Source organism: Flavobacterium sp. ov086, assembly GCF_900187965.1.
GTDB lineage: Bacteria > Bacteroidota > Bacteroidia > Flavobacteriales > Flavobacteriaceae > Flavobacterium.
Genome location: NZ_FZNL01000013.1, coordinates 1 through 57,671, shown reverse-complemented (window position 1 = coordinate 57,671; position 57,671 = coordinate 1). Strand labels below are relative to the sequence as shown.

General features: G+C 33.9%; 45 protein-coding genes (1 of these 45 running past the window's edge). 31 read left to right on the top strand and 14 right to left on the bottom strand.

Annotated elements, in window-relative coordinates; translation table 11 throughout:
- The 9 genes from CHB81_RS14845 to CHB81_RS14805 all read left to right on the top strand — a co-directional run.
- A protein-coding gene (locus CHB81_RS14845) for a RagB/SusD family nutrient uptake outer membrane protein (RefSeq protein ID WP_089352643.1) crosses the window boundary here: on the top strand, positions 1–994 show its 3' portion. 518 nt of this gene lie to the left of the window's left edge; the window shows 994 of its 1,512 coding nt (coding positions 519–1,512); its start codon lies beyond the left edge, outside the window; its stop codon occupies positions 992–994.
- Positions 995–1,094: 100 nt separating this feature from the next.
- Complete coding sequence (locus tag CHB81_RS14840) at positions 1,095–2,507, top strand: aryl-sulfate sulfotransferase (RefSeq protein WP_089352642.1); 1,413 nt, start codon at positions 1,095–1,097, stop codon at positions 2,505–2,507.
- 111 nt (positions 2,508–2,618) lie between these two features.
- Positions 2,619–3,608 (top strand): c-type cytochrome, encoded by a 990-nt coding sequence (locus CHB81_RS14835; RefSeq protein ID WP_089352641.1) that lies wholly within the window; start codon positions 2,619–2,621, stop codon positions 3,606–3,608.
- 42 nt (positions 3,609–3,650) lie between these two features.
- Positions 3,651–6,659, top strand: coding sequence for a glycoside hydrolase domain-containing protein (locus CHB81_RS14830; RefSeq protein ID WP_176427531.1), 3,009 nt, complete (start codon positions 3,651–3,653; stop codon positions 6,657–6,659).
- Positions 6,660–6,937: 278 nt separating this feature from the next.
- On the top strand, positions 6,938–10,033 hold the full coding sequence (locus tag CHB81_RS14825; protein ID WP_089352640.1) for a DUF5107 domain-containing protein: 3,096 nt from the start codon (positions 6,938–6,940) through the stop codon (positions 10,031–10,033).
- A gap of 64 nt (positions 10,034–10,097) precedes the next feature.
- Positions 10,098–11,654 (top strand): M60 family metallopeptidase, encoded by a 1,557-nt coding sequence (locus CHB81_RS14820; RefSeq protein WP_141130406.1) that lies wholly within the window; start codon positions 10,098–10,100, stop codon positions 11,652–11,654.
- A gap of 55 nt (positions 11,655–11,709) precedes the next feature.
- Positions 11,710–13,884, top strand: a complete 2,175-nt coding sequence (locus CHB81_RS14815) for a M1 family metallopeptidase (protein WP_089352639.1) — start codon at positions 11,710–11,712, stop codon at positions 13,882–13,884.
- A 908-nt stretch (positions 13,885–14,792) separates the two neighbouring features.
- Positions 14,793–16,115 carry a DUF3472 domain-containing protein gene (locus CHB81_RS14810; protein ID WP_089352638.1) on the top strand — a complete coding sequence of 441 codons (1,323 nt, stop codon included), beginning with the start codon at positions 14,793–14,795 and terminating at the stop codon, positions 16,113–16,115.
- 30 nt (positions 16,116–16,145) lie between these two features.
- Positions 16,146–17,525 (top strand): Gfo/Idh/MocA family protein, encoded by a 1,380-nt coding sequence (locus CHB81_RS14805; RefSeq protein ID WP_089352637.1) that lies wholly within the window; start codon positions 16,146–16,148, stop codon positions 17,523–17,525.
- Positions 17,526–17,724: 199 nt separating this feature from the next.
- Here CHB81_RS14805 and CHB81_RS14800 read toward each other — a convergent pair whose 3' ends face one another.
- The 4 genes from CHB81_RS14800 to guaA form a co-directional block, all read right to left on the bottom strand.
- The gene (locus tag CHB81_RS14800; RefSeq protein ID WP_089352636.1) at positions 17,725–18,126 is read right to left on the bottom strand and encodes an OsmC family protein; all 402 of its coding nucleotides are present in this window, start codon (positions 18,124–18,126) and stop codon (positions 17,725–17,727) included.
- On the bottom strand, positions 18,126–20,228 hold the full coding sequence (locus CHB81_RS14795) for a LysM peptidoglycan-binding domain-containing protein (protein ID WP_089352635.1): 2,103 nt from the start codon (positions 20,226–20,228) through the stop codon (positions 18,126–18,128). Before CHB81_RS14795 ends, CHB81_RS14800 begins: the two co-directional genes overlap by 1 nt.
- Before the next feature lie 96 nt (positions 20,229–20,324).
- Positions 20,325–22,235 (bottom strand): LysM peptidoglycan-binding domain-containing protein, encoded by a 1,911-nt coding sequence (locus CHB81_RS14790; RefSeq protein WP_089352634.1) that lies wholly within the window; start codon positions 22,233–22,235, stop codon positions 20,325–20,327.
- A gap of 61 nt (positions 22,236–22,296) precedes the next feature.
- Positions 22,297–23,826 carry a glutamine-hydrolyzing GMP synthase gene (guaA, locus tag CHB81_RS14785; RefSeq protein WP_089352633.1) on the bottom strand — a complete coding sequence of 510 codons (1,530 nt, stop codon included), beginning with the start codon at positions 23,824–23,826 and terminating at the stop codon, positions 22,297–22,299.
- A gap of 273 nt (positions 23,827–24,099) precedes the next feature.
- Between guaA and CHB81_RS14780 the strand changes: the two genes are divergently transcribed.
- Positions 24,100–24,561 (top strand): hypothetical protein, encoded by a 462-nt coding sequence (locus CHB81_RS14780; RefSeq protein WP_089352632.1) that lies wholly within the window; start codon positions 24,100–24,102, stop codon positions 24,559–24,561.
- Between the two features lie 110 nt (positions 24,562–24,671).
- Positions 24,672–25,199 carry a hypothetical protein gene (locus tag CHB81_RS14775; RefSeq protein WP_089352631.1) on the top strand — a complete coding sequence of 176 codons (528 nt, stop codon included), beginning with the start codon at positions 24,672–24,674 and terminating at the stop codon, positions 25,197–25,199.
- Positions 25,200–25,297: 98 nt separating this feature from the next.
- On the opposite strand, the gene CHB81_RS14770 is transcribed toward CHB81_RS14775, so the two are convergent.
- Together CHB81_RS14770 and CHB81_RS14765 are read right to left on the bottom strand one after the other, a co-directional pair.
- A complete protein-coding gene (locus tag CHB81_RS14770; RefSeq protein WP_089352630.1) occupies positions 25,298–26,011 on the bottom strand; it encodes a hypothetical protein in 714 nt (237 codons plus the stop codon).
- A gap of 289 nt (positions 26,012–26,300) precedes the next feature.
- Positions 26,301–26,717: a hypothetical protein gene (locus CHB81_RS14765; RefSeq protein WP_089352629.1), complete on the bottom strand. Its 417-nt coding sequence runs from the start codon at positions 26,715–26,717 to the stop codon at positions 26,301–26,303.
- A gap of 257 nt (positions 26,718–26,974) precedes the next feature.
- On the opposite strand from CHB81_RS14765, the gene CHB81_RS14760 reads away from it, so the two are divergent.
- The 15 genes from CHB81_RS14760 (at position 26,975) to CHB81_RS14690 (ending at position 40,751) form a co-directional block, all read left to right on the top strand.
- Positions 26,975–27,901 (top strand): DnaJ C-terminal domain-containing protein, encoded by a 927-nt coding sequence (locus CHB81_RS14760; protein WP_089352628.1) that lies wholly within the window; start codon positions 26,975–26,977, stop codon positions 27,899–27,901.
- The gene (locus CHB81_RS14755) at positions 27,894–28,199 is read left to right on the top strand and encodes a chaperone modulator CbpM (RefSeq protein WP_089352627.1); all 306 of its coding nucleotides are present in this window, start codon (positions 27,894–27,896) and stop codon (positions 28,197–28,199) included. The genes CHB81_RS14760 and CHB81_RS14755 overlap by 8 nt, the downstream gene beginning before the upstream one ends.
- Positions 28,200–28,555: 356 nt before the next feature.
- Entirely contained in the window at positions 28,556–28,939 is a 384-nt protein-coding gene (locus CHB81_RS14750; protein WP_089352738.1) for a RidA family protein, read from the top strand.
- A gap of 159 nt (positions 28,940–29,098) precedes the next feature.
- Positions 29,099–30,355 (top strand): voltage-gated chloride channel family protein, encoded by a 1,257-nt coding sequence (locus tag CHB81_RS14745; RefSeq protein ID WP_089352626.1) that lies wholly within the window; start codon positions 29,099–29,101, stop codon positions 30,353–30,355.
- Positions 30,356–30,917: 562 nt separating this feature from the next.
- Complete coding sequence (locus CHB81_RS14740; RefSeq protein WP_089352625.1) at positions 30,918–31,922, top strand: bifunctional oligoribonuclease/PAP phosphatase NrnA; 1,005 nt, start codon at positions 30,918–30,920, stop codon at positions 31,920–31,922.
- A gap of 4 nt (positions 31,923–31,926) precedes the next feature.
- On the top strand, positions 31,927–32,616 hold the full coding sequence (gldI, locus tag CHB81_RS14735; RefSeq protein ID WP_089352624.1) for a gliding motility-associated peptidyl-prolyl isomerase GldI: 690 nt from the start codon (positions 31,927–31,929) through the stop codon (positions 32,614–32,616).
- A 15-nt stretch (positions 32,617–32,631) separates the two neighbouring features.
- Positions 32,632–33,705, top strand: a complete 1,074-nt coding sequence (locus CHB81_RS14730) for a peptidylprolyl isomerase (protein ID WP_089352623.1) — start codon at positions 32,632–32,634, stop codon at positions 33,703–33,705.
- Between the two features lie 49 nt (positions 33,706–33,754).
- Positions 33,755–34,891 (top strand): peptidylprolyl isomerase, encoded by a 1,137-nt coding sequence (locus tag CHB81_RS14725; protein WP_089352622.1) that lies wholly within the window; start codon positions 33,755–33,757, stop codon positions 34,889–34,891.
- Positions 34,892–35,115: 224 nt separating this feature from the next.
- Positions 35,116–36,012 carry a DMT family transporter gene (locus tag CHB81_RS14720; protein ID WP_089352621.1) on the top strand — a complete coding sequence of 299 codons (897 nt, stop codon included), beginning with the start codon at positions 35,116–35,118 and terminating at the stop codon, positions 36,010–36,012.
- 87 nt (positions 36,013–36,099) lie between these two features.
- Entirely contained in the window at positions 36,100–36,456 is a 357-nt protein-coding gene (locus CHB81_RS14715; RefSeq protein WP_089352620.1) for a DoxX family membrane protein, read from the top strand.
- 24 nt (positions 36,457–36,480) lie between these two features.
- On the top strand, positions 36,481–37,188 hold the full coding sequence (gene aqpZ, locus CHB81_RS14710; RefSeq protein WP_089352619.1) for an aquaporin Z: 708 nt from the start codon (positions 36,481–36,483) through the stop codon (positions 37,186–37,188).
- 42 nt (positions 37,189–37,230) lie between these two features.
- On the top strand, positions 37,231–37,473 hold the full coding sequence (locus tag CHB81_RS14705) for a GlsB/YeaQ/YmgE family stress response membrane protein (RefSeq protein WP_089352618.1): 243 nt from the start codon (positions 37,231–37,233) through the stop codon (positions 37,471–37,473).
- A 92-nt stretch (positions 37,474–37,565) separates the two neighbouring features.
- Positions 37,566–38,393: a sterol desaturase family protein gene (locus CHB81_RS14700; protein WP_089352737.1), complete on the top strand. Its 828-nt coding sequence runs from the start codon at positions 37,566–37,568 to the stop codon at positions 38,391–38,393.
- 120 nt (positions 38,394–38,513) lie between these two features.
- Positions 38,514–38,792: a DUF2805 domain-containing protein gene (locus CHB81_RS14695; protein WP_068843242.1), complete on the top strand. Its 279-nt coding sequence runs from the start codon at positions 38,514–38,516 to the stop codon at positions 38,790–38,792.
- A 99-nt stretch (positions 38,793–38,891) separates the two neighbouring features.
- Positions 38,892–40,751 (top strand): PDZ domain-containing protein, encoded by a 1,860-nt coding sequence (locus tag CHB81_RS14690; protein WP_089352617.1) that lies wholly within the window; start codon positions 38,892–38,894, stop codon positions 40,749–40,751.
- 117 nt (positions 40,752–40,868) lie between these two features.
- On the opposite strand, the gene CHB81_RS14685 is transcribed toward CHB81_RS14690, so the two are convergent.
- Together CHB81_RS14685 and CHB81_RS14680 are read right to left on the bottom strand one after the other, a co-directional pair.
- Positions 40,869–41,312: a hypothetical protein gene (locus CHB81_RS14685; protein WP_089352616.1), complete on the bottom strand. Its 444-nt coding sequence runs from the start codon at positions 41,310–41,312 to the stop codon at positions 40,869–40,871.
- 208 nt (positions 41,313–41,520) lie between these two features.
- Positions 41,521–43,851, bottom strand: a complete 2,331-nt coding sequence (locus tag CHB81_RS14680; RefSeq protein WP_089352615.1) for a GH92 family glycosyl hydrolase — start codon at positions 43,849–43,851, stop codon at positions 41,521–41,523.
- A 176-nt stretch (positions 43,852–44,027) separates the two neighbouring features.
- Here CHB81_RS14680 and CHB81_RS14675 point away from each other — a divergent pair, with 176 nt between their 5' ends.
- Together CHB81_RS14675 and CHB81_RS14670 are read left to right on the top strand one after the other, a co-directional pair.
- A complete protein-coding gene (locus CHB81_RS14675; RefSeq protein WP_089352614.1) occupies positions 44,028–44,651 on the top strand; it encodes a M949_RS01915 family surface polysaccharide biosynthesis protein in 624 nt (207 codons plus the stop codon).
- A gap of 175 nt (positions 44,652–44,826) precedes the next feature.
- Entirely contained in the window at positions 44,827–45,285 is a 459-nt protein-coding gene (locus CHB81_RS14670; RefSeq protein WP_089352613.1) for a hypothetical protein, read from the top strand.
- Positions 45,286–45,317: 32 nt separating this feature from the next.
- On the opposite strand, the gene CHB81_RS14665 is transcribed toward CHB81_RS14670, so the two are convergent.
- The 4 genes from CHB81_RS14665 to CHB81_RS14650 all read right to left on the bottom strand — a co-directional run bounded on the left by CHB81_RS14665 (position 45,318) and on the right by CHB81_RS14650 (position 50,543).
- Entirely contained in the window at positions 45,318–45,926 is a 609-nt protein-coding gene (locus tag CHB81_RS14665; protein WP_089352612.1) for a GNAT family N-acetyltransferase, read from the bottom strand.
- Positions 45,927–46,082: 156 nt separating this feature from the next.
- The gene (locus CHB81_RS14660; protein WP_089352611.1) at positions 46,083–46,439 is read right to left on the bottom strand and encodes a hypothetical protein; all 357 of its coding nucleotides are present in this window, start codon (positions 46,437–46,439) and stop codon (positions 46,083–46,085) included.
- Positions 46,440–46,639: 200 nt separating this feature from the next.
- On the bottom strand, positions 46,640–47,818 hold the full coding sequence (locus CHB81_RS14655) for an AIR synthase related protein (protein WP_089352610.1): 1,179 nt from the start codon (positions 47,816–47,818) through the stop codon (positions 46,640–46,642).
- A 535-nt stretch (positions 47,819–48,353) separates the two neighbouring features.
- Complete coding sequence (locus CHB81_RS14650; RefSeq protein WP_089352609.1) at positions 48,354–50,543, bottom strand: glutamine synthetase III; 2,190 nt, start codon at positions 50,541–50,543, stop codon at positions 48,354–48,356.
- A gap of 426 nt (positions 50,544–50,969) precedes the next feature.
- Here CHB81_RS14650 and CHB81_RS14645 point away from each other — a divergent pair, with 426 nt between their 5' ends.
- The 3 genes from CHB81_RS14645 to CHB81_RS14635 all read left to right on the top strand — a co-directional run bounded on the left by CHB81_RS14645 (position 50,970) and on the right by CHB81_RS14635 (position 55,469).
- Positions 50,970–51,986, top strand: coding sequence for a glutamine synthetase beta-grasp domain-containing protein (locus CHB81_RS14645; protein ID WP_089352736.1), 1,017 nt, complete (start codon positions 50,970–50,972; stop codon positions 51,984–51,986).
- Positions 51,987–52,472: 486 nt separating this feature from the next.
- Positions 52,473–53,441: a TerC family protein gene (locus tag CHB81_RS14640; protein ID WP_089352608.1), complete on the top strand. Its 969-nt coding sequence runs from the start codon at positions 52,473–52,475 to the stop codon at positions 53,439–53,441.
- A gap of 189 nt (positions 53,442–53,630) precedes the next feature.
- Positions 53,631–55,469, top strand: coding sequence for a T9SS type A sorting domain-containing protein (locus CHB81_RS14635; protein ID WP_089352607.1), 1,839 nt, complete (start codon positions 53,631–53,633; stop codon positions 55,467–55,469).
- Positions 55,470–55,533: 64 nt separating this feature from the next.
- Here the strand turns inward: CHB81_RS14635 and CHB81_RS14630 are convergent, their stop codons facing one another.
- Together CHB81_RS14630 and CHB81_RS14625 are read right to left on the bottom strand one after the other, a co-directional pair.
- On the bottom strand, positions 55,534–56,073 hold the full coding sequence (locus CHB81_RS14630) for a hypothetical protein (protein WP_089352606.1): 540 nt from the start codon (positions 56,071–56,073) through the stop codon (positions 55,534–55,536).
- A gap of 225 nt (positions 56,074–56,298) precedes the next feature.
- Positions 56,299–57,671: T9SS type A sorting domain-containing protein (locus tag CHB81_RS14625; protein WP_141130405.1), on the bottom strand; the 1,373-nt coding region annotated here is incomplete at its 5' end.

Genomic DNA, 57,671 nt, shown 5'->3' with positions numbered 1-57,671 from the left:
ATATCTGGAACAAACAGCGCCAACATCTGTCGAAAAAATTGATGAATTTATTATCAAAGACCTTACGGAAATTGCTCTTGTTTTACCTGCTAATTATAAGGAAAACATAATCTATGGATCTAATGATGTTGGTCGTGCTACAAAAGGTGCAGCGCTTACTTTATTAGCAAAATTATACCTACGCAGCCACGATTGGCAAAAAGTAGCAACGCTTACACAACAAGTAATGAATCTTGGAGAATACAGCCTTTATCCTTCTTACTTAGGTCTATTTAAAGAAAGTAACAAATGGTGCAGCGAAAATATTTTCTCTTCATTAAGTGATGCCAACACAAACGGAACGGAATTACTGAACCACTTTGGACCAACTGATCATCCCGTTGTTCAAAACAGATGGCAATATTATACGGTGAACTGGGATTTTTACAACACTTTTGGTAACGAAGATGATCGTAAACAATGTTTCTTTCCGGAATTTATGGGTTCAGATGGTTTACTACACAAACAAGCTCCAACATTAGGCGCAGAACCACCAGCAGGACAATTGTATATGCCGGATGTATCAACCAGAAAATATGCTGATGATGAAACTACAACTTATTATGATGGACATAGTGTGAACATTCTTCGTTATGCTGATGTATTATTAAGCAGAGCTGAAGCCTTAAACGAAATTAGCGGTCCAACAACTGAAGCTATTGGCCTTATCAATCAGGTTAAAGCAAGATCACATGCCAAACAATTGATTTTAGGCGATTACAATCAGAGTTCGCTGAGAGATGCTATTTTGCAAGAAAGAGGATGGGAACTTTTCTACGAAGGAAAACGCCGTGCAGATTTAATCAGAATGAACAAATATGATGTTCTTGTAAATGCCTATCATCTAAGAGTTGGTGAAGCAGCATTAGTTAAAATGCCACAAAATAAATATTATACTTATCCACAAAGTCAGGTTGATCTTAACCCTAATTTAAGCAATGCCGACAGACAATAAGTAAAATTTTAATCAAGAATAGACAGTTAAAATGGTCTGTCTATTCTTGATTTTTTAAACAAAATAAGTACTTTTCTGTTTCACTAAAGAAACCTTTCAGATGATCAAAAAATTAGTATTAAAATGGAGTTTTGTTTTGGCACTTCTTGCAATGGCAAGCTGTTCTCAAAATCAGGGTAATATTATCTCAAATATCAACATTGGGACTCATAGCAACAACGAATTGAAGATTCAGATCGATGTTACTACGAAGGACGATGCTCAGGTATATGCAGAATATTGGTCTGATAAAAAAGGAATAAAAAGCAAAATAACATCTCCCGTTTCAAAAAATGGTCTCAAACATTCCTTAATACTTTGTAATATTACTCCAGAAACTGACTATAGTTTTCAGTTGATTACAATTCAGGGAGAAAACAAAAACACAAGTAAACTTTATACTTTCAAATCAAGAAGATTACCAGAATGGCTGCAAAAACAATTCAAGGCAAATTGCCCAAAACCGGAACTTTTACCTAAAAACTTCAAAAGTGGTTTTATGCTTTTGGCAAAAAGAGAAACACCGGGAGTTGCCTATATTGTTGATTATAAAGGAAATTTAAGATGGTATCATACCGTTGAAGGAACAGGATTTAAAGTGACTCATTTTACCAAAGAGCAAACGATACTTTCTATTTTAGGAAAAAATGATGAACCAACAAGTTACGGAAGTGAGATTCTGGAAATCAACTTACAAGGCGATACTTTAACACACATTAAAAAAGGACAAGGCGATTTTAAACAAGTGATTCATCACGAAATCATTAAAAAATCGGCTAACGAAATTGTGACTTTATTTGTTGATGCCAGAATAACCGATTTAACTAAAATTGGTGGAAAACAAAAAGACACGATCAACGGTGACGGAATTCTTATTTTGGATAAAAAAGGAAAACAAATCTGGAAATGGAGCGTTTTTGATGACTTGGATCCAATGAAAGACAAAGCATTATTAAAAACCAAAAAAGACTGGATGCACGCCAACAGTCTGAATTATGATAAAGATGGAAACTTTTTGATTTCATTCTACAATAACGGTCAGATTTGGAAAGTTGATTCAAAAACCGGAAAAGTAATCTGGAAATTAGGAAAAGGCGGAAACCTGAAAATGTCTACCGATAGTAATTTTTCACAAGCTCATGCCGCACACATAAATGCCGAAGGAAGTTTGATGTTTTTTGATAATGGTGTAGACAAAAAACAATCCTCAGTTTATGCTCTTAAAGTAGATGAAAAAGTAAAATCTGCAAAACTGGATTTCCATATAAACCTTCCAAAAGATATTTACAATGACCGAATGGGAAGTGCTTATATGATTGACAAAGATGCCATATTGGTTTGTTGTTCAAAAAGACACATCACGGTTTTAACCAATAAAAAAGGAGTTTTACTTTGGGCTTTAGAGTCTGAGATACCTCCTTATCGCGTACAATTTATTCCAGAAGAGAACCTAAAACCTTTTCTTCTCAATTAATTTTTCTCCTAACAGGTTTTTAAAACCTGTTAGGTATAAATAGACAACAGAAAAACCTAACAGGTTTTAAAAACCTGTTAGGTTAATGATATAGATTAAAAATTTTACAACATGAAAAAAATAATTCTTATTGGTATATTTTCAGCATTGCCAATTGTTGTTTTCAATTCTTGCAATACTTCAAATTCTCAAACATTGGCATCAAAAACTGCCGATGATGATTCGTACATTACAATCGATACGTCTAAAATTCCGGACGATCAATTTGGTGAATCCGTTCGTTATGGAAGAGAATTAATGATGAAAACGGCTTATTATATTGGTCCAAACGGAATTAAAGGAAAATATTTAGGCAATAAAATGAATTGTACCAATTGCCATCAGGACGCCGGAACAAAACCTCATGCTTTCAATTTAATGTCTTCACATGACAATTATCCGCAATATCGCGGACGTGAAAATAAAGTTTTAACACTTGCTGAACGTGTTAATAATTGCATTATGAGACCTCATTCCGGAAAACCACTTCCGCTTGACAGTAAAGAAATGGTGGCTTTTTTATCGTACTTTAAATGGATCAGTAAATTTGTTCCTAAAGACGGAGATTTTAAAGGTGCTAAAAACTTAGAAATAGAATTTCCAGATGTAGCCGCAAGTCCGGAAAGAGGAAAAGAGCTATTTGTTGAAAATTGTGCCCGTTGCCACGGAAATAATGGCGAAGGAGTTTACAATGCTGATAAATCTGGTTATACTTACCCTCCGCTTTGGGGAGAATATGGATATCAGCCGGGTTCAAGCATGCACAGAGTTATCAAACAAGCGCAATGGCTAAAAAGCAATATGCCGTATGACAAAGTAACTTTAGGAAAACCTTACCTTACAGATATGCAGGCACTTGATATTGCCGCATTTGTAAATGATGATGCAATACACGAAAGACCAAACCCAAAAACATTTGATTATCCTAACAAAATGGGCAAACCAATCGATTATTCACATAGTCCTTTTCAGGATAACTTTACAGAAGAACAACATAAATATGGCCCTTACAAACCCATCATTGCCTACTGGAAAAAGAATGGATGGAAAGCCGTTTACTAACTTATTAACTACGCATACTTTTTAAACCTGAACAATAAAACAATGAAACCAAACCTAAAAAACAGACAGATTTTAAGTAGAATATTGATCCTGTGTCTTTGCATTTTCAGTATTCCATTGGCTGCACAACAAATAAAATATACAGATGGCAATGACAGCTGGAATCCTAATTTGTTAGGGAATCACCGTGTTGTAGTCGAATTTACCGGCAAAGATAATGTTGCAAAAACAACAATCGAATGGCGCAGAAGAGACGAAAAACCGGAATTAAAAAGAATCATTGTTCAAGATGCTTCAGGAAAAGAAATTCAGAACATAAAAACCGCTGATATCAACAGAGAAAAAGGTACGATTTACTTTGAGCCTCTTTCAGGAAAAGGAATTTATTATGTGTATTACATGCCTTATATTGATGAAGGCGACGCTAATTATCCAAAAGGAGTATATGCAAAACCAGAAGACAAAGCTGATGCACAATGGCTGGGAAAAATCAAATCTAATTTAGCTGATAATTGTACCGTTAAAGAAATTCAGAGTGTAAATGCTTTCAATAGTTTTTACCCAATGGAAGTTATTGCAACTGCCGCAGAAACAAATGATATTGTTGCAAAAAACAGCGGAAGTTCTTTCTTAGTTTTCCCGGAAGACAGATTGTATTCTATTAGAATGAGAAATGATTTGCCACAAAGATGGATTCAAAAAGGAGTTCAAAGCACTTTTGCAGATACCGCTTTAAAAGGAGAATATTTGGCATTTCAATTGGGCGTTTATGCACTACAAGATTTAGGAAATGTAAAAGTTACTTTTTCAAATTTAATCAGTACTAACGGAGCTCTAATTGAAGCAAAAGATATAAGCTGTATCAATACAGATGGAGTTCGTTATGACGGATCTCCTTTTACTGCAAATGTTTCTGTATTAAAAGGAAAAGTACAGGCAATGTGGTGCGGAATCGATGTTCCTCAAACCGTAGCGGCAGGAAATTATACCGGAAAAGCTACTGTAACTGCTGACGGAAAATCTACCGTAATCAACCTTCAAATAAAAGTGACTGATGAAGTGACTAAAAACGGAGGAATTGATTCTCCTGAGAAAATGACACGCCTTAAATGGTTAAACTCAACATTAGCACAAGAAAATACCGTAATTGCGCCTTATACGCCACTTGTTGTAAAAGATTCTGAAATTTCATTGTTAGGAAGAAAATTAGTTTTAGGTTCAAACGGATTTCCTTCACAAGTTCAGACTTATTTTACGCCCGAGATGACATCGGTTGGTACAAAAGCCAATGATATTTTGAGCGCTCCTTTAGCCTTTCATTTTGTAGATGCTTCAGGAAAAGAATCCTTACAATGGAAAAACACAGGAATTAAATTCCTGAAAAAAGAAGCCGGAACTGTTTCCTGGGAAAGTGTTTCTACTTCTCAATCTGTTCAAATGGATGTAAATGCTTCAATTGAATTTGATGGTTTTTTACATTACACTGTAAAAATTACAGCTCTTGAAGATGTTACTTTTAATGATATTAATTTCCAATTGCCTTTTCAGCCAACATCTGCAAAATACATGATGGGATTAGGTCAAAAAGGTGGAGATCGTCCTGCTACTTTCGACTGGAAATGGGATGTTGCGCATAAAAACCAAGATGGCGCATGGATTGGAAACGTAAATTCAGGATTGCAATTTTCATTGAGAGATGAAAAATACAGTCGTCCGTTGAATACTAATTTCTATCTTCAAAAACCATTATTATTACCAACTTCCTGGGGTAACGAAAGTAAAGGTGGAATCACAATTGCATCAAACCCAAAATCAGTTTTAGTAAATGCGTACAGCGGAGCTCGCAGCATGAAAAAAGGCGATGTTTTATACTATAATTTTAATTTATTGATTACACCTTTCCATAAAATCGACACTGATTTTCAATGGAATACTAAATTCTATCACAAATACTCTCCAATTGATACCATTGCAAAAACTGGCGCAACGGTAATCAATATTCACCATGCAAATGCCATAAATCCTTATATCAATTATCCTTTTATCGAATTTAAAAAGATGAAAAGTTATATCGATGAAGCACATGAAAAAGGATTAAAAGTTAAGATTTACAACACCGTTAGAGAAGTTTCGAACAAAGCTTATGAAACTTTTGCATTAAGAAGTTTAGGTCACGAAATCTATTCTCCAGGAAAAGGCGGTGGATTCTCATGGTTGCAGGAACATGTTGGTGACGATTATATCGCAGCTTGGTTTGTACCTGAAATTAAAGATGCTGCAATCGTAAACAGCGGTATGAACCGTTGGCATAATTATTATGTCGAAGGAATGAATTGGTTAACACAAAACGTTGGTATCGACGGAATTTATCTTGATGATGTTGCTTTTGACAGAATCACGATGAAACGTGTAAAAAGAGTTCTTACCAAAGATGGTCACCCGGGAATTATCGATTTACACAGTGCAAATCAATACAATAAAAGCGACGGATTTAACAATAGTGCCAACTTATATATGGAACACTTTCCGTACATCAATAAACTTTGGTTTGGAGAATATTTTGATTACGAAAAAAATCAACCTGACTTTTTCTTAACAGAAGTAAGCGGAATCCCTTTTGGATTAATGGGCGAAATGTTGCAAGACGGAGGAAATCCATGGAGAGGAATGGTATTTGGAATGACGAACAGAATGCCTTGGAGCCACAATGCAGACCCAAGACCAATCTGGAAATTATGGGATACTTTTGGAATCAAAGGTTCTGAAATGATTGGATACTGGAGCGAAAACTGTCCGGTAAAAACAAACAACGATAAAGTTTTGGCAACCGTTTACAAAAAGAACGGTTCGACATTAATTTCGATTGCAAGCTGGGCAGATTCTGATGTAAAAGTAAAACTAACAATCGACTGGAAAAAACTAGGAATCAATCCTGCAAAAGCAACAATAACAGCTCCGGAAGTTGCTAATTTCCAACCGGCACAGACTTTTACTGCAAAAGACGAATTGCCTGTAACAAAAGGAAAAGGATGGTTGTTGATTGTTAAATAATATGAAATAATTGCCCGTATTATTTGTCATTTCGAGGAACGAGAAATCACATCCAGAGAGCAACGAACCGTGAATACGTAATGCGATTTCTCGTTCGAAATAACAAGATTGGGTTTTGATTGCGAATGATGGATTGAAATGCATCCCTACAATATATCTTGTTCCTGCAGAACTCCTCGAACGAAGATTTCATTAATACAAAAACTAAATTTGGTTGCTTTTAAATTCAAAAAAAGCAACCAAATTAACTAACCAAATAACCACAAAATAGCTCCAGTATGAAACTTAAACCTTTCTTATCAATTCTACTCTTTGGAAGCCTGTTTGCCAACGCACAAAATAAACCCACTATAAAAGAATACAAAAAAGTATTCACGACCTATCCGTTTTCAGACCCTGACCCTATTCCTAAACCGGATACAAAAGTCTATCCGTATTTTCGTTTTGATGGTTTTACAGATAAACCTGTGCAGAAAGAATGGAAAGTTATCGAACTTGAAAACGATTATATCAAATTAATGATTCTGCCTGAAATTGGCGGAAAAGTTTGGTCGGCTATAGAAAAATCAACCGGAAAAGATTTTGTTTACAACAATCACGTCATCAAATTTAGAGATATTGCGATGCGCGGTCCGTGGACAAGCGGCGGTGTTGAAGGGAATTACGGAATTATTGGGCATACGCCAAATTGTGCTACCCCAGTAGATTATACAACTATTACAAGACCTGACGGAAGTGTAAGTTGCGTTATTGGAGTTTTGGATTTATTGACGCGCACATCTTGGAAATTGGACATCAATTTGCCAAAAGACAAAGCTTATTTTACCACAAATTCATTTTGGTTTAACGCAACCGAAACAGAGCAGCCTTATTATACGTGGATGAATACCGGTATAAAAGCTTCAGAAAACTTACAATTTATATATCCCGGACAAAGTTATATTGGTCATAATGGCGAACACAATCCGTGGCCAATTGATAAAAAAACCGGCAAAGATTTATCATTCTATAAAAACAATAATTTTGGTGGTTATAAATCGTATCACGTTTTTGGTAAATACGATGATTTCTTTGGCGGATATTACCATGACGAAGATTTCGGGATGGGACGATACGGTAATCACGATGACAAACCCGGCAAGAAAATATGGATCTGGGGATTGTCTCAACAAGGTATGATTTGGGAAAAATTATTGACCGACACTGACGGACAATATGTAGAAGTTCAAAGCGGAAGATTATTCAATCAGGCGAGCGAAGGCAGTAATTTAACGCCTTTTAAACAACGCTCTTTTGCGCCTTATCAAACTGATTCGTGGACAGAATACTGGTTTCCGGTAAAACAAACTAAAGGTTTTGTAAAAGCTAATAATTATGGAGCTGTAAATGTCAAAAACGAAAACGGCTGGTTGAAAATCTACTTTTCGCCGCTTCAAAAACTAAACGAAAAATTAGAAGTTTTTGATAACGATAAGAAAATCTATTCTAAAGATATTTCGGTAAACACCTTACAAGTTTTCAAAGATTCAATTCAGATTTCGGTTAACGAAAACAAATTAAGATTGACACTTGGCGGAAATAAATTGGTTTGGAATTCGGCTCTGGAAGATGGTAATTTGGCTCGACCATTAGAAGTTCCAAAAGATTTCGATAATAATTCGGTTTATGGATTATATCTGCAAGGAAAAAATTATATCAGTTTTAAAGATTATGTAAAAGCAGAAGAAAATCTGAATGCCTGTCTTAAAAAAGATCCAAACTACGCTCCTGCTCTATCTGCTTTGGCCTCTTTACAAATTAGAAAATTGCAATACAAAGAAGCTGTAATTTCAGCAAGTAAAGCGCTGTCAATAGACACTTACGATCCTGCTGCCAATTATTATTACGGACTTGCAAATCTGCATTTAGGAAATATAACGGATGCTAAAGACGGTTTTGATATTGCTGCGGCTAGTGTTGAATTCCGCAGTCCCGCCTACACCGCTTTGAGCAAAATTTACTTTAGTGAAAACGATCAGGCAAAAGCGATTGAATATGCCGAGAAAAGTTTGCTAAACAATCAATACAATCTCGAAGGTTTACAGGTGTTGGCAGTACTTTATCGTCTGCAAAACAATGCTAATAAAGCAACCGAAACCTTAAGTAAAATTAATACCGTTGACCCTTTAAATCATTTTGCCGGTTTTGAACAATTCCTTTGGGAAAATTCAGAAGCGACAAAACTGCATTTCACATCACTTATACAAAACGAAATGCCAGAACAAACCTATCTAGAACTAGGAATTTGGTATCAGCATCTGGGCCGCAAGGATGAAGCACTTAAAGTCTTTTCGCTAGCGGCTCCAAGTGCCGAAATTATATACTGGAAAGCATTTTTAGAAAACAAAGCTGTTGATTTATCTAAAATTCAACCGGGAACTAGCTTTCCATTCCGTGGAGAAACGGCAATTATTCTCGAAAAATTAATCCCGACAAATGATCAATGGCAATTGAAATATCATTTAGGGTTAATTGAATGGAATCGTGATAATCTTTCGAAAGCAAAAGAATTATTCACGCAATGTGGCGCAAAACCAAACGATCCGGCTTTTTATGCGGCTAAAGCTTCTTTGTTCAAAGACGATTCGCAATTGGTAATTGCAAGCCTTCAACAAGCAATTAAACTGGACAATCAAAGTTGGAGATATCCTAAATTACTGGCAGAGCATTATATCGTTTTAAAACAAAACGACAAAGCGCTGGCAATTGCTGAACCTTTTTATAAAAAACATCCCGAAAATTATTTAATGGGAATGTTGTATGCCAAAACATTATTGCTAAATAAAAAATACACTGCCGCAGATGCTTTTTTAACAAAGTTGGAAATTCTTCCGTTTGAAGGCGCAACAATTGGACGTCAATTGTATCATGAAGCTAAATTAATGCAGGCTGTAGCCGAAATGAAAAACAAGCAATACAAAAAAGCATTGCAATTTATTGCCGACGCAAAATTATGGCCACAAAATCTGGGCGTAGGAAAACCGTATGATGTTGATATTGACGAAAGATTAGAAAATTGGTTGGATTATCAATGTTACACAAACCTTGATGATACTGAAAAAGCAAAACAATCATTACAAAAAATTACTGCTTTTAATCCGAAAATTGACAATACGGTTATGAATTTCTTACCGGCAAATCAATTGATTTCGGCTTGGGCGATCGAGAAAACTTCTTCGGCAAAAGAGGCGGAAAAATGGTTAAAAAGTCAGGCAGATTTATATCCGACAAACAAGATTGTTCAATGGTCATTAGAAGTTTACACCAAAAAACAATCGGATATTTTAACTGCAGATGAAAAAGATGGTGAGGTTAGAATTATAGAAAAATTATAAGAAACAACTGAGTATATAATCAATTACGAACCAAATTAACTACCGTTAATAAAAACCTACACAAATGAAACACCTGGTTTTACTTTGCACTCTATTTTTCCTTTCTAATAGTTATGCTCAAAGTGCTATAGACTCAGTTTCCTTAAAAGAAGATTTAGCTTTTTTTAAAGATAATTTAGCTACGAAATTAAAAAATAACATAAAACATGAACAATTAGATAAGATTAAGAATAAAAAAATTCATGATGCAGCCATACAAATGCTTAAGGGTGAATATGATTTCAATTATAGATTAGCTACTTACAACGCTTATTTATCGCCAACAACTTTAGGAAAAAAGTTATCTATTGGTGATGGTTACAGTAAATATGAAAACATTACAGGCATTTATTTACCCGTAGGTAAACACGTAGTTCTGGTAGAGAATATTGCAAAAAATAAAACTGTCGATTTAGTTATACCTAATTGGAACAGACAGCCGCCTGCAGGAATTGCGCCCGATCAGGATCCTAATTGGGGAATTGAAAAAAAAGCATATCCTTTAAAAAATGGCATAAACATTATAGAGGTTAAAGACTACGATGGTTTGGCCTACATTAATTATTATTCTGAAGAACCTAAAAAGGAAAACGCAATTAAAATTCATTTTATCGATGCCAAAATAAATGGATTTTTTGATTCGGGAAAACAAAAAAATGAAGATTGGAATAAACTTCTGGACAACACTATTTATCCTATGATAGATGCCAGAGGAAAGTATATTCAAACCATTCATCCTAAAGCTGATTTAAAAAAATATGCTTACAACAAAGGAGTAGAATTACTAAATTGTTATGACACTTTGATCCATCGTCAACATCGACTTATGGGCTTAATTAAATACAATCTTGTGCCAAACAATAGAATATTGGCTCGTGTAAACTACAATTACTATATGTTTAGAGACGAAGACGGGATAGCTTATATGGGTGGCAAATCAGGTTATGCATTAGGAATGGTACTTGATCCGGCAAAAGTAATCGCTGGTGATCCGGCATGGGGATTTAGCCACGAAACCGGTCATGTACATCAGCTGCAGCCCTATTTTAATTGGGGAGGACTTTGTGAAGTAAGCAATAATGTTTTCACCATGTATGTTATCAAATCATTGGGAATTAAATCTCGTCTTATAGAAGGTAACTACTATGATTCTGCAAGAAAAAAAGTTATCGAAAAAAAAGAAAGTTATTTAAAAGTGGGTGGAAGTTTTGAACCGCTTGTCCCTTTTTGGCAACTGCAATTATACTTCGAAAAAGCAGGCAAAAATCCTGATTTCTACCCTGACCTTTTCGAAGCGTTTAGAAAACAAGCTAACAATGCTAATAAACTAAAAGTAAAAGCCGATGAAAATCCAGCTGTTTACCAACTTAATTTTATAAAAACAGCATGTGAAGTCAGTAAAGTTGATTTAACCGACTTTTTTGATTCGTATGGATTCTTTTATGTGGGTAATTTCGATGGAGATTGTTATGGAGCCTATCACTACAATATGACCGAAAAAATGGCAATGGATTGTAAAAAAGAAATAAAATCGAAAAATTATCCTAAACCAGTTTTAGATATAACTACCTTAACTGATTAATTTTTAAATTTAAAGTTTTAAAATATACTAAACCCGATAACCATAAATACAAAAAATGAATAAACAATTGCTAAAATATACCCTTTTAAGTCTTGTTGCCATAATGGGACAAAATATTGAAGCGCAAAATGCGGATCAAAATAAGGAAGACATCACTACTTACAGAGTTACACCATTAAAAGTTCACGACGTAGTACATACAAAACTTGAAGTATCATTTGATTATGGAAAACGTTATTTGTACGGAAAAGAATGGCTGACTTTAAAACCGCATTTTTATGAAACTGATGCTCTTACGCTTGACGCCAAAGGAATGGATTTTAAAGAAATTGCCATAATTCAGGGAACTAAAAAGGTGCCTTTAAAATACACGTATGACAACGAACAGGTTTTTATTACGCTGGACAGAAAGTATAAAGGTTCTGAGAAGTATATCATTTACATCGATTATACTGCAAAACCTGATGAATTAAGAGCAAAAGGAAGTGTTGCTATTACAGATGCAAAAGGATTGTATTTTATAAATCCTGACGGAAAAGACGACAAGCCAATCCAGATTTGGACTCAAGGTGAGACAGAAGCTTCTTCTGCATGGTTCCCTACGATTGACAAACCAAATCAGAAAACAACTTCTGAAATTGCAATGACAGTTGATGCAAAATACGTTTCCCTATCAAATGGAAAATTAGTTTCGCAAAAAGCTAACAAAAATGGAACTCGTACCGATACCTGGAAAATGGATGTACCACATTCGCCATATTTGTTTATGATGGCGGTTGGAGATTTTAAAATCTTTAAAGATACTTATAACGGAAAAGAAGTTAATTACTATCTGGAGCCAAAATACGCACCGTATGCCAAACAAATCTTTGGAAAAACTCCGGATATGATGAAGTTTTACGGCAAAATATTGGGTGTAGAATATCCTTGGGTAAAGTACTCTCAAGTTGTAGCCAGAGATTACGTTTCTGGTGCAATGGAAAATACATCGGCAACTTTGCATGGTGAATATGTGCAAAAAACGGCCAGAGAATTATTAGATGATAATCAGGAAAGTACTATTGCCCACGAACTTTTTCACCAATGGTTTGGAGATTATGTAACGGCTGAATCATGGTCTAACTTAACAATGAACGAATCTTTTGCCACTTTTGGTGAGGTACTTTGGCACGGTCACGATGCCGGACAAGATGCTGAAGACAGATCTCGTTATGAAAAATTACAAAACTGTTTACGTTCTTCAAAAGATGGTGTAAGCCCGCCATTAGCACGTTTTTATTACAGAGACAAAGAAGATATGTTTGACAATATCAGTTACTCAAAAGGTTCTATCATATTGTATGCAGCAAAAAATCAAATGGGTGACGAAGCGTTTTTCAAATCGTTAAACCGTTACTTAACTACAAATGCATACAAATCAGGTGAATCTCACCAATTGCGTTTGGCAATGGAAGAAGTTACCGGAAAAGACTGGAGCCCGTATTTTAACCAATGGTATTATCAGGGAGGAAATCCTATTTTGAATGTCGAATACGGATATGCAAACGGAAAAGCTACAATTGCTGTAAAACAAACTCAGGCAAGCTCAATTCAGACTTTTAGCTTACCATTAAAAGTTGATTTTTATGTAAACGGAACCAAAATCAGAAAAGACATTTTGATCGATCAAAGAGAACAAAATTTCAGTTTTGATATACCGGCACAACCTACTTTTATTGATCTCGATCCTGATAAAATTTTAGTTGGTCAGGTGATTGACAATAAAAAAGTATCAGATTATTTGTTCCAATATAAAAATGTTCCGTCTTATTATAACAGAATCGAAGCTATAAAATTTGCAACAAAAGAGAAAAATCATGATGCACAATTGATACTTTTGGCAGGTCTTGAAGATCAACAAGATGATTTAAGAATTCTGAGTATCAAAGGAATTGATTTAAATGATAATCAAATCAAAGATACTGCAATTAAGACTTTGCTTAATATTGCCAAAAATGATAAAAAGACAGCTGCCAGAGCCACAGCAATTGTAAAATTAGCCGGAACTGGTGATGCTTCTTATAAAGGATTAATGGAAGAAAGTATTAAAAACCAATCTTATAATGTAATTGCTGCGGGAATTTCAGGATTGTCAAAATACTCTGCGGGTGAAGCAGACAAAGCATTATCTTCATTAGATGAGGACACGAAAAAACACGTAACGCCTTTAATTAAAAAATTTAGTAAATAATATAATTTTAAAAAAGCAAGATTTTATAATTAGTAACTATTAAATATTTTGTCTTTTTAAAGACCTCTCTAATTTACTTTATTAGAGAGGTTTTTTTTTAAAATTATTGTAAAAAAAAACTATCATATTTAAGATACATATTTTTATGTTTTTTGTTCCATCGGAACATCTCATCGGTAGTCAAATAAATACGGCATTTTTTACGTTCCGTAGGAACGTTTGATTTTATAATAATAACGGCAAAAATACATACAGATTAGACATACAATTTGTCAAACGTCCTTACAGGACGGTATTTCTCCCTAACTTTTTTTTTCTACCAATGAGATGTTCCGATGGAACAAATTGTGGTTTACAATATCTTATCAGGTTGTTTTTGGATAACTATTTTTGATTTTAAAAGCCTGAAACCATGAAAAATTGATGTCTTATATTTTAAATGAAAAATCATAAATATTAAATCTTTGCCCGAGCCTGAAAGTGCGAACAGGCGAAGTAATCTTCAAACTAAAATATCTTAACATAATTACATTCCCTGTCGGGTTTCCTATTTAGTATGGTTTTGTCATTATCTAAAAATAACGAATTTTACTTAAAATTATGTGCGATCTTAAAAAATGTGCTCGAGAACATGAATTTAGTGTGTTCGAGCACATTTTTTATGTTTTTTCTTGGTTAATCAAAATATATTCGATAGTTTCGTTAAACAATAAAAATTCAGCATGAATTTATTCCTGCCTTTTTATCATTTTAAGTTGCTCATTAATAGATTAAAACACAAAAAAAATCAAGTCTTTAAAATAAAAACAACCAGACTCAAACCCATAATTTTTTAGGTTTTTGTTTTTGAAGCCTCTCTAATTTGGTTCATTAGAGAGGTCATTCAAAAAAAACTAATCAACCATAAAATGAAAAACTTATTTTACTTATTTCTCGCTTCAGTATTAGTGCCATTTTCTGCTGTAGCTAAAGCCGATTCTTCGATTAAAAAGACAACTATCGGAAATCCGAAAAACGAAATTTCGCTGCCACTTGGCGGTAACGCTTACAGCTCTAAACATATTGACGGAAGCAATACAATTACAGAGAATGGCATTGAAAACTGGACAGATTCTAAAGAAGTTTTTACCGCTTATTTTAGAATTGCTAAAGCAGGAACTTTTCAAATTACCGTTGAAGAATCTGTTGAAGTTTTCGGAAAATCAGAATTAGAATTTTCGATTAACGGAACTTCTAAAAAAGTAAAATTCGACACTACAAAAAAAGCAATAACTATTGGAAACTGGAAAATCGACAAAGCAGGTTATGTTGCTATTAAAATAAAAGGAATCAGTAAAACCGGAAATCAGTTTCCGTCTATTAATCGCCTAACGATTTCAAGTGAAGATTATGATGGTAAAATTGCTTATGTCCCAAATGACGAAGGAATTTTTTACCATTGGGGACGCCGCGGACCATCTGTACACTTAAACTATCAGGTTCCTGAAACTACAAATATCGAATGGTATTATAACGAAGTTACCATTCCTGTAAATGAGGATAAAATTGGTTCTTATTTTATGGCAAATGGTTTTGGAGAAGGTTATTTTGGAATTCAGGTAAACTCCGCAACCGAAAGAAGAATTTTATTTTCGGTTTGGAGTCCATTTAATACTGATGATCCCAAAAGTATTCCGGAAACGCATAAAATCAAAATGCTTAAAAAAGGCGAAAATGTTCATACTGGCGAATTCGGAAGCGAAGGTTCGGGCGGACAAAGTTATCTTCGATACAATTGGAAAGCAGGAACAACCTATAAATTCTTGCTTCACGGAATTCCGCAAAATAACAACAGCACCAATTATACCGCTTATTTTTTTGCCCCAGAATTGAACAAATGGCTTTTAATTGCCAGTTTTAACCGTCCGCAAATCAATACGTATTTAAAAAGATTTCATTCGTTTTTAGAAAATTTTGTTCCGGAACAAGGCGATTTATCACGCAAAGTTTTATTTAACAATCAATGGATTTGTGACGATAAAGGAATCTGGACAGAAATTAATGCTGCACGTTTTACAACAGATAATACCGGCGTAAAAGAATACCGAATGGATTTTGCAGGCGGACTCGACAAAGGTTCTTTTTATTTAAAAGACGGAGGATTTTTTAACAATTACACAACACCAAAAACCATTATTACCAGACCATTAAACAATAAAAAACCAGAAATCAATTTTAGCAATTTACCTTGATAAATTGATTTCAAAAAAAACAAATTAACTATGAAAACCAAAATTTCAAAATTTATATTAATCACTTTTGTTTTGTTTGGAGGAGCAATAGCATCGGCACAAATGATAAAAACCAAGACACCTTCACGTCCAAAAGGACAACAAGATGTTTTGCGTTTGGCCACAGATCCCATTCCAACTGTTCGTGTTGCCTTTATCGGACTTGGAATGCGCGGTCCCGGAGCTGTTGAACGTATGACGCATATTCCCGGAGTCGAAATCGTCGCACTTTGTGATATGTTAGAAAAAAACACACAATCGGCAAATGAGATTCTGACCAAAGCGGGACTTCCAAAAGCACAGGAATTTTTTGGAGACGAAAATGCCTGGAGAAAAGTCACAGCATTGCCAAATGTAGATTTAGTCTATATTGCCACAGATTGGAAACATCACGCCTTAATTGGTATTCAGGCTATGAAAGACGGAAAACATGTAGCAATAGAAGTTCCCGGAGCTTTAACAATGAAAGAAATTTGGGATCTTATCGATACCTCCGAAAAAACCAGAAAACACTGTATGCAGCTTGAAAATTGCGTTTACGATTTCTTCGAATTGACGACATTAAACATGGCGCAACAAGGTTTATTTGGCGAAATTCTGCATGCCGAAGGATCTTATATTCACGGACTTCAGCCTTTTTGGGGTGAATACTGGAACAACTGGAGAATGGATTACAACATCAAACATCGCGGTGATGTTTATGCCACACACGGAATGGGACCAGCTTGTCAGGCGTTGAATATTCACCGTGGTGACAAAATGAATTTCCTGGTTTCTATGGATACAAAAGCGGTTGGAAATCCGGCTTATATCAAAGAAAAATCAGGTCAGGAAATAAAAGATTTTAGAAACGGAGATCACACAATGACAATGATTCGTACCGAAAACGGAAAAACAATTCAGATTCAGCACGATGTTACTTCTCCTCGTCCTTATAGCAGAATGTATCAATTGAGCGGAACGAAAGGTTTTGCAAACAAATATCCGTTAGAGGGTTATGCTTTAGACGGCAAAGAATTAGGTGACGATGTAAAACCAAATCACGAAAAATTAAGCGCACATTCTTTTGTTCCTGAAGAAGTTAAAAAGGCTTTAATGGAAAAATACAAACATCCGATTGTAAAAAACATCGAAGAACAAGCCAAAAAAGTAGGTGGTCACGGCGGAATGGATTTCGTAATGGATTATCGTTTGATTCACTGCTTACAAAAAGGGCTTCCACTTGATATGGATGTTTACGATTTAGCCGAGTGGTCTTGTTTGGGACCTTTAACAGAAATATCATTAGATAAAGGTTCTGTTCCTGTAGAAATTCCTGATTTCACTCGTGGCGGATGGAACAAATTAGAAAAATTAGAGTTTTCAGAATAAATATTTATTGGTTAGTTGAAGGAAGCAAGAGGGCAAGTCATGGTGCCCTCTTACTTATTTAATGCCATTTCTGAACGAAAAATAAAAAAGTTCTGAGAATTTAAAATTTCAACCCCCAAATCAAAGACAATAAACTACCTCAAAAACAAAAGCCACCCGATGCGTCGGGTGGCTTTTGTTTGATGTATTATTTACAAAATTACTTCCAGTTAAAAGTAATTCGTTTTTCAATTTCTGAACTTAAACTCAAAAATACCGGACAAGTCATTCCTGCACGTTCCAGGATTGTTCTGCTTTTTTCGTCTTCAACACCTTGCATGTCAAAAACAATTTCTATCGCTCCAATTCTTCTTGGTTCAGCATTCATTATTTTAGTTACTTCAGCAGTAGATCCAATGAAATCTACGTTTAAATCGCGCGCTTTGATCCCCATAATCGTCATCATGCAGCTTGCTAAAGCATTGGCAACTGTATCTGTTGGAGAAAAAGCTTCGCCTTTTCCGTTATTATCTACTGGTGCGTCAGAGATGATTTCACTTCCTGATTGCACATGAATTGAACTTGTTCTTAAATCGCCTAAATAGGTTATTTTTGATGTCATTAATTTGCTACTTTTAAAGTTAAATCGGTGTCGTAGTATAAAATGTAAACACCTTTGTTTGCGTGTCCGCCGTCTTCTTTTTTATAATATTGGAATTTATTGTCAACTTGTTCCGTTGTCATTAAATCTGCCGTTTCCTGATATGTTTTTCCTTGTACCAAACGCATCATTGTATCAAAAGTTACATCAAATCCACGTGTTGCGTAAGTATTAGGATTTACTTTATTCTTCAATCGGTATTGTTTTTCGAAAATTAAAACAGGCTGTTCATCGCTTTCTCTCGTAACCGATGGATACATTAATTTCAATTTTACCAGATTATCAAAACTAATTTCGTCTGTATCAAGTGTGCTGTTTGGTTCTAAAATTACTAATTGCACCTGACACGTTTTTTGTGCATCAAGCAAAGCTTTAATTGTAGTTTTAACCATTGCAGTATTACCGGTTTCCATCACCACATAATTCATTCGGTTTGGCAATAATGAACTTTTTAAGTTCGCTACGTCCAATCCTCCAGTTTCTGTTAAGGCTGCAAAAACAACTCCTTTTTGATTTTGTTTGATATAGTTAGTAACAGATTCTTTTTTCTTGTCTACTACAGCAACAATATTTCCGTTTTTAGAACGCATATAATCAAAAACTGCATTTCTAACTACATCATTCGATGGTATTGTTTGATACAAATTATCAATAGAATTCGCTGAATCTTTTGATAATGGTGAAATCACAGGTACATTGTATGAACGCAATGCATTAGCCGCAGTTTCAGCATTACTTTGATAAAATGGCCCGACAACTGCATCTGCATCCTGCAATTTATTCTGAGCAATTAAACTCGAAATGTTCGAAGAACTTTTAGTTTCCTGAGAGTCATAAATCGCAACATCAATTGGCAATTTTAAAGTTTTAGCCGAATCTATAGCCATCATCGCTCCTGAATAAAAATCAAGCGTCATATTCAAAAACTTATCACTTTTGATTCTATTGCCTGTGCTTGTAGTATCGGTTTGCATTTTTGCCAAATTAAACGGTAATAATAAAACCACTTTTTTACGTTCGGTCTGACCTCTTTTTTTAGTCAATTCTACCACTTCAGGATTAACCGAAACCGTTTCAGATTTTACTTTGTCCACCACTTTTATACCTGCTGTATTTTCTGTCGATCTGTCAATTGCTTGTTCAGTTGCTTTTTCAACAGGTTGTGCCTGAGGAATAATTGGTTGTGGTGCCAAATATCCAGCCGGAACTTTTAAAACCATTCCCTCTTTTACTCCTTCAGAAAGTGCCGGATTAAGTTCCGTCAAATCTTCCTGTGAGATATGAAAAGTTCTTCCTAAACTATAAAAAGTCTCTTTCGGTTTTACCTGATACTCCATATACGAAGTTGCTTTTTTTGTAGTTTCAGCTGCTTTTTTAACTTCAGCCGGTTTAGCAACATTCGTTACCGTTTGTGCCGGAGCTTCTGTTTTAGGAGCATGTCCTTTTATTGTCAATCGGTATCCAACTGGCAAACTCGAAACAATTTCAGGATTACGTTTTTCCAGATCTTCAATAGTAGTATCGTACTTTTTTGCTATCGAAAATTTAGTTTCTTTTGCTACAACATCATGATATACATACTTTTCCTGCGCAACAGATTTTACTGTTTTGCTAGCAGTAGCCGTTGTTTTTGCTGTTGATCCTTTTGCAGGAATAACCAAAGTTTGTCCAATTTGCAAACCATCTTTTACTAAAAAAGGATTTGCTGCTTTTAAAGCTTCATCGGTTATATCATACTTTTTTTCAATTCCAAATAATGTTTCTTTAGGCTGAACCTCATGCGTACCTGGATTCTTACCTGAAGTTTTTTTAACTGCTTTTTCTTCTGTTTTAGCAACAGCTTTAGCACCATTTGTCGGGATCAATAAAACCGTATTTGGTTTTACTCCATTTCTGGCATCAGGATTTAGTGCATAAATATCATAAGGCGTAACCTTAAATTTTACGGCAATCTGGTTTATCGTTTCTCCACTTGAAACCGTGTATTTGACTACTTTCTCTTGGGAAAAAGCATTACAGGTTACAAAAAAAACTAGAGACAATAATGTTGAATAATATTTCATAATAGGGCTTAAAACAATTTAATTTCTAATTCAAAAAAACAAGTTACTAATTTCTCTTCAAAACAAGATTCTTGCCACTTGTTAATTTTGCGCTAATTATTCTCTAAGATCAATTTCTAACTTAGCAATAACGATCTCTTTATATAACTCCTCTTCTTCTTTTTTCTTGCATTGATACAGCACTTCTTCCATATTTTCGAACTTATCCGAATACACATAATACGAAAGACTGTTGATATTAAAGAAGAAACTAGCGTTAAAATCGCCAGAATCAATGAGTTTCATAATGAGCTTATCTCTTAGCGTCGCGTCTGTAAATATACCTAAAACTAAGTAATAGCCGTTTGAAACTTCTTTAAGATTATCAAAAACTTCAACCTTTATCGTCTTATCATTTTTAAGAGGATTTTCCTTTAATTCGCGTTTCATTTCTTCCAGCGAAATTGTTTTTGAAGCTTCCGCCGATGTTGTTTTACTTTGATTTTTAACTGCTTCATCCTGATATTTTTTCAATTTTACCAAAGCCAGTTTATCATCAAATTTTCGGGCTTCCATACTATAAAACGAAGCTTTACTGATATGACGCTTTACTTCAATTTTTTTCTGAGTATCTAAGGAATCAATTTTGGCAATCAAAAGCTGATTTTGTGCATCGCCTTGCTCCTGCTCTATTTTGTAACGTTTAATTTCTTCTAATGAAAGACGTTGTTGTAACGAAGTCGGGGCTGTATTTTTCTCGCTTTCGCGGATTTTTTTCTTGTATACCTGATTTTCTTCAACAGCAATTTGCTCTACTTTATTCATTAATCCGGCATAAGCTTTTCGGTTTTCGGCTAATTCCTTCTTTAATTGAGAAGATAACTCACTGGTTTTTCCGATGCTTTCATACGATTGTTTTTCCAGACGTTTCGATTCGTTCACATTCAAAACATCCATTCTTTTCAAATCGACCAAATCATTGTTCATCGTATTTACTAATGAATCTAATTTTGCCATTAAAACATCCTGAACATTTTTATTGGCTTCCAGAACCAAACGCAATTTCTCTACCGAATTTTCTTTGGAACCATTCATGTCATTCAGATTGACCTTCAGATCATTAATTTTTATAATTTTCTGGTTCATTTCTTTCTGAACAACCAATCTGTCTTTTAAATCATCAATTTCAACCGTTTTTGCTTTTGTTTTCTCGACCACAACTTGTTTTTCGGCAAGAGCCAACATCAATTCTTCGCTTTCGTTTGTTGGTTTAACCTCTTTGGTATTAATGGCTAATTTATTGCCAACAACCAAACCGTTTACAATTTCAGGATTTTGAGATTCTAACTGATCTATCGAAATTCCGTATTTTTTGGCAATCGAAAATTTGGTTTCCTTTGGTTCAACCACATGAAAAACAGTTTCCTGATTAATCACGCGAACACGTCCGTCCAGCGTTTTTCTTTTGTTTGGAATTGCAATCGTCTGACCAATCTGCAATCCGTTGACTAAAATTTCTTTGTTGATAATTTCTAAATCCTGAACTGACACATTATATTGTCTCGCAATACTAAACAAAGATTCTTTAGCAACGACCTGATGCATAACTTTTGAAGAAGTTGTAATTCCAGTTTTAGGAAGATTTGCAGGATTCTGCGGAATAATTAATTCCTGACCAATTTGAAGTCCGTTGGCAAGAATTGGGTTTGCATTTTGAAGCGCTTCAACAGAAACATTATATTGTTTTGATAAGCCAAAAAGGGTTTCTTTTGCACCAACAACATGAGTAATTTGTTGATTTTGTTTTTCTGTCGAATGGACTGGGATTTTAAGAACTTGATTGTCTTGGATTCCGCTTTGTGATTCAGGGTTGAGTTTGTAAATTTCATCAACAGAAACCTTGTACTTTTGGGCAATAAAATAGGCGGTTTCTCCTTTTTGAATTTTGTGTTCAATAATTGAATCTTGTGCAATTATTTTGTTAAAAGACAAAATAAAGACAAGAGAAATCGTTAAAAGTTCTCTCATAAATAGTAGGTTTAAAAATTTAAGGCGTTACAAATGTAACGCCTTAAATTGAAAAATATTACTATTCCCACTCAATTGTTGCAGGTGGTTTTGAACTTATATCGTAAACAACGCGATTCACGCCTTTTACCTTATTAATAATGTCATTTGACACTTTCATCAAGAAATCATACGGTAAATGTACCCAGTCAGCAGTCATACCATCTGTAGATTCAACGGCTCTAAGCGCTACTACTTTTTCGTACGTACGCTCATCGCCCATCACACCAACAGAATTTACAGGAAGCAAAATTGCTCCAGCCTGCCAAACTTTATCATACAATCCCCAAGATTTTAATCCGTCGATAAAAACAGCGTCAACATCTTGCAAAATCTGAACTTTCTCAGGAGTAATATCTCCCAAAATTCTGATTGATAATCCTGGTCCCGGGAAAGGGTGTCTTCCTAATAATTCAGGATCTATTCCTAAAGTAGCACCAACTCTACGAACCTCGTCTTTAAACAACATTCTAAGTGGTTCTACAATTTTTAATTTCATATAATCCGGCAATCCACCTACATTATGGTGCGATTTAATAGTTGCGGATGGTCCTTTTACTGAAACAGATTCGATTACGTCAGGATAAATTGTTCCTTGCGCCAACCATTTTACGTCTTCGATTAAGTGTGATTCATCATCAAAAACTTCGATAAATACACGACCAATAGTTTTACGCTTGGTTTCAGGATCACTGATTCCGGCTAACTCGCCTAAGAAACGATCTCCTGCATCTACTCCTTTTACGTTCAATCCCATTCCTTTGTATTGATCTAATACGTTTTGGAATTCGTTTTTACGAAGTAAACCGTTATTTACGAAAATACAGTATAGGTTTTTACCAATTGCCTGGTGTAATAAAACTGCCGCTACGGTAGAATCTACTCCGCCTGACAATCCTAAAACTACTTTGTCATTTCCTAATTTCTCTTTTAATTCTGCCACCATTTCTTCTACGAAAGCATTTGGTGTAAAATTTTGAGGAACTTCGGCAATGTCTACTAAAAAGTTTTTCAGCATTTTTGATCCATCTGTAGAATGAAAAACTTCCGGGTGATACTGAATTGCATAAGTTGTTTCACCTTCAATTTTGTAAGCAGCATATTCTACGTCATGCGTGCTTGCCAATTTTACAGCATTTGTTGGTAAAGCCTTGATACTATCGCTGTGACTCATCCAAACCTGACTGTTTTCTGAAACTCCATTAAAGAAAACTTCGTTCTCCTTAATATAAGATAAATTAGCTCTACCATATTCTCTGGTGTTCGAAGCTGCTACTTCACCTCCACTAAAATGTGCTAAGTATTGTGCTCCGTAACAAACTGCCAACATTGGAAGCTTGCCTCGAATTTGAGATAAATCAGGATGTGGAGCATCTTCTGCACGAACAGAAAATGGGCTTCCTCCTAAAATTACGGCTTTATAAGGTGATAAATCACTAGGAAAGTGATTGTAAGGGAAAATTTCGCAGAATATATTTAATTCGCGAACTCTACGCGCAATAAGCTGAGTATATTGCGATCCGAAATCTAAAATAAGTACGTTGTGTTGCATGCGCAAAAATACTTTTTATATTCCAAAATGAAAAATCGGACAATGAAAAAATGATATTTTTTTTCATTGTCCGATTTTCTAGGTACAAAGTTGTAAAGTTGCAAAGGTTCAGAGGTCTTAAAATTTGTAATTTTATTACTCCTTTTCTTTTTTGTTTTATTAAAAAATTCAAAAGAACAAAAATAGACCAAGCGCAAAAAACCTGAACGTTTTTCATTAAAACGCAAAAAAATTACCACATTTATAGAAATTTAATTAATTCTCTTTTAACTAATGAATATTAAGAAACCCCTTAAAAAAATAGCATTTCACGTTTTAATTATTTTTATTGTAATAATAATTCCTCCAATTGTATATGACTATATGGCTAGTTATCAATATTATGATTTTGCATTAATCGGAGGAATATCTTATTTTATTTATGCTTTCTATCTTGTCTTCGAAATTAAAAACCAACGTGTAAAAATTATTCTTTTAGGTATATTATATTCAATAATGACACTATGCATTGGAACATCACTCATGTTCATCAATGATTATTCAATTTTAATACTATTAACAATCAATCTAATAATTCAATACTTCCTATTAGCCAAGAACCCAAAATCTATAGATCCTACAATAGGGAAATCCTATTTAATTAGCTTTGTAATTACTATAATTTTATCTCTTTTTGGTGTCTGTTTTTGGAGTCTTATGCTAGCTGCAGGGGGAATGCCATCAAATCATTATTGATTATTAATAGCGATTTCAATTTAGAGTAATAGAATTATTCGCTTTTATTAACCCTTTTTTTGTTCCTTTGTACCTTTGTACCTTTGAACCTTTGTACCTAAAAAAAATTTATGAAATCAAAATCAATTGCCCTTATTCTTTTCTTATCCTTATTTTTAAACTCTTGTAATACAGTTGATGATTTATTGACTTTTACTATTTCGAACGAAACTTCGATTCAGATAAAAAGCACTTTACCTATCAATTTACCATCAGAAATTGTTACACCAGAGGTTACGACAAATTCATCAGCTGAATTTGCAAACAACAAAACCAAGGCTACTTTGGTGAAAGATGTAAAATTGAAATCGCTTAAATTAACGATTACAGATCCTACAGACAAAACATTTACATTTTTGAAATCGATTCATTTATATATCTCGACCACAGATTCTGACGAGATAGAATTAGCTTATCAGGATAATATCAATTCAACTACAAATATGATTGATTTAATTTGTACAGATAAAAGACTAGATCAATACATTAAAGCCGATAAATACAAGATTAGAACTCAGGTTACTCTAAAAGAATCGCTTACAAAGGATGTAACCGTTAAGGCTGATATGAAGTTTAAAATTACTGCAGATCCGTTCTAAAAAAGGTACAAAGGTTCAAAGCTGCAAAGGCTCAGAGGTTTTAAAAAATTCCAGAAGCTTTGTTCCTTTGAACCTTTGCAACTTAGAACCTTAAAAAATCACTCTTTCGTAACAATAATAGAAGCTTTAAATCCAGCGGCAAGATTGTCCCAATAATCATTGGTGACTAATTGTCCTTTGTCATCAAAAACCTGAATTTCGGCAGTATTTCCTCCCAGAGAGCCAATATTTAAGGCTTCAAAATCTAATTTATTAAAACCATCTGCGAGAACGATTTTTACCTCTTTAAAATTAGAATCTAAGAATATCTGATCTCTTATAACCTGATCGTTTGAAGATACTTTTACCAAATCGCCATCGATGGCCCCAAAATCTCTGAGTTTTACAATAAAGTATTGTGATTTGGTTTTAAATTCTCCTAACGAAATATTTTTCTTCACCAATTGTCCGCGGCCTTCACGCAATCCCGCATCTCTTAAGGTTTTGTCTAAATCTTTTTCCATTTTAGCAACATAACGATCGCCGGGATTAGCAAAATCAGTTTCTGTAGACATAGTAAATTTACTTTTTTCCTGTCCAACCTGTAATTGAGATTTTGGTGTAATACTCGTATTATCAAAAACATTTGGCGTTTTAATACTCGGAATATCGCTATTATCAGCTTGAGGATCTTTTATTTGAGGAATAGGTGTTTTCTTAGGTTTTGCGCCAAATTTTGGCGCTGCAATAGGCCTGAATTTAGTACCAAATTCAGTTTGCGCTGATACTGTTACAGCTGTAAAAAGTAGTATGAAAAATAAAATGTGCTTCATTGAAAAAGTATTATCGAATCGGCTTTAATAATTTTTATAAAATGGGAGTATAGCTTCACAAAAATAACATAATTTAGTTAGGCGCTACAACTTTAAGACTATTATAACAATATATTAGGCTAATTTTTGGAATCAAAAAACCTGCCAAAAAGAGTACTTCTTAAATTTTCCCTGACTATAATTAGATCAAAAAACAAAAAAATCCGACTTACCTTGATAAGCCGGACTACCGAAAAAAACCAGAAATCAAATAAAAAAATACCTATCTTTTATTCTAATGAATATTAAATTAATCTTTAACAATAACTGCAGTCATTGTAGTAAGATCTAATGTTTTTCCTACTGTATAATAAAGATGGACACCATCTGTATAAGTAACCCCACCCTCAACATACTGTACATATTGGATTCTCTGAAACACCGTACCATCAGTAGTTTTAATAGTAAACTTTACAGAGAAATTTCCCTGCTCATACACACTATAAGATGTTTTAGAGGTATTTTTTACATCAAAATCAATTGCCAAATAATCCCCGTATAATTTCTTGTTTGTTACTGTTAATGCAAAATCAGCTATATTAAATGCAGTATTATTTGTGGGTTTACGATCATCGTCGTTACTTGAACTGCAATTTGTCAACAAAAGTGACATGCTTAACAAAAGAACAAGACTAAATGTTGATTTTAAAAAAGATAATTTTTTCATAATTATAAAATATTACTGTTACTGTATTTCTTTATCATTTTTTTTAACTGCCTTAAATGATAAACAATAGTTTACTTATTATTTTACAAATGTAGACAATTTTCTATATTTAAAAAATATTTTGTAAGATTTATATTAAAAATAAACAATTAGCTATTTTCTTTAGAATCCCTATTCAGAAAATATAAAATTTTGATTATTACCAACTTATTCCTAACTTCAATACCTTAATTCACTTTTATTAAAACTCAGGCATTATGGATTATATAGACTATTATAAAGTATTAGAAATCACAAAATCAGCCACAGAAGCCGAAATCAAAAAAGCTTACCGAAAAATGGCTCGAAAATATCATCCGGATTTGAATCCGAATGATAAAGAGGCAGAGAAAAAATTCAAAGAAATAAATGAAGCAAATGAAGTTTTAAGTAATCCGGAAAATCGTAAAAAATACGATAAATACGGAAAAGACTGGAAACATGCCGATGAATTTGAAAAAGCAGGTTACGATCCTAACCAACAACAACAATATTCAAGACAACAACAAAGCGGCGGTCAAAGTTATTCCGGTTTTGAAGGAGGGGATTTTTCAGGAAGTGACTTTTCTGAATTTTTCAATTCTATGTATGGTTCTGCAGGAAGAAGTTCCAGAGGTCAGGCCAAATATAGAGGTCAGGATTTTAATGCCGAATTGCAATTAGATCTCGCATCAGCCTATACAACTCATAAACAGAATTTAAGTGTGAACGGCAAAAACATCCGAATTACAATTCCGGCCGGAGTCGAAAACGGACAAATTATAAAGATTCCGAATCATGGTGCTCCCGGAGCAAACGGTGGTCCGAATGGTGATTTGTACATTACTTTTCTGGTTGATAATAATTCTGATTTTAAACGTGAAGGCAATAATTTATATGCCGATGTTGATCTGGATTTATACACCGCAATTTTGGGTGGTGAAATTTTCGTAAATACTTTTGACGGAAAAGTAAAAATCAAAGTTCCTGCCGAGACTCAGCCCGGAACTAAGGTTAAATTAAAAGGAAAAGGTTTTCCGGTGTATAAAAAAGAGAATCAGTTTGGGGATTTGTACATTACTTATACTATAAAAATTCCGACCAAATTATCAACAAAAGAAAAAGAATTATTCGAAGAACTAGCTAAATTAAGAAATCATGAATAGTAAAAACTTAATTCAAATAAAACAATTTTGCGTATATCATGAAATTGAAAACACCTTTATAACAGAGCTGCACAATTATGGCTTGGTGAAAATTATTTTTCTCGAAGAAGATGAATATTTACAACCGGAACAACTGCCAGCTGTCGAAAAAATGATTCGCCTTCATTATGATCTAAAAATCAATCTGGAAGGTATTGATGTTATCGCAAACCTATTAGATAAAATCGAAGCTTTGCAACAAAATCTAACTACAACTCAAAATAAACTTCGTCTTTACGAACATCATCAAATAGAGTGATGAAGATTTTGTTTCACGCAGATTTAAAAAGATTTGGGCAGATTTATTTTAATTATAATCTGTGTAGATCTGCTTAAATCTTTTTAAATCTGCGTGAAAGACTTTTGGCTATTTTGCGTCTCTGCGAGAAAAAGATTAAAACGTAATTTGCTAAATTAATAACATTAACCAATAACTATCGGGAGTGGCAAAAAATTAAATCTGTTACTCAAAATATCACAAAAAAGAATGATTTTTGAAATGATTTTGCCCAAATTTGGTTCTTTTTCATCTCCATATTTTATAAATTGCAACACAATTAACGAACCGGAATTTGTTTTTAAAAAATGCTAAGAACAATTCAAAAAACATACAAAATGAAAAGAGAAAACATCTTAACAGGATCACCGTGGGAGGACAAAATGGGATATTGCCGCGCAGTAAGAATTGGCAATATTATTGAAGTTTCAGGAACTGTGGCTATTGTTGATGGTGAAAAAGTAAAAGCCGACGACGCTTATGCTCAAACCTATAACATCCTGGAACGTGTTGAAAAAGTATTAGAAGATTTGAGTGTTGGAATGAAAGATGTCATTAGAACAAGAATCTTTACAACCAATATTGCAACTTTTGAAGATGTAGCAAGAGCGCATTCAGCGTTTTTTAAAGATGTAAAACCAACTACAGGTTTCTATGAAATCAGTAAATTGGTTGCTCCTGAATATTTAGTTGAAATTGAATTTACAGCTGTTATACAATAAATATTTTTTTCGCCACGAATTCCACAAATTTTCGCGAATTATTTTTCTACTAATCTAGAGAATTAGAAAAGATTTCTTTTTTAATTTCTTCAATTAAAAAGTAATAAATTAGTAAAAATTCGTGAAATTCGTAGCTAAAAACTTTTCTCCAAATAATTAATGACTTCTCAAACCTTAAAAGAAACACTCCTGACAACTTTCAAATGGATTTTGATCTGTGTTTTGACAGGTATTTTGTCCGGATCTGTATCGGCTTTTTTTTTAGTTTCTCTGGAATGGGTTACGCAATTTAGAATTCACCATGACTGGATTGTCTGGCTTTTGCCTTTCGGCGGATTATTGGTGGGATTGAGTTATTATTATTGGGGAGAATCTATTGTAAAAGGCAATAATCTATTGCTTGAAGAATATGAAAATCCTCAGAAAGTAATTCCGTTTAAAATGGCTCCTTTAGTGCTTTTAGGAACTTTACTTACACATTTATTTGGAGGTTCAGCAGGTCGCGAAGGTACAGCAGTACAAATGGGCGGCGCAATTGCAGATCAATTTACCAAACTCTTTAAACTGGATAATTCCGAAAGAAAAATTCTGATTATTCTGGGAATCAGTGCCGGTTTTGCATCGGTTTTTGGAACTCCGCTGGCGGGCGCAATTTTTGCTTTAGAAGTTTTATATTTCAGTAAAATCAACCTTAAAAGTATTGTTTTATCCTTTTTAGTCGCTTATGCTGCTTACTTTACGGTAGAATTATGGCAAGTAAAACATACCCATTATAGTATTCCGGTTGTTCCCGAAATTAATATTTCGACGCTAGCTTATGTCATTATAATTGGTATTCTATCAGGTTTTGCTGCTTTATTATTTTCAAGAAGTACTCATTTCTGGGGTTCGCTTTTCTCAAAAAACATAAAATATCCTCCGTTACGTCCTTTTATTGGCGGAATCATTCTTGCTATTGCCATTGCAGGTTTTGGGCTTTCAAAATTCTCCGGATTAGGCGTTCCGGTAATTGTAGATTCATTTTCGAATGCAAATCCCTGGTATGACTTTTTACTTAAAATTCTGTTTACAGGTTTTACTTTAGGAGCAGGTTTTAAAGGTGGCGAAGTGACTCCGTTATTCTTTGTTGGCGCTACTTTAGGAAGTGCTTTATCAGTAATAATTCCGTTACCAATTGCCTTTTTAGCCGGATTGGGTTTTGTTGCTGTATTTTCGGGCGCGACCCACACTCCTATCGCCTGTACCGTTATGGGTATGGAATTATTTGGAATCCAGCCCGGCCTTTTTATTGCAATTGCTTGCACAGTAGCTTATTTTTCATCAGGTTCTATCGGAATTTATAAAGCGCAAATTGTTAAAGGAGCTAAATTTAAGTTGTATCAGAAATTTCAGAAAGAAGAATTGGAACATCTATAATTAAATTCCAAATCTTTAAATTCCAAATCTTGACGTTTCGTGTAAATTCTAAAAATCAAAAATATTTAGCCAAAAATAACCTGATGAGATATTGTAAACAACAATTTATTCCATCGGAACATCTCATGGTACAAAAAAAGATATTACGAGGGATATCGTCCCGTAGGGACGTTTGGCAAATTGTGTACATAATCTGTATATGTTTTAACCATTATTTATAAAATCAAACGTTCCTACGGAACGTAAAAAAAAACGCCTCATTTATTTGGCTACCGATGAGATGTTCCGATGAAACATCGGGAAGTTGCTATAAAACAGATAGTTCCTTTGGAGCTTTACAATGCCATTCAGTATTAATAAAATCTGTTTAAATCAGCGTTTTCCCTTTAGCGAATCCGTTTTATCCGTGTACAAATTCTGCGTCAGGAGAAACTTCAAATATAAACTCCACCACAACAACTTATAACTCATAATTCATAACTCAAAATCTCCATTCGCTAAAAGTGTGTTAATCTGTAAAATGATTTCAACATTACATTAAAAAAATGTAAATTCGCACACTATGAAAATACAAGATATTCAAGCGATACAATTATTACTCGCTACCCCAAAGAAAATCGCTATAATACCACATAGAGGTCCTGATGGAGACGCTATGGGCTCGACTTTAGGTTTATACCATTTTTTATTAAAAAATAATCATCAGCCAACGGTGATTGCTCCCAATGATTTTCCTGATTTCTTAGCTTGGTTACCAGGTTCTGAAACCGTAAAAATCTTTGAAAAAGATACTGAAAACTGTACCAAAATATTAGAAGAAGCTGAGCTTATTTTTACACTCGACTTTAATGCTTTTCATCGTACGGGCGAAATGGAACATACTTTAGCCAGACTAACAGCTCCATTTGTCATGATTGATCACCATCAAAAGCCGGATGATTATGCGACTTATATGTATTCTGATACTACATTTGGGTCGACTTGCGAAATGGTTTACAACTTCATCTCTTTTTTAGGCAAAAAAGAAGATCTGGACAAAACAATTGCAACGTGCATTTATACAGGAATTTTAACAGATTCAGGTTCATTTCGTTTTCCGGGAACAACAGGAAATACACACCGTATCATTGCCGAATTAATTGATTTGGGAGTTGAAAATACTCAAATTCCGGTTTTATTATTTGATAATAGCTCTTACAGCCGTTTGCAATTATTGGGTCGTGCTTTACAAAACATGAAAGTTTTTGCAGAACATAAAACTTCTTATACTTCGCTTACTCAGGACGAACTGGATTCTTTTAATTATGTAAAAGGTGATACTGAAGGAATTGTAAATTATGGATTAAGTATAAAAGGTATTCTTTTTACTGCTATTTTTATCGAAAATAAAGACGAGAAAATTATCAAGATTTCTTTCCGATCGCAAGGAGGATTTGATGTGAATCAATTTGCGAGAGATCATTTTAACGGAGGCGGACATAGTAATGCTGCCGGCGGAAGATCTGATGTTTCGATGGAAGAAACTTTGGCAAAATTTGAAGATTTAGTAACCAAACTAAAAATATAACCCCATGAACTACCTAAAACTAAGCATTTACACCCTACTTTTTGCTGTGTTACTGGTTAGCTGCAAACAACATGAAGATGCCAGAAGACCTATTTCAAGAACTTCAGGAACTTTCATGAAAAAATCAGTTGATCGCAACAAGAAAATAATTGCTAACGAAGAAGAGGTTATCAAAAAAATAATCAAAAGCAATCCTAAAACTAAATATTTTGCCACTAGAAAAGGATATTGGTTTTCTTATGACGAAAGAAATCAAACAGATCTTTCTACACCTAAAAAAGGAGATATCGCCTATTTTAACTTAGAAGTAAAAGACATCGAAGGCAAAATCATTTACTCAGAAGCAGATCTTGGTCCACAGACTTATTATGTAGACAAACAAGATATTATGATGGGATTGCGTGATGGTATTAAATTAATGCACAAAAATGAAACGGTAACTTTCTTATTTCCGTCTCATATTGCTTACGGATATCATGGAGACAATAAAAAAATTGGAACTAACCAGTCTTTAATTTGTACTGTTACACTTCGAAATTTTGAACCGGATCCTTCAGTTGCAAAAACGGGAACTCCTACGGGACAACCTGCAGCTACACAAACAGCAGGCGGACAAGCTCCAAAAACTGCAACACCAAAACCGACAGCTGTAAAACCAGCAACTCAAGCTAAAAAAGATACAATAAACCCATAAAAAAGCATTTTAAAAATGAAAAAAAGTATTTTATTATTACTACTGGCCGTTACCTCATTTTATTCTTGTAAAGATGAACACAGCAATTTACCTGATGGTTTATATGCTGACATTGAAACTAATAAAGGACATATTATCGTTGAATTAGATTATAAAAAAGCACCGGTTACAGTGGCCAATTTTGTAACATTAGCCGAAGGTAAAAGTGAATTCGTAACAAAGGATTATCTAAAAAATAAACCTTTTTATAATGGATTAAAATTTCATAGAGTTATTGAAAATTTCATGATTCAAACTGGAGATCCAGAAGGAACTGGTTCTGGAGATGCAGGTTACAAATTTAAAGATGAAATCACAGATTTAAAATTTGACAAAGCCGGTGTTTTGGCCATGGCAAACAACGGTCCCGGAACAAACAGCAGCCAATTTTTCATTACACATGTTGAAACGCCTTGGTTAGAAGGAAAGCATACTATTTTTGGGCATGTTGTAGAAAAAGGACAAGAAGTTGTAAATCAAATTAAACAAGACGATAAAATCGTTGCTGTAACTATTATTAGAAATGGTGAAGCTGCAAAGAAGTTTGATGCCGTAAAAGTATTCCACGATTATTTCTCTGAAATAGCAAAAGAAAAAAGCAAATTTGCAGGGGTTCAACAAGAAAAAGTAGCTTACTACGCTTCTGTTAGACCAAAAGCTACAAAAACAAGTACTGGTTTAGAGTATTTAATTACTGAAAAAGGAACTGGTAAAAAACCAGCTGCAGGAGCTCAAATCTACATTCACTATTCTGGTTTCTTAGAAGACGGAACTTTATTTGATTCAAGCGTAGAAGAGGTTAATAAAACTTTTGGAAAGTTTGATCCTGCAAGAGCAGAGCAACACGGTTACCAGCCAATCCCATTCCAGGCAGGTCGTAAAGATGGTATGATTCCTGGATTTATTGAAGGAATTGAGCAACTTTCTTTTGGAGATAAAGCAATTCTTTTTATTCCGTCACACTTAGCTTACGGAGCAACTGGAGCAGGAGGAGTTATTCCGCCAAATGCAAATATTATTTTCGAAGTTCAATTATTAGAGAAACCGTAATAATATTCCTATCTTTAAACCGTTATTACAGACTTAAACTCGAAACACGATGAAATTTAAATTTCTATTTTTATTTTGCCTTGCAATAGTTAATATTCAGGCGCAAACAACAAAAAAACCGGTTACAAAACCAAAACCGGCTGCAACAACAAAAGCTGCTCCGGCAACAAATCCTAGTGAAGGTATTTTTGCAACAATTTCAACTACAAAAGGAGACATTGTTGTTTCATTAGAGTATGTAAAAGCACCTGTTACAGTTGCAAACTTCATTACTTTGGCAGAAGGTAAAAATCCTTATGTAAAAGTTGAAGCACTAAAAGGAAAACCTTTTTATGATGGATTAAAATTTCACAGAGTAATCAATGATTTCATGATTCAGGGTGGAGATCCTCAAGGAAATGGTTCTGGAGATCCTGGATACTCCTTTAAAGATGAATTTGTTCCTGAATTAAAATTTGACAAAGGCGGAGTTTTAGCGATGGCTAACTCTGGACCGGCAACAAACGGAAGTCAATTTTTTATCACACATAAAGACACACAATGGCTTAATGGAAAACATACTATTTTTGGTCATGTAGTGTCTGGAATGAGCGTTGTAAATAAAATTGTTCAGGACGATGTGATTACAAAAATCATTATTACTCGCAAAGGTGCTGCAGCGAAAAAATTTGACGCTGTAAAAGTTTTCTCTGACGATGTAAAAAAACAAGAAGCCAAAAAAGGAGAAAGTCAAAAAGTGGTTGCACAAAAAGCAGCTTCTTTTGCAAGTGCAAAGGCAACTGCCACAACAACTGCATCTGGTTTAAAATATATAGTTACTAAACCAGGAAATGGCGTAAAACCTACTGAAGGATCTACAATTTATTTTCATTATGCTGGATACTTTGAAGATGGAAATCTTTTTGACAGCAGCATCGCAAGTGTAGCAAAAGATTATGGCAAATATGATGCTAATAGAGATGCTCAAGGCGGTTACAAAGCTTTTCCTTTTACAGCAGGTAAAAAAGACGGAATGATTCCTGGTTTTATCGAAGCTTTAGCTATGATGACTGATGGAGAGAAAGCAACCTTTATTCTTCCTTCAAATTTAGCTTATGGAGCAAATGGTGCCGGAGGTGTTATTCCGCCAAACGCTACTTTGATTTTCGAAATCGAAGTCTATCAAAATCAGCCAAATGTAAAATAAAAACATTTTTGTTTTTATCTGATATAAATCAAACCCATCAAAATCTAAATTTTGATGGGTTTCTTATTTTTACTTCTCTCCTAATTATATCAAATTCATAATTTTACGATACAAATCCCCTTCTAAACCAACGTGATAATAATGTTTATTCATATTTTCTATTAATTCCTAAACAAAATAGCTTACCTTTGCCGGCTTTATTTTTTTAATCTAAACAAGTTAAGATGTCACAAAACAATGTATTAAAGGGAGTATTTTTAGTAGCAATTGGAGCAACAACTTACGGAATGTTAGCTACTTTCGTAAAAATGGCCTATTCTGAAGGATATACAACTGCCGAAGTAACAACATCTCAATTTGTGCTGGGAATCATTGGTATTTTACTAATAAATGCCTTCCAAAAAATTAAACATAAAGATAATGTTGTGAAAGCAACTCCAAAAAACATTTTTAGCCTGATGCTTGCAGGAACTTCGTTAGGAATGACGAGTTTATTCTATTATTTGGCTGTAAAATACATTCCTGTTTCTATTGGTATTGTTTTATTGATGCAAACTGTTTGGATGGGTGTTTTACTTGAAATGTTTTTAGAAAAAAAATTACCCTCAAAACAGAAAGTTGTTGCGGTAATCATCGTACTTATTGGTACTGTTTTAGCAACTAATATTATCCATAATGATATACAATTAGATTGGAGAGGTATTGCCTGGGGAGTTTTAGCAGCTGCATCTTTTACTACAACTATGTTTACAGCAAATAGTGTCGCTACTGGTATTTCATCTGCTCAACGAAGCTTATACATGCTTTTGGGCGGGTCTATTATTGTATTTTCATTTGCATTTGCAACTCAAATAACACCTTTTAATTTTGAGATTTTCATGAAATGGGGAATTATCTTAGCACTGTTCGGAACTATTATTCCGCCAATGTTAATGACTGCCGGTTTCCCGTTAACCGGAATTGGATTAGGAAGTATTGTTTCAGCACTTGAACTTCCTGTTTCTGTTATGATGGCTTATGTTTTATTAAATGAAGAAGTGATCTTCACGCAATGGGTTGGAATTGTATTAATTATTCTTGCCATAATTATTATGAATGTAAATTTTAAGTCTAAAAAATAGCTTAATTTGCAAGACACGAAAAAAAAACGTCTTGTAATGTAATAATTGTTAATTTTTTTATAAATTCGTGATAAACAACAAGATATCATGAATCTACCCTGGCATTTATATTTAATGGCTTTTCTTTATATAGTTGCCGGGCTTAATCATTTTAGAAACCCCGGAATGTATATCAAAATCATTCCGCCAGTTTTTAAAAATCCTAAATTAATAAATACTTTAAGCGGAGCTGCCGAAGTAATTTTTGGTATTCTTCTGCTGTTTCATCCTACAACTAATTTAGCAGCCTGGGGTATCATTATACTCTTAATTGCTGTATTTCCTGCTAATTTATATATGTTTCAAAATAAAAAAGCGAGTTTCGGCTTGCCAAAATGGATTTTATTTGTACGTTTGTTCTTACAGATTATTTTAGTGTATTGGGCATACCAATATACCTTTTAACATTAACCATTAAATTATTTTATTATGAAAAAATTATTTGCAGAATTTTTCGGAACCTATTGGCTTGTTTTCGGAGGTTGCGGAAGTGCCCTTTTTGCCGCTGGTATTCCTAATCTAGGAATTGGATTTGCAGGTGTTGCTTTAGCATTTGGTTTAACCGTACTAACAATGGCCTACGCTGTTGGGCATATTTCTGGCGGACATTTTAATCCTGCTGTATCTTTTGGTTTATGGGCCGGAGGAAGATTCCCGGCAAAAGACTTATTACCTTACATTATTTCGCAATGCGTTGGTGCATTGGCTGCAGCCGGAACATTATTTATAATCTGGTCAGGCAAAGCAGGAAATGTAATTGATAATACTAAAGCCGGCGCTTTTGCTTCAAATGGTTTTGGCGCATTCTCACCTGACGGCTATTCTTTGCAATCTGCATTCATAGCTGAATTTGTTCTGACATTATTCTTCTTATTAGTAATTCTTGGAGCTACTGATAAATTTGCAAACGGAAGATTTGCCGGAATCGCTATTGGTTTAGCCCTGACATTAATTCACTTAATAAGTATCCCTATTACCAATACTTCAGTAAATCCTGCAAGATCATTATCACAAGCTATTTTTGTTGGAGGCGAGCCTTTATCTCAGGTTTGGTTGTTTTGGCTGGCACCAATTTTAGGAGCAATAGTCGCCGGATTTATTTACAAAACATTATTGCAAAATCACGCAGAAGCTTAATTTCCCTTATAAATCAAATCATAACTAAATAAACTTAACATTATGGAATTTTTATATTTCTTACTTATAGGAGCTATCTCAGGATGGTTGGCAGGACAGGTCTGGAAAGGTGCCGGCTTTGGATTACTAGGTAATATCGTCGTTGGAATCATTGGCGGAATCGTTGGCGGCTGGATCGCCGGAAAACTGGGTATTGGCGGTGGCGGACTTCTTTGGCAAATTATTATAGCCGTTGGAGGTGCCTGGGTTCTATTATTTATAATTAGTCTCGTAAAAAAAGCATAATTACTATTTAAGTAACCTCATTTTGAAAGAGAAAATCTGATATATTTATATTTGATTTTCTCTTTCTTATTTTTATTTTAAATCCAATTATGATGAATCAAGTAATTGCCTATTTCAGTACGATTCCGTCCTCGCACCGAAGCTTAATTTTGGTTGGAGGAATAACGTTCTTTTGGATCATAGAAAACACCTTTCCCCTATTCCGAATGCAATATAAAAAATGGCATCATGCAGGAATCAATTTTTTCCTGACATTGACAACCATTATTATCAACTTTTTATTGGCTTTTATCTTAATCAAAACAGCATTCTGGACAACTGAACATAATTTTGGAATTTTACAATGGCTTCCGGAAATCCCAATTTTGGTTTATACCTTAATAGGATTGCTTTTATTGGATTTAATCGGGGCTTATTTGCCACATTATATCCAACATAAAATAAAATTTTTGTGGCGTTTTCATATTGTTCATCATACTGATACCTGGATTGATACTACAACTGCCAACAGACATCATCCGGGCGAAAGTGTAATTCGGTTTGTATTTACTGCTCTGGGAGTTTTAATTGTTGGAACTCCAATGTGGATGGTCTTTTTGTACCAAACTTTATCTGTTGTAGCGACACAATTTAATCATGCCAATATTTCGCTGCCTAATAAACTGGATGTTTTTTTGAGTTATTTTATCGTTTCTCCTAATATGCACAAAGTCCATCATCATTATGTTGTTCCTTATACAGACAGCAATTATGGAAACATATTTTCGATTTGGGATCGTATTTTTGGCACCTTTACAACATTAGATAAAGACAAATTAGTTTATGGAGTTGATACTCATATGATGCCCGAAGAAAACAATAAACTGAAAAATTTATTGAAAATTCCGTTTCAAAAATCGAGATCCATAAAAAACAGTTAAAAACAGTAAAAAAAACGTACTTGAACCTACCAAGTAATTATTTTTTTTATTAATATTGATACTTAAATTGAAAATCAATCTATTAATCATTAACCTCTATTTTGAATTAATTTTCACGTGATGAAAAAGAGTAACCGCAAAGAATTGAATTGGGAACAAACGGAAAGACTTGTTTCGCTAGCTTTAGAAGAAAAAAATCCATTTGAAATCATAAAAAAAGAATTTGGATTGGCAGAAAAAGAAGTTCTGGAAATCATGAAGAAGAAAATGCCTCTTGAAAAATTTGAGATGTGGAAAAAGAAGGCCATTGCTAATAAACCAAAACCAAAACCAGTTAAAATAGATGATTTTGATGAAGATTTGGACGGTAAGTATTATATAAAAAATAAACTAGACTAAGACAAAACTCCTGTGCTTCAGGAGTTTTTTTTATATTTTTAATTTCTTGTAACTTTTTTGCCTTTTGCATGACAAATACAAATAACTAAACTTATTCAAATGAAAAAAATACTTTATACTTTAGCTCTTGCAGTAACGCTTTGGAGCTGTAAAACAGGGAGCTCTTCCGGCGCTGCAAAAAGCAATGTAGTAGAGGTCAATATTAATCTTGTCGATGTAAAAGACGATAAAGTACTGGTAACTGTTACGCCTCCACAAATAAAAACTGACGAGGTTATTTACAGCATTCCAAAAACAGTTCCTGGAACTTATTCTACGGATAATTACGGTAAATACTCCGATAGCTTCAAAGCTTTTGATGCTAAAGGAAATGCATTAACAGTAAAAAGAATTGACGATAACTCCTGGTCAATTTCAAATGCAAAATCATTAAAAAAAGTTACTTACTTAGTTGGTGATACTTTTGATACTGAAAAAGGAACAGGATTTGGTAACGATGACGTGTTTTCGCCAGCGGGAACAAATATCAATGCCGGAATCAATTTCATGATAAACACACATGGTTTTGTTGGTTATTTTCAAGACAAATTAGAAATTCCTTACAAAGTTACCATTACACATCCGGAAACACTTTGGGGAGCAACTTCAATGACTGACGAGGATGCAAGCAAAACAAGCGATGTTTTTACAACGTCTCGTTATGCAGTTTTGGTTGAAAATCCAATTATGTATTCTAAGCCGGATTACACTACATTTAACGTAAACGGAATGGATATTTTAATCGCTGTTTATTCTCCAACAGGAAAATTTACTGCTGAAAGTATCACTCCGGACATGAAAACAATGATGACGGCTCAGAAAAACTTTTTAGGGAAAGTAAATGCTAATAAGAAATATACCGTTTTATTGTACTTATCATCTATGGCAAAAGACGATGCACACGGTTTTGGAGCTTTAGAGCACCCAACTGCTACTACAGTAGTTTTACCGGAATCTATGCCAAAAGAAAAACTGGTAGAAACAATGAAAGATGTTGTTTCGCATGAGTTTTTTCATATTGTGACTCCACTAACAATTCACTCAAAAGAAATTCAGTTTTTTGATTATAATGCACCAAAAATGTCTGAGCATTTATGGATGTATGAAGGTGTAACAGAATATTTTGCTAATCTTTTTCAAATCAATCAGGGTTTAATTGGTGAAGCAGAATTCTATACTCGTATTGCTGACAAAATCGAGCAGGCAAAAGGATTAAATGATACGATGCCATTTACTGTAATGAGTAAAAATGTTCTAGAGCAGCCATACAAAGATCAATACTTAAATGTGTATCAAAAAGGCGCTTTGATTGGAATGTGTATTGACATTATCATCAGAGAAAAAAGCAACGGAGAAAGAGGAATTCTGGATTTAATGCATAAATTATCTAGCGAATATGGTATTGAAAAACCGTTTAACGATGATGAGCTTTTTGCAAAAATTACACAATTAACTTATCCTGAAGTTGGAGAATTTTTGAATAAATATGTAGCCGGGCCAACTCCAATTCCATATGATTTTTATCTAGCAAAAGTTGGTGTTACAAAAGCAACGGAGAAAAAACCGGGCCCAATTTTCTTAAAAGGACAAACTCCATATATTGGTGTTGACAAAGCAACTAAAGCAATAAATGTTCGTGCTGATATTGATTTAAATGTATTCTTCACTAATTTAAATCTTAAAGCTGGTGATATTATCACTGCTGTAAACGGAAAAACGTACAGTCTGGATAATATTTATGATTTGATCACAGAAAGTGAAAACTGGAAAGAAAATGATCCTATCACGCTTCAAATAAAACGTGCTGGTAAAGAAGAAACTATTAAAGGAACTGTGAAATTACCATACGAAGAAACAGAAACTTTTAAAGCAACTGACGCTTCAAAAGAGAAACTTAAAAATGCATGGTTAAAAGGATAATTTCTTTTTAAAGACACAAAAAAAACCGACAATTACTTGTCGGTTTTTTTTGTGTCTTGTCTTTGCGTATAAACCTTTGTCAAAGTTTAAAACTTTGACAAAGGTTTATCTACGTTATTACTTCTTAACCGGAAATTTCCAGTCAAATTCATCTTTATCATTGATAATTGCTCCAACTTCAAACTTTACAACTTCGTCAAATTCCGTTTGAAGAATAAACCAATTGTCTTCATTGAAATAGTTTTCGAAAGTATCAAAAGTTTCCTGAGTATATTTTGTAATTCCTTTTGTTGCTAAATCTTTCTTTACGTCAGCAATTTTTCTTCCGATAAGTTTGAATCCAAAAACTTCTAAATCATTGCTTGAAGCTACTGCATAACCCAATTTCAAGTCTTCTTCCTGATAAAATGTCAATCTGATTTTTTGTGCATTGTACACAAAAATCACGTTATCATCTTCATCTACATAATTTTTATCCGGTTTTCCTAAAGCAGCCGTTACATCATTTTGCTTCATTCCGAAAAGCAACTTATCAATTCCTGATTTTAGATTTATTTTCATATTTATTTTTATTTAAAGTGCAAATTTCGGGAAGTTTTTGCAAAGTCTGTTATGATTCTTTTTTATTATTTTTTTAGCCACAAATTTCACGAATTAGCACGAATTTAATTAGTGCAAATTCGTGAAATTCGTGGCCAAGAATAACTCTATTATAAATTAATAATAAAATCTGTGTAAACCCGTTTTATCCGCCTAATCCGCGGGCAATTTAATTCTGATAATTCTTCTTATTCGGCTTATTACTCATATAAAAAGTAATTTTTCCGCCATTAATAACATCTGAATGTTTCAGGAAAGGTTTATCTAATTGTTTTCCATTTAAAAGCACTTTACTCACAAAAACATTTTTATCCGATTGATTTATGGTTTCTACTTCGAAATTCCTTCCGTTTTCTAAATTAAAAATGGCTTTTTTAACCAACGGACTTCCTAATGCATATTCATCAGAACCCGGCGCAACTGGATAAAATCCTAAACTGCTAAAAATGTACCAGGCACTCATTTGTCCAAAGTCGTCATTTCCGCCTAAACCATCTGCACCGTTTCTATACATTTTTTTCAAAATCATTCTAATTTTATCCTGAGCTTTCCACGGCGAATTGGTCCAATCGTACAGATAAACCACATGATGTGAAGGTTCGTTTCCATGTACATAATTTCCGATGATTCCGTCTCTGGTAATATCTTCGGTATTTTCAAAATACTTGTCTGGCAAATGCATACTGAATAATGAATCCAAACGAACATTAAATTTGTCATTTCCGCCCATCATTTTAATCATTTCTGCCGGATCTTGGGGAACATACAAACTATAATTCCATGAATTCCCTTCAATAAAACCTTGTCCATGTGTATCAAGCGGATCAAATTCTTTTTTGAAAGTTCCGTCGTTTAATTTAGGACGCATGAAGCCTGTTTTAGCATCATAAACATTTTTATAATTTTTAGATCTTTCGATAAATTCATTATAAATACCTGTTTTACCAAGCTTTTTAGCCGCCTGAGCAATTGCCCAATCGTCATAAGCATATTCTAATGTTTTAGAAACCGAAGAACCGTTTTTGTCCTCAGGAACATAACCCATTTTCATATAATATTCCAATCCGTCATAATAGGAAACTTTAGCGGTGTTCACGCAAGCCTGAAGTGCTTTTTCTTTATCAAAATTTCCGTTGCCTTTTACAATAGCATCTGCAATAACAGATACAGAATGATAACCTATCATACACCAGTTTTCATTGGCATAATGTGACCAGATTGGCAGCATTTTATGCACGCTTTGATCTGAATGCGCCAACATTGAACTAATCATATCCGAGTTTCTTGCTGGTTGAACCAAATTAAAAAGTGGATGCAAAGCTCTGTAGGTATCCCACAAAGAATAACTGGTATAATTTTTAAAATTCTCGGCTTTATGAACATTCATATCCAGACCTTTGTAATTTCCATCTAAATCCATGTACTCTGTTGGACCTAAAAATGCATGGTACATTGAAGTGTAAAAATTCACTAAATCTTCTTTCTGGATAGTTTCAATCTGAATTTTATTCAGTTCGTTGTTCCAAACTTCCTGACTTTGTTTTTTTACTTTTTCGAAATCCCAACCCGGAATTTCTTTTTTCATGTTTTCAAGTGCTCCTGCAGAACTTACCGGAGAAAGTGCCATTTTGATTTTGATTTTTTCTCCTTCTTCCGTACTGAAATCAAAGAATAATTTCAGGTTTTGACCTGCCATTTCCGGAAAATTCTTGGTTTGATCAAATCTTCCCCAAAAACCTCTGTAAACACTTTTTTCCTGTGCTGCTTGTCCGTAGCTTTTAATGGGTTTACTAAAAGACATCGCAAAGTAGACCGTTCTGGTTCTCGCCCAACCATTCGTTTGACGGTATCCTGTAATTAAAGTATCGTTCTCTACACGAACAAATGTCCAGACATTCTTTTTATCGTAATTGTAAATTCCTGATGTTAAATCGAGAATAATATGAGCTTCATCAGATTTTGGAAATGTATATTGATGCATTCCCACGCGTGTTGTTGCCGTAAGTTCGGCTTTGATTTTATGATCTTCCAGAAAAACACTGTAATACGCTGGTTCTGCTTTTTCGGTCGTATGAGAAAATGCAGATCGATAACCGGATAATGGTTTCGAAGCGACTCCGGAATTTAATTGCAGTTTTCCCGTTGTTGGCATAATCAGAAAATCACCCAGATCAGAATGTCCTGTTCCGCTAAAATGGGTGTGACTGAAACCTACAATCGTTTTATCCTCATATTGATATCCTGCGCAATATTTGTAGACTTCTCCATTGTATTTTCCGTTTAAACCGTAAGCAATTGTATCGGTTTCAGGACTTAATTGTACACTCCCAAATGGAACTGTCGCTCCAGGATAAGTATGTCCCATTTTAGAAGTGCCAATCATTGGGTCTACATACTGAATTAGATTTTGTTTCTCTATTTTCTTTTGTGCTTTCGTTCCATAACCAAGCATTAAAACGGTTAAGCCAAAAAGAAAACTTTTACATTTCACTCTGTTCATCAGGTTATTTTTTATTATTATTTTGGTTTAAAACAATATTGATCATTCACTAAAACGATTTACCAATGCTTTTAGGGTAGAAAAATACAACAAAATATGCTTTTTAAAAAATCTAAAATTTTCTGCGCTAAAAAGGTTTTAAATATCTTTGAACTATTCATAACTCTCTTCATTATATGAAAAATTTAATTTTAGTTCTATTGCTTTCTTATTCGATATTTGGATTTGCTCAAAAAGTAAGCAGTTATAGACTGACAAAGGAAGAAATAATTCAAAGGGAACTTGACGGAGTTTCCGATATTCCTATCTACAAAGCTTTTGAATATCAGGACAAAGGCGGTGTTTATGAATTGCTTTTTTGCGAAAACCAAAAGACGATCTCCAAAAAAGATACTTTAAACACAAAGATTCAGGCGATTTCTACAATAAATGATCACGGTGGTTTTCTGGAAAAATGGAGAATCAATGATTTATTAGAATCTACTGAACCTAAGGAAACTAATATCTGGTTCTGGACAAAATATTGCAGTACCAAAGATCTTGATGCCGATGGTTATATTGAACCCATAATCGTTTACGGAACGAGAAATGAAAATGATGAAATAAAACGGGTTAAAATTATTGCAGTTTACAAAAACAAAAAATATGTAATTCGTGCCGTGGAATGTGACTTAGACTATTGCAGAAGTTTTAAAAAAGATCAAAATTGGAATACGCTTCCGCAGAAAGTAAAATCCTATGTTGATCAATTGGTGGTAAAAATTAGGAAGGAACAGGGTTTGTTGTTGAAGGATGGGTAGAATAAATTCCAATTTTAAAAATTCCAAATTCCAAATCTGAATTTAATCTAATTTAATTTAGAAATTTAAATCTTATTTTCATTTAACCGAAAAATAATTCGGTTTCAAAATTCCTAAACACGAACTGTCAGAACTAAATAAAGAATTAGAACAGATATCTTAAACTTCCCAAATTATGAAAAAGTTTGTATTATTAGCTTCAATAATTACGACATGCATTATAACTCAGTCTTGTTCTCAAAAAAAAGAAAATGCAAATAAGAATTTGCGAGATTATTGTACTATTATTTTTGAATCAAATCGGAAAAAAATTTGCGTAACTGATGATTTTTCTTCTTTAGACGAATGGATTAAGGAGAAAGATGGAAAATACAAACAAGTCCAAAAAAAACTAAACTTTACCAAAAACGAACGTGACAGTTTAGCAAAATATGCCTATCGAATCATAAATCAACCAACTCTTGCTACAAAAATGATGACATGTGGAGCTGGAGAAAATATAACAATTGAAATCAGTTATTGCACCACAAGTATTTTGTGTAAGTATTCGTCAATAGAAAGTTGGTCTTCATTGTCAAATGACAACAAAAAGTTGTACGAAATTTTAAATGCTAAAACTGCAATTCCAAAATAAGCGGTTGCTATACTATCTACTACAGAAAATAATTATAATTTTCTCTTCAAATTCTCTTTTACCGTATCAAACCATTCGTTTCTAAGAATACTTAAAACGATCGAATCACGACGTACTTCGCTGTCTCTGGTTGGCATGTGGTTACGAAAAACTCCTTCAACTTTACATCCGATGCTTTTCATGGCAGCGACACTGCGCTCGTTATTATTATCGGCGCGGAATTCTACACGCTCCATTCCAAGGGTTTCGAATGCAAATTGCAGTAATAAAAATTTGCAGTGTTTATTAAGTCCGGTTCCTCTAAAGGCTGATCCATACCAGGTATATCCTAATTGCAGCGTTTTGTATTCAAGCTGAATGTCGTAAAAACGTGTTGATCCTGCGTATTTTTGAGATTTTTTATCGAATACTATAAACGGAAATTCTCTTTTATCTTCTCTCGCTTTTACTGCTGATTGGATATATTTTACCAAATTTTCTTTTCCGTCCGCACCAACTAATGAATATTTCCAGGTTTCTGGCTCATTGATCGAAATTTCTAATAAATTTTCGATGTCTGATTCTTGGATAGGTCGTAATAAAACCAAATCGTCTTCGAGGATAACGTTGTCTGAGAAACTGAAATTAGATGTTGTATTCATTTTTAAATTCTGATGAGATTGCTATGAAATGTTTCTATTTCTTCAAAAGAAGCTTTGTAAAGATATTTGAAAAAAATAAAAAGAAGAACAAAAAAATAAACAAATAAGCCTCTATTAGTTAGAGGCTTATTTGTTTATTTTTAGTTGATTTTAAAATTACTCACTCATTTCATCATAGCGCTCCGGAACTTGCGGATCGTATAACGGGCATTTGAATTCTTCCATCAACGCAACTAGTTTATTCATGGTTTTGCCTTCGGTTCCGTAACAGTCGATTTTGACACTTTGTGGAGTTGTGATTACTTGAAAGGCACCTTTTCCTTTGGTATTTTGCCAACTGTTTTCATCTACTTTTTCCCATTCTGAAAAAACAGAAGCGATTCGGTTCATGATTACTTCAACAGGAAGTTTTTCTAAACCTTCAATTTCTTCTTTTTCGACAAGGGCTTCGTAAACCTCATGGTGGTTTAAGTAGACTTCTTCTAAGTATTTCCAAAAAAGTAATTCGTACATAGCCTGATGTTTTTAGCCCCGATAGTAGTGAAAATCCTTTTGTGTCCGCCGCGGCGGACACAAAAGATTGTAACGGATAGCGGGATTAGCTCCTAAAAAAGCTAATTATTAATAAAAAGGTCCTGTTGAAACTCCAGTATAAAAAACCTTTGCAACTCAGTCCCGAAGCTTCGGAATTGAACCTTTGTAACTTAAAAAAATTAATATTCGAATGTTCCGTATTCACTGGTAATAGTAAGCTTTTTAGCATCGGCCGCTTCTACTCTACCTACGATTTGTGCATCGACATTGAACGATTTTGAAATCGCAATAATATCTTGTGCAATGTTTTCAGGAACGTAAATTTCCATACGGTGACCGCAATTGAAAACCTGATACATTTCTTTCCAGTCTGTTTTTGATTGTTCCTGAATTAACTTGAACAATGGTGGAACCGGAAATAAATTGTCTTTTATAATGTGCAGGTTCTGAACAAAATGTAAAATTTTTGTCTGTGCTCCTCCACTGCAATGCACCATTCCGTGAATTTCGTTTGGTGTATAAGTGTCTAAAATTTTCTTGATAATTGGCGCGTAAGTTCTCGTTGGAGAAAGTACTAACTGACCTGCATTTATTGGGCTGTTCTCTACTTCATCAGTTAAATTTACCTGACCTGAATAGATTAATTCTTCGGGAACAAGGGCATCATAACTTTCAGGGTATTTTTTAGCTAAATATTTCCCAAAAACATCATGACGTGCAGATGTTAATCCATTACTTCCCATTCCGCCATTATAGCTTTTTTCGTAAGTTGCCTGACCAAAAGATGTCAAACCAACAATTACGTCGCCTGCTTTAATGTTTGCATTGTCTACTACATCGCTGCGTTTCATACGAGCGGTAACGGTAGAATCGACAATTATGGTACGAACTACATCTCCAACATCGGCAGTTTCTCCTCCTGTTGAATGAATCGTTACGCCAAAAGATTTTAATTCGTTGATTAATTCTTCGGTTCCGTTGATGATTGCTGAAATAACTTCGGCCGGAATTAAGTTTTTATTTCTTCCAATTGTAGAAGAAAGCAAGATATTATCTGTTGCACCAACGCATAATAAATCGTCGATGTTCATGATTAAAGCATCCTGAGCGATTCCTTTCCAAACTGAAATATCACCTGTTTCTTTCCAATACATATACGCTAATGACGATTTTGTACCTGCGCCGTCTGCGTGCATAATCAAGCAATATTCCTCATCCTGGGTAAGATAATCTGGAACAATTTTACAAAATGCTTGAGGAAATAAACCTTTATCAATATTTTTTATGGCGTTGTGTACGTCTTCTTTTGATGCCGAAACACCTCTTTGTGCGTACCTTTTGCTAGAATCTGAACTCATGAAACTTAGTTTGTGTTGATGTGGTGCAAAGATAATCCCTTTTTTTAATTCTTGGGACTATACGATTTAAAATTAGAACTTATTCTAATTAAAATCATATTTTCTTCAAATCTGTGATTCACAAAAAAAAGCGACAGTTTTTAAATACTGTCGCTTTTTTGTGCAACTAAATTGTTTTAAACATTTTCAAGGCTTATATTTAATTGGCTACTAATACAACTTGTGATGCAGGTTATACAATTTGGAGAAATTTATCATTCTAAAAAATAATTTGAAAAGTAGATTCGTTCTTGATTCCCTCCTTTTCATACTCAAATTTAGAAAACTTATCTCAAACCAAATTAGACATATTTACTTATTTTTCAACACATTAGCTTCTTTTCGATAAAATGTGAGACTATCTCGATGAACTGCCTTTATCTTATTTTACAATAAGAAGAAAAATACTACTTTATATGTTTTTTTATTTAAAGATAATCTCAAAAAAAAGCCTGTCTTTTTTCGAGACAGGCTTTAAAGTGCTATTTTGAGAATCTTATTTGGTAAACAACAATTCTCTGTATTTAGTTAAGGTCCAACTTTCGTCATCTACTAATAATTCTAATTTGTCGCAGTGATTTCGAATATCTTCAAAATATGGTTTTACTTTATTGCAATATGCTTCGGCCATTTTTTGAGCATCTGTCAAATGATTTGCTGTTTTTCTCTCATTTGTCATCGCTAATACTTTAGAATTTATTCCTTCTATATGACCTGAAATTTCTTTGATTAAAACAATTTGCTCTTTGGCAATGGTTTCAAACTCTTTCCCGAAAATTTCTTTTAGTCCTTTTACGTTCTCGATTAAAGTATTTTGGTAACGAATTGCTGTTGGAATTACGTGATTTCTTGAAATATCTCCTAAAATCCTTCCTTCAATCTGAATCTTCTTCGTGTATTCTTCCAATTCAATTTCGTAACGTGCCTCAACTTCAATATGATTCATAATCCCTAATTCTTCGAATAAGTCAAATGCTTGTTTAGAAACTTTGGCTTTAATCGCTTCGGGAGTAGTTTTAAAATTACTTAAACCTCTTTTAGCGGCTTCTTTTTCCCAGGCATCACTATATCCGTCTCCTTCAAAAAGTATTTTTTTAGATTGTTTGATGTATTCCCTTAAAACATTGAAGATTGCATCGTCTTTTTTCATGTCTTTCGACTCAATTAAAGCATCTACTTCTATTTTAAAATCTTTCAATTGTTTGGCCACAATGGCATTCAAAGTAGTCATTGAATTTGAACAGTTTGAATTTGAACCTACCGCTCTGAACTCAAATTTATTTCCTGTAAAGGCAAATGGCGAAGTTCTGTTTCTGTCTGTATTGTCTAAAAGTACATCCGGAATTTTTCCGACTACATTTAGTTTTAAATCTGTTTTTTCTTCCGGAGATAATTTTCCGGTTGTTACACTTTCTAATTCTGATAAAACTTTTGTTAGTTGTGCTCCAATAAAAACAGAGATAATTGCCGGTGGTGCTTCGTTTGCTCCTAACCTGTGATCGTTACTTGCTGTTGCGATAGAAGCTCTTAGTAAAGTTTCGTAATCGTTAACTGCTTTTATGGTATTAATAAAAAAGGTAAGAAATTGTAAATTGCTCATTGGCGTTTTACTCGGACTTAATAAGTTAACTCCTGTATCTGTTGCCAGTGACCAGTTGTTGTGTTTTCCGGAACCGTTTACTCCTTTAAATGGTTTTTCGTGAAATAACACTTTAAAATCATGACGCTCTGCAACTCTTTGCATCACATCCATTAATAAGGAGTTGTGATCTACAGCAAGATTGGTTTCTTCAAAAATTGGTGCTAACTCAAACTGATTTGGTGCAACCTCGTTATGACGCGTTTTTACCGGAATTCCCAATAACATACATTCTTGTTCCAGATCTCTCATATACGTTAAGGCACGCGTTGGGATAGATCCAAAATAATGATCATCAAGTTGTTGTCCTTTTGCAGATGTATGCCCTAATAATGTTCTTCCGGTCATCATTAAATCCGGACGTGAATTTGCCAAAGCTTTATCGATCAAAAAGTATTCTTGTTCCCAGCCTAAAGTAGCAGTAACTTTTTTTACATTTTTATCAAAATATTTACATACTTCTGTCGCAGCTTCATCCATTGCAGATAATGCTCTTAATAACGGAATTTTATTATCTAAAGCTTCTCCTGTATAAGCAATAAAAACTGTTGGGATACATAATGTTGTTCCATATATAAAGGCTGGCGAAGTTGGATCCCACGCTGTGTAACCTCTGGCTTCAAAAGTATTTCTGATTCCTCCATTCGGGAAACTTGATGCATCCGGCTCTTGTTGCACCAATTGTGCTCCGCCAAATTTTTCTACAGGGTCGCTTCCATCATACGATGTTTCAAAAAAAGCATCGTGTTTCTCTGCGGTTGTTCCCGTAAGAGGCTGAAACCAGTGTGTATAATGTGTAACTCCTTTAGAAAGAGCCCATTCTTTCATTCCCATGGCGATATAATCAGCCAGTTTTCTGTCTATTTTAGTTCCATGTTGAACCGCATCTCTTACCCCTTTTAAAGCATCTGAAGTTAAAAACTGCCTCATTGCTTTCTCATTGAACACATTTGAACCAAAAATATTAGATTTTCTGTCTATTTCTTCAAAATGTACCGGCTTTCTTGTAGAAGCTTCTTTTAAAGCTTGAAAACGTAATGTTGACATGTATATAAGTTTAAAAATTTGTAATAATTCCTATAAAAAAAGAAGAACAAATATAAAGAATAAACCCCCCGTTTGAAAGATAAATTTTAGAAAATTATGCGACGATTTTTCAATAGAAGATGCTTTTTACAAAGAATAATGAATCTTATCTGTAGAAATATAACAAAACACCTTAGTATTATTCATTAAATAAACATTTTTTCATAATTCCTTAACCCAGAAATTCAAAAATCTACCGTAATTATTACGAATTTATTTTTTTATGGTGTTAAAAATTGCTTTTTATAAAATATACCCCTGCCAAAATTGCGCTTCTCTAAAAAATAATACTCTGCTAAACAAAATAGCCCCCTAATTTTTAGGACTAAAAAAATAAATCTATATTTGACCCAACGAAAAAAACAAAAAAAATTAATTTATATTATTATGGCTAAAATTAAGTTAGAGTACATTTGGTTAGATGGATATGAACCAACTCAAAATCTTAGAAGTAAAACTAAAGTTGAAGAGCACGAAAATTTCAAAGGAACATTAGAAGAACTTGGAAACTGGTCATTTGATGGTTCGTCAACAAAACAAGCTGAAGGTGGATCTTCAGACTGTCTATTAGTTCCAGTTGCGATTTACCCGGATCCAACTCGTATAAATGGTTACATTGTAATGTCAGAAGTTATGTATGCTGACGGAACACCACACCCTTCTAACGGTAGAGCTACAATTGATGATGATAATGATGATTTTTGGTTTGGTTTCGAACAAGAGTATTTCATCATGGATACTAAAACTTTATTGCCATTAGGTTTCCCTGTTGGAGGATATCCTGCTCCACAAGGTATGTACTACTGCTCTGTAGGTGGAAAAAACACTCACGGAAGAAAATTAGTAGAAGAACATGCTGACTTATGTATCGCTGCCGGACTTAACTTCGAAGGTATTAACCAAGAGGTTGCTTGCGGACAATGGGAATTCCAATTATTTGCTAAAGGTGCTAAAAAAGCCGGAGACGAAATTTGGGTTGCTCGTTACTTATTAGATCGTTTGACTGAAAAATATGGTTACTATATAGAATATCACCCAAAACCACTTGGAGACACAGACTGGAATGGTTCAGGTATGCATGCTAACTTCTCTAACGAGATCTTAAGAACATGTGGTTCTAAAGAAACTTACGAAAAAATCTGTGAAGCCTTCCGTCCTGTTGTTGCAGAACACATTGCAGTTTACGGAGCTTACAACGACCAACGTTTAACTGGAAAACATGAAACTGCTTCTATTCACGATTTCTCTTATGGAGTATCTGATAGAGGAGCTTCAATTAGAATTCCTTTATATACTGTTCAAAAAGGATGGAAAGGATACCTTGAAGACAGAAGACCAGCTTCAAACGGTGATCCATACAAAATCGCTGCAAGAATTATCAAAACTGTAAAATCAGTGCTATAATTCAAAGCTTATAAATACTTAAAAGTGCCATCCTGATCAGATGGCACTTTTTTTTGCCTATAAACCCGACAGGTTTTTGAAATTTTACGGTTTTGGCTTCACGCAAAAATAACCACAATCATTGTCATTCCGAACGAGGAATGACAAGATTGGGTTTTGATTGCGAATGATGGATTGATCCCGAAGCTTCGGGACATCCCTACAATATATTTTGTTCCTATGGAACTGCTAGAAAAAATTCCGGAGGAATGATTTATGTTGTAGCAACGTCCCGATAGCAATCGGTATGACAAAAATGTGTGGGCAAACTTTGTGTAAGGATCTTTGTCAAAGTTTAAAACTTTGACAAAGATATTACGCGCATTCAAACCCGACAGGTTTTAAAAACCTGTCGGGTTTATAATACTAAATTTTAAGGTAATTTCTATTAATAAATTTTTAAGTTAAACTTCAAAAACTATCTTTGTAAATCATTTAAAAAATATCATAATGGTTTGGATTTTCTTTTTAGTAGCTGTTGTAATTATTCTTGCTTTAGATTTAGGCGTTTTCAACAAAACACCTCATATTATTAGTACCAAAGAAGCAAGTAAATGGACCTTGATTTGGGTAACACTTTCGTTTTTGTTTTCGGGAGTAATTTACTGGCTTTATACCACAGATTATATTGCAAATCCAGATCAGTTAAAACCTGCCGTTGCTTCAATGAAGTTTATTACGGGTTACTTAATCGAATTATCATTGAGTGTAGATAATATATTTGTAATCGCTATTATTTTTGCTTCTTTCAAAATACCTCAAAAATACCAACACCGTGTTTTATTCTGGGGAATCCTTGGTGCGATCATTTTCCGCGGATTAATGATTTTCTTTGGCGTAATGCTTATCAATAAATTTACGTGGACAACGTATTTGTTTGGTGCATTCTTAATTTTTACAGCTTTGAAAATGTTATTTTCAGGTGAAGAAGAAGATTTTCATCCAAAAGATTCCTTTGTTTACAAAACACTTGGAAAAATCATCCCGATTACTTCTGAAATGGATGGAGAGAAATTTTTCATTAGCACAAAAACGGCAAAAAAAGCAGCAACTCCTTTATTTGTTGCCTTGATTGTTATTGAGGTTATGGATGTTCTTTTTGCTGTAGACAGTGTTCCGGCAATTCTTGCGATTACATCAGATCCGTTTTTAGTATTTAGTTCTAATATTTTTGCCATTTTAGGTTTACGTTCTATGTATTTCTTCCTGGCGAATATGCTGGCAAAATTCAGTTTCTTAGAGTATAGTTTGGTAGCTATTTTAGCTTTTGTAGGATTAAAAATGATTCTTCACGATTTTATTCACGTTCCTGAATGGGCTTCTTTAGCTTTTATTGCTCTTTCTCTTTTAGTGGGGATTTTAGTTTCTCTAAAATTTGGAGAAGAAAAAACACTTACAGATTCAAACGAGGAATAATTTTCCTGTAATATATATGTATAAAAAAGGAGATCATTTAGATCTCCTTTTTTATGCCTTGATAAACTTGAAATCTTCAATAATAGTTAAATAACAAGATAAATACTATATTTTAACCATTAAAAATAAGATTATACATTATTTATAACTAGGTTTACTTATTATTATAAATAATTTAAAAGTCTTATCATGAGAAAAAATTACATCTATCTCTTTTTCCTCTTTTTGTTTACTACTATTTTGTTTGCGCAAAAAGTTACCATCACACCAACATCCGTAAACGGATCTAATGTTAGTGCAGGTCCAATTAACCTTGCCTCTGTTCCCTACTCTACTATTTCGTTAGGTGTTAAAGTAGAAATTCCTGCCGGTGCCGCAGTAGGAGATCAAGGAACTATAAAAGTTTATTACATGAATTCTGTAGCACTTGGAGCGAATGTCGCCAACGGAGGCGATGGTGGTACATTATACTTTGGCGGCGGAAAAACTGCTACCAAAAGTTTTACAATAAACTTAAACTGGGCAGATTTTCAAACCTCTGGAGGATTTGTTTATGCCGAATACAAAAACAGCAATAGCGCATCTGCAGTAGCATATAAAAGTCCTTATCTTTCTGTAGTTAAAAATGCAACAATGACTACAGGAACCAATTTAAACCCTCCTGCAGATGCTCCAAACCCAACAAAAATCCCTAATACATTATGTTGTGACCAAATAGTTAGAGTAGGAGAAAAACCAGCAATAATAACCGGAAGCACTTATCTAAACCCATATCAAGGAGAGCCTTATGGTATCACTTATACATGGATCGGAGCTGGACTTTCTGGAGGAGTGAACTTTTTAAGCAATAGCAGTAGCACTTTAGAGATTGATCATTTAACTGAAATTGGAAAACTTACCGTTACAAGAGGTTTAGGATATCGTTATGGTGGTCAATACCCAAATAAAAGTAACGCGATAACTATTACTGTTGTTCAAACTCCAATACTTAGAAATACAATTTCAGCCTCTGGATCTATAAACTCAGAAGGGTTTATTGAATTATCAAGTATAAAAAATTTGACTATTTTTGGTATGGGATCAGTAGTAAATTTAAAAGTTTTACAAGATCCTTTTTATACTATTCAACCAAGGGACCCTGGCGTTTCTGTTGATAGTTATAAATGGGAATATACAAAGACAAACACTAATCAATCAGGTCCCAAAACATGGACTACCATATCTAATGAAAATTCAGAAAACTTGGATTTTTATGATCCTTCAGAAAAATCTAATCTAGAAGACACTTACTATCTAGTAAGAAGAATTGCAATTTATCAAAATATAAGCAATGCAAGCGAGCCAATAAAAGTTGTCGTTAGAGGATTGCGTTATAATAATACCATTTGTTGTGACCAAATCTTAAAAATATCATCTCTTACTAACTACGAAACTCCTAGTACAATAATTGGCTCAACACCAACAGTTGATAATCCTAATATCGATGATAAGGATTTCAGTATATTAAGAATAGGTTATCAATGGCAAAGTCAAATACAAGAAAGAGGTCTTTCCGTATGGACAGATATACCCGGAGCAACGTCAAAAGACTATCTTCTAGCTCCATCTTCTTTAAAAGTTATTTCAGGTAATGGACGAAGATCTCCTGCATTTGTTTTTGAATCCTCATATAACTATAGAAGAATTGCCAGAATCAATTACCAAACTTTCTATCCAAAATGGATTAATACAACTGTTACTAGTTATAGTAATGAAGTATCTCTAACTGGTAGTTCAAATGAAGCATACATGAAAATTTACCCCAACCCTACATCATCTATTTTAAACATCGAAAGCACTTCAGACATATCCGATGCAAAAGTAACAATCTCTAACATTATTGGAAATATAGTTAATTCAAATAATTATTCAGTTGTAAATCCTAAGTTGATAAGTATAAATGTTACAGGTCTTACAGTAGGCACATATTTCATTACAATTGACAGCCAATCTTTTGGTACCACACAAAAAACATTTATTAAACAATAACTAATTGATAAAATAAAAAAAGGAAATCTTACGATTTCCTTTTTTATTATAATTGAATTAAAACTTAGTTTAATTTCTTAACATTACTGTCATCAATACCATATTTCTTAATAACTGCATAATAATCTGAATAGTCAGCTTTATTTATAGATTTAGCCGTAGTAACTATAGGATTGTTACCCGGAACAACTACAATACGAAATATTTGATTAGTCCTTAAATCAGCTGGTATTGGATTTGCAACTAAATCCAATCCCTCTGTATAAATTCTAACATCATCTTGAGTAAAATCAAATTTATAGCTAAAATAAAACCCTCCGTCTGTGTAATAGTGAGAATCAGGAAGAATTGTCCACACATTTAAATTAGTAGTAGGAGAGAATCCAGCATATCTATATACTAAAACGACATCACCTGGAAAAATTCGTGATTTAAAATTAAAATAAAAATCGGAATTAGCAGTCGCACTAAAATTTACTTTTTCAACTTCAAAAACGTCAGCAGCAACCGATTCACCTGGAGGCCCTTGTGGCCCTTCTGGTCCTTCACAACTAGAAAACGCCATTAATCCAACAATTGCGAAAAGTGTAAGTATCTTTTTCATAATATATATTTTTTTAAATTTTATATATAAAGGTATCCCAAAAATCAAACCAAAAAAAAGAAAAACATAATTTTTTTCCTAACTTTTTTTAATGTCATTTGCATTTCCCAAATTATTCCACACATAAAACACTAATAATCAAATAGGAGGCAAAAAAAAAAATAATTTTCAAAAAAAAAAGCATCCGCTTTTAACGGATGCTTTAAATAAGGTTTATAAATTAATCTAATTACCGGCAGAAATGATTTTTTTAGAACTGCTGCCTTTACTAGTTGTAACTTTTAGAATGTAAACTTGGAATTTACCTACGTAGAAATCAATATTAAAGTTATATTCTTTGTCCAAATAAGAATTTGTATCTGTTTTTGAAGATAACAAAGTTCCTGCTATGTCAAACAATTCAATTTTGACATCACTCGCATAATTAAAGTTATAACGAATTGTAATGTAGTTTTTAAATGGAACCGGATAAGCATCAAAACTAGCTTTTTTGCTTTCTTTTCCGCCACCGTCAACTACAGTTGTTTCTGGAGTTGTTGTAGGTGTCTCCGTAACTATAGGTTCTTGAGTTGCTACACAAGCAAGCGGCGGAATGTTGTATCCCATTGAAATTCTACATTCATCAAATGCATTGTTTATCAAATCTACCAAACTTGCTATATCAGAAAGAGAAGCTCCGTTGGTATTTCCTCCTCCTAACGCTTGGTTGGCTAAGTTGAATAAATCTCCAACTGTTTTATCTCCTCCCAGTTTACTAACAACAGTGTTTGGAATAGTGTAAAATTTATACTCATTACTTACTGTTCCGTCAGGATTACAAGAACGTACTTTTGGAGTTTTTGATCCGCAGCCACCATCAGGTTGAGCAACAGCTAATATACCTGCCTGTAGTTTAAATTTACTCAACTCACTATCAATACCTAAATTAAGCCCTAAAGTAATGGTTTGAGCTAATAAGGTATTATTGATTTTACCATTTTTAAGATAGGATGCAGTTAATGCACTGATATGCAGATTGCCGTTTGGCAATACTTTACTTCCTCCTCCTCCTGGCAAAAATGCAATTACACCATTGATATCTGCCGTATTATTAGATACTAAAACAGATTTTCCGGCTAAACCAATTGTCATTGTTCCACCTGGATAAGTACTTAATGATTTCGCAATAAGAGCTTTGGTTGTATAAGAAACTCCTCCCGCACATGACATACCTCCACTATTTCCATAAGCACCCTGAGTATAGGTACAAATTGGAGTTGTACATGGAGTGATTAAAAATGTTGACATTTTTTTAATCGTTTCGCAATTGTTTGAAACAACAAATTCAATAACTAATGGCACCCCAATTTGAGGTTTCACAAATTGAGACAAATCTGTAGCCTGAACATTTCCAGAACATCCTCCTGTGTATTTAAATCCTGCAATCCATGCGATGAATGCTGCATCTGCATTTTCACCACAAATAACTGTTTTATTTGGAGGACTTGAAACATTAAGTAAATCAGCTTTAGTAATGGTGAAGCTTTTAGTAATTGTAGTGGTGTAACATTTGTCTGTAATCACATAACTTACACTGGTGGTTCCGCCCTGACATAAGT

Bases quoted from the DNA above. Each gene is read 5' to 3' on its own strand.
- CHB81_RS14655 (WP_089352610.1), bottom strand. From the start codon at position 47,818: ATGAGTTCAGATTCTAGCAAAAGGTACGCACAAAGAGGTGTTTCGGCA.
- CHB81_RS14650 (WP_089352609.1), bottom strand. From the start codon at position 50,543: ATGTCAACATTACGTTTTCAAGCTTTAAAAGAAGCTTCTACAAGAAAG.
- CHB81_RS14715 (WP_089352620.1), top strand. From the start codon at position 36,100: ATGAATCTACCCTGGCATTTATATTTAATGGCTTTTCTTTATATAGTT.
- CHB81_RS14705 (WP_089352618.1), top strand. From the start codon at position 37,231: ATGGAATTTTTATATTTCTTACTTATAGGAGCTATCTCAGGATGGTTG.
- CHB81_RS14800 (WP_089352636.1), bottom strand. From the start codon at position 18,126: ATGACATCAAAAATAACCTATTTAGGCGATTTAAGAACAAGTTCAATT.
- CHB81_RS14820 (WP_141130406.1), top strand. From the start codon at position 10,098: ATGAAACACCTGGTTTTACTTTGCACTCTATTTTTCCTTTCTAATAGT.
- CHB81_RS14815 (WP_089352639.1), top strand. From the start codon at position 11,710: ATGAATAAACAATTGCTAAAATATACCCTTTTAAGTCTTGTTGCCATA.
- CHB81_RS14795 (WP_089352635.1), bottom strand. From the start codon at position 20,228: ATGAAATATTATTCAACATTATTGTCTCTAGTTTTTTTTGTAACCTGT.
- CHB81_RS14675 (WP_089352614.1), top strand. From the start codon at position 44,028: ATGAAAAATTTAATTTTAGTTCTATTGCTTTCTTATTCGATATTTGGA.
- guaA (WP_089352633.1), bottom strand. From the start codon at position 23,826: ATGCAACACAACGTACTTATTTTAGATTTCGGATCGCAATATACTCAG.
- CHB81_RS14825 (WP_089352640.1), top strand. From the start codon at position 6,938: ATGAAACTTAAACCTTTCTTATCAATTCTACTCTTTGGAAGCCTGTTT.
- CHB81_RS14810 (WP_089352638.1), top strand. From the start codon at position 14,793: ATGAAAAACTTATTTTACTTATTTCTCGCTTCAGTATTAGTGCCATTT.
- CHB81_RS14775 (WP_089352631.1), top strand. From the start codon at position 24,672: ATGAAATCAAAATCAATTGCCCTTATTCTTTTCTTATCCTTATTTTTA.
- CHB81_RS14690 (WP_089352617.1), top strand. From the start codon at position 38,892: ATGAAAAAAATACTTTATACTTTAGCTCTTGCAGTAACGCTTTGGAGC.
- CHB81_RS14635 (WP_089352607.1), top strand. From the start codon at position 53,631: ATGAGAAAAAATTACATCTATCTCTTTTTCCTCTTTTTGTTTACTACT.
- CHB81_RS14695 (WP_068843242.1), top strand. From the start codon at position 38,514: ATGAAAAAGAGTAACCGCAAAGAATTGAATTGGGAACAAACGGAAAGA.
- CHB81_RS14765 (WP_089352629.1), bottom strand. From the start codon at position 26,717: ATGAAAAAATTATCTTTTTTAAAATCAACATTTAGTCTTGTTCTTTTG.
- CHB81_RS14730 (WP_089352623.1), top strand. From the start codon at position 32,632: ATGAAAAAAAGTATTTTATTATTACTACTGGCCGTTACCTCATTTTAT.
- CHB81_RS14790 (WP_089352634.1), bottom strand. From the start codon at position 22,235: ATGAGAGAACTTTTAACGATTTCTCTTGTCTTTATTTTGTCTTTTAAC.
- gldI (WP_089352624.1), top strand. From the start codon at position 31,927: ATGAACTACCTAAAACTAAGCATTTACACCCTACTTTTTGCTGTGTTA.
- CHB81_RS14665 (WP_089352612.1), bottom strand. From the start codon at position 45,926: ATGAATACAACATCTAATTTCAGTTTCTCAGACAACGTTATCCTCGAA.
- CHB81_RS14755 (WP_089352627.1), top strand. From the start codon at position 27,894: ATGAATAGTAAAAACTTAATTCAAATAAAACAATTTTGCGTATATCAT.
- CHB81_RS14740 (WP_089352625.1), top strand. From the start codon at position 30,918: ATGAAAATACAAGATATTCAAGCGATACAATTATTACTCGCTACCCCA.
- CHB81_RS14770 (WP_089352630.1), bottom strand. From the start codon at position 26,011: ATGAAGCACATTTTATTTTTCATACTACTTTTTACAGCTGTAACAGTA.
- CHB81_RS14700 (WP_089352737.1), top strand. From the start codon at position 37,566: ATGAATCAAGTAATTGCCTATTTCAGTACGATTCCGTCCTCGCACCGA.
- CHB81_RS14670 (WP_089352613.1), top strand. From the start codon at position 44,827: ATGAAAAAGTTTGTATTATTAGCTTCAATAATTACGACATGCATTATA.
- CHB81_RS14685 (WP_089352616.1), bottom strand. From the start codon at position 41,312: ATGAAAATAAATCTAAAATCAGGAATTGATAAGTTGCTTTTCGGAATG.
- CHB81_RS14840 (WP_089352642.1), top strand. From the start codon at position 1,095: ATGATCAAAAAATTAGTATTAAAATGGAGTTTTGTTTTGGCACTTCTT.
- CHB81_RS14720 (WP_089352621.1), top strand. From the start codon at position 35,116: ATGTCACAAAACAATGTATTAAAGGGAGTATTTTTAGTAGCAATTGGA.
- CHB81_RS14750 (WP_089352738.1), top strand. From the start codon at position 28,556: ATGAAAAGAGAAAACATCTTAACAGGATCACCGTGGGAGGACAAAATG.
- CHB81_RS14760 (WP_089352628.1), top strand. From the start codon at position 26,975: ATGGATTATATAGACTATTATAAAGTATTAGAAATCACAAAATCAGCC.
- CHB81_RS14630 (WP_089352606.1), bottom strand. From the start codon at position 56,073: ATGAAAAAGATACTTACACTTTTCGCAATTGTTGGATTAATGGCGTTT.
- CHB81_RS14805 (WP_089352637.1), top strand. From the start codon at position 16,146: ATGAAAACCAAAATTTCAAAATTTATATTAATCACTTTTGTTTTGTTT.
- CHB81_RS14660 (WP_089352611.1), bottom strand. From the start codon at position 46,439: ATGTACGAATTACTTTTTTGGAAATACTTAGAAGAAGTCTACTTAAAC.
- CHB81_RS14645 (WP_089352736.1), top strand. From the start codon at position 50,970: ATGGCTAAAATTAAGTTAGAGTACATTTGGTTAGATGGATATGAACCA.
- CHB81_RS14745 (WP_089352626.1), top strand. From the start codon at position 29,099: ATGACTTCTCAAACCTTAAAAGAAACACTCCTGACAACTTTCAAATGG.
- CHB81_RS14725 (WP_089352622.1), top strand. From the start codon at position 33,755: ATGAAATTTAAATTTCTATTTTTATTTTGCCTTGCAATAGTTAATATT.
- CHB81_RS14780 (WP_089352632.1), top strand. From the start codon at position 24,100: ATGAATATTAAGAAACCCCTTAAAAAAATAGCATTTCACGTTTTAATT.
- CHB81_RS14835 (WP_089352641.1), top strand. From the start codon at position 2,619: ATGAAAAAAATAATTCTTATTGGTATATTTTCAGCATTGCCAATTGTT.
- CHB81_RS14830 (WP_176427531.1), top strand. From the start codon at position 3,651: ATGAAACCAAACCTAAAAAACAGACAGATTTTAAGTAGAATATTGATC.
- CHB81_RS14680 (WP_089352615.1), bottom strand. From the start codon at position 43,851: ATGAACAGAGTGAAATGTAAAAGTTTTCTTTTTGGCTTAACCGTTTTA.
- aqpZ (WP_089352619.1), top strand. From the start codon at position 36,481: ATGAAAAAATTATTTGCAGAATTTTTCGGAACCTATTGGCTTGTTTTC.